Here is a 43476-nt window from a genome sequence, read left to right as displayed (position 1 = left end):
ACGTCAGAAGCCGCAAGCTCCTTTGGCGATGACCGCGTCTTTGTCGAAAAATTCGTCGAGGAACCGCGCCATATCGAAATTCAGGTGCTGGCCGATAAACACGGCAACGCGATCTATCTTGGCGAGCGCGAATGCTCCATCCAGCGCCGCCACCAGAAGGTCGTCGAAGAAGCCCCGTCACCCTTTATCGACCCCGCGACCCGCAAGGCCATGGGTGAACAGGCCGTGGCACTGGCACGTGCGGTGGATTACTGCTCTGCCGGGACGGTGGAATTCATCGTTGATAAGGACAAGAACTTCTACTTCCTTGAAATGAACACCCGGCTTCAGGTCGAACATCCGGTGACCGAACTTGTCACCGGTCAGGATCTTGTCGAATGGATGATCAAGATCGCCGATGGTGAAAAGCTGACGCTCAAACAGGATGATGTCAAACTGACCGGCTGGGCCATGGAAACCCGTGTCTATGCCGAGGATCCCTTCCGCGAATTCCTGCCTTCCACCGGCCGTCTGGTACGCTATCAGCCACCAGAGGAATCCGACACCGTGCGTGTGGATACCGGCGTCTTTGAAGGCGGCGAGATTTCGATGTTCTATGATCCGATGGTCGCGAAACTGATCACCTATGGTGAAAACCGCGATCAGGCGATTGGGGAAATGCGCCGCGCGCTTGATGCCTATTACATTCGTGGCATTTCGCACAACATCCCGTTCCTGGCCGCTGTTATGGCCAACAAACGTTTCCAGGATGGCAATATCACCACCAACTTCATCGCCGAAGAATACCCGGATGGTTTCTCGGCCGATGATCTGCCCAATGATGATCCATCGACCCTGATCGTGGTCGCCGCCTACCTTAATCAGCGTCTTGCCGAACGCAATGCCGGCATCACAGGCCAGGTCAGCGATCATCCGCTTGAAGTTGCCGAAAGCTGGGTGGCGGTTTGCGGCGATGAATACACGCCGTTTGATATCGAGTTTGATGGTGTTAACGGCGATTACATCGTTGCCATCGGGGACCGCAGCTACGGCGTGGTCTCGGACTGGAAGATCGGCGATCCGATGTTTGTCGGTGAAATCGACGGTGCCCCGGTCTGTGTGCAGATCGACCTCGAAGGGGTGGGCTATCGCCTGTCGGCCAACGGCATTCAGCGCAGCTTCAAGGTGATGCTGCCACGCGTCGCGGAACTGCAAAAACTGATGCCGTTCAAGGCCCCGCCGGATATGTCGAACTTCCTGCTCTCACCAATGCCGGGCTTGCTCGTCAAGGTCTCGGTCGAGGAAGGCCAGACCGTCCAGCCGGGCGAGGAGCTCTGCATCCTTGAGGCCATGAAAATGGAAAACGTCCTTAAATGCGAAAGCAAGGGCGTGGTCAAAAAGATCCACGCCGAGCAGGGGGCTAACCTCTCGGTCGATGCGATTATCATCGAATTCGAAAAAGACGAATAAACTGTCTAGAGATTGGTCAAACGGTTACTGCCGAGCCCGTCCCCTTTGGGGGCGGGCTTTCTTTTGGAAGAAAAGGAAATTACTCTCGTCAGAGCGTTGATTTTTATAGGAGCAACAAGCGTGTCGAGGTTTGGTATTAGAGAATTTATTTCTCCGAAGCTTTGGGTCGCGCTGGTCCTCTGTGGTGCATTTTTTGTCATTGCGATTGGCATCTGGGGTGAAAGTTTAGTTGGAGGGGATGTAGGGCCGGTAAGTAATGCTATCCGGGGATTCCATTGGGAAACGTTGGCTGCTGGACTTTTCGGTCTTGCAGGTGGTTTGTTTGTGATTGTTGCGACACGCAACCAAATGGCCCAGTCGGAGCGCATCGCTATCCAGCAACATCGAGACTTTTTGCTCTCTGACATAAATGCCGAAATGGGAGATTTAGGGGACTTCTGTGTCACGTGCCAGGAATTCATTGATAGAGCTCAAAGGCTTTCTGGTTTGGCGGAGCACGGTAGAACTGAGGACTATATAGCAGAGCGGGTCTCAGTATCGCTGGATGCCAAAGACGAGAGTTATCTTTTAATCAAATACATAGATATAGCTGAAGAACTAAGAAGCAATGGTCGTGTTCCTGCAGTAGCAGTTGAAGCTTTTCATGACGTTACAGAAAGCCTCAAAGGCCTTTTGGGGGCGTTGCGAACGGTTAGCGTGGGAGAGAAGGATCTCATTTCGTGGATGTACCGTCTCGATTATAGCACCGGAGTATTGAGAGAAGCGCTGAAGCTTCACAAATTACGCATATTAGAGGTTCGAGAAATTTAAGCGGCTTGTTCGTCAGCGTTTTTCACGAAGCCGTCTGCCATTTCTGAGAGGTTTGTTGGGGGCCTTTCTTTAACTTGTTCAAACACTTGTGTTTTCAAGGGCTTTCGGAACAGTTTCGTGCATATTAAATACAGATAACGGGGCTTTACGGCGCGTTTGCACTGCCATATGGTCGTGAATTGAGGCCGTAATCCCTGTGAACATCAAGGTTGACTGCCAACGCATTGAACGTGCCTGCGGCCATCCAATAACAAGAAACGAGGCGTAAGAATGTACAAGCTGATTGCTTTTGATGGCGACGATACCCTTTGGCACAACGAGCCACTTTTCCGCCAAGCCCACGTGCAGCTTCGCGAAATGCTGGGACACTATGTTGATCCCGAACAGGTTGATGATCGTCTCTATCAGGCCGAGTTGGCCAACCTTTCCATCTATGGCTATGGCGTGACGGGCTTTACCCTGTCGATGATCGAAACGGCGATCGAATTGTCTGATGGTAAAATCAGTGCCGAAGACATCCATAAACTGGCCGAAACAGGCAAATCCATGCTGCGCGCGCCCACCCGGATCATTGAAGGGGCCGAGGCCGTGCTCAGGCAATATGCCAATCACCCGAAATACAAGGTGGTCCTGATCACCAAGGGTGACCTGATCGCCCAGCAGCTCAAGATCGAACGTTCCGGCTTTGAAGACCTGTTTGACGGGATTGAAATCGTCTCGGAGAAAGACTCGCTGACCTATCGCAACATCTTTGGCCGCTACGGGGTTGAGCCCGAAGAGGCGATCATGATCGGCAATTCGATGAAATCCGATATTCTGCCGGTCCTTGCGTGCGGGGCGACGGCGATCCACATTCCCTATGAAATCACCTGGGTGCATGAAATGGTCGATCAGACCGAAATCGACAATGCCAGCATCATTACGGCCGAAAGCATTGCACATGTGCCCCAGGTCATTGAAAAACTGGAACAGGAAAAGACCAGCGGGAGTATGGAGCATGTCTGATTGCGCCGGTTCTGAAATGTCGACAGAAGCCGTTCTGGCCAACGGCCCGGCAGCCGATCTTGATCCGCAAACCAAACTGGAACTCGAAGCCGCTGCCTTTCGCGGGCTGGTGACCCATCTGCAAAACCGCAAGGATGCACAGAATATTGATCTGATGAACCTTGCCGGGTTCTGCCGCAACTGTCTGGCCAAATGGTATCTGGCCGCAGCGCGCGAACGCGGTGTCGCCATGGATTACGATGGCGCGCGTGAAGTCGTCTATGGCATGACCTATGACGACTGGAAGGAAAACCATCAGCTTCCCGCATCCGAGGAACAGAAACAGAAGTTTCAGGATACCGCCCATCTGCACGCAAAAATCCCCGGCGCGAAATAACGCCCGGCAGACAGGCCGATCAAAGCTGACATCCTGACATATCGGAAAGGGAGGACGTCCGATCATGACAGATACAAGTCCCGACCCGTCAACCGGGGCCGGTAACATCGCCGTTCATGCCCGGATCGAAGGCCGGGTTCAGGGCGTGTGGTATCGCGCATGGACCGTGGAACAGGCCCGCAAGCGCGACCTGACCGGCTGGGTGCGCAATCGCAATGATGGCACGGTCGAGGCGGTCTTTTGTGGCCCGGTCAAGGTCGTTCAATCCATGATCGACGCCTGCCACGAAGGCCCGACCCATGCACGCGTGGATCGCATTCACGAAGAACCTGCCCTTGAAGACGGCTATACGTCATTTGAAAAACGCCCAACCGCGTAAATGCCGCCAAACTCAATGAATTGGCGTCTTTATCAAAGCCGCTCTAAAAGCCTTTTTGCGCGATAATGTGGAAAAAGGCTTTTTCTTTATCGCACTGCGGTGGCATGGTTATGAAATCCTGTCTGCATGGTCAGATCGATGCAGTCGGGAAATCAACAGGGAGACTACATATGACTTTTATCGGAAAATCATTTGGCGTGGCTGCCATCATGGCGACCAGTGCGCTTTTCGCGTTCGGCGCACAGGCAGAGTCCGAGCAGAATGACGGCCTGAATGGCACACTGTGGTTGCAGACCTCGGTCGAATACAAGACGACTGCCATGTCGGTCTATGCTGGCGCGACCCGCTTGCTGGACGCCGCCATTGGCGATCACAACTGGACCGCCGCACTTGAGCAGGACGGCAATTATTCGACCAAGCCGCCGGCGGTGATCCTTGATGTTGATGAAACCGTTCTTGATAACTCCGCCTATCAGGCATGGGTTGTTGCCGAGAAAACCCATTACAGCTCCAAAACCTGGGCGGCTTTCGTGCATGACATGATTTCCACCCCGACGCCGGGCGCACTGGAATTTACCAAGGCGGCAGCGGCACGTGGTGTTGAAATCTTCTATGTTTCGAACCGCAAGGCGCCGGAAGAAGATCCGACCATCGAAAACCTCAAGAAATTCGGCTTCCCCTATGCGGATGAAAAACACGTCATGCTGCGGGGCGAGGTCGAAGAATGGGGCTCGAACAAAACGCCGCGCCGTGCGGCTGTGACCGAAGATTACCGTGTCATCATGCAGTTTGGCGACAACTTCGGCGATTTCACCGACGAAATCGACGGCTCGATTATCGAGCGTCTCGAAGTCATGGAAAAATACGGCAATTACTGGGGCGAACGCTGGTTCATGCTCCCGAACCCGAGCTACGGTTCCTGGGAATCCGCGGCCTTCGGTGGCGACTGGGGCAAGTCCGGCGACGAACGCCGTCAGGACAAAATCAACGCCATGACCCCATGGGCTGGTCCGGCTGAATAAGCTTTGCGCATATCGCAATTGCTTTAAGGGCGTCCCATAGCGGGGCGCCCTTTTTTGCGAACTATTTCAAAACCCAGGAAAAGGCGCGTCTGAGCTCCGCCACACAGTTCTTGTCATAGCAACGCCCATGCGCCAGCACCACATAGTCGGGCGCCCAGTCAATCATGGTTTCAATTGCCTTGCGCACCCCATCCTTGTATCCGGCAAAGGTCAGGCGCATGTCGCGTGGCATGCTGCCATGCGGGTCCATGGTGCCAAGTAACCTGACCATAAACCGCCAAATCGGGTTTTTGATTTTGTCGGCTTCGAAATTCTCGATAAGGTCGGTTAGGATCAGTGTTTTGGACGCGTCATGGAAAAATACCGCCTCATTGAGGTAACTGCCCCGCACCAACACCTGGCTGATTTCATTGGCCCATTCCGGTTCCGGCGTATCGGCAAGCTCTGCATCAAAATCAACCGAAATGCCAACCGATTTGGCCCGCTTGATCACACCGGGCGCGCAGAACGCCTTTGCATCCGGATAGGCCTTTTGCCAGTCGGGCACACCGGCATAATGGATGGTATTGGATGCAATCAGATAAGAAACCTCGCCCAGCGCATCGACCTTGGCCCGAAGCGTTTCATTCAGGCGGATCGGCGAATGGACAAACAGTTTGCCGCTTTTAAGGCGGATGATCGTCATCCGGGTCGGGAAGGGCAGTTTAAGCCCGGCATATTGAAACCCGATCACCGGGCCATCAACAATCCAGACGTCCGGTGCAATCTGTTTGGGCGTATCAAGGGGCGCATAGGTCTCGACAGAGAACATGGGGCGGTCTTCCATCTTACGTTTGGTGGCGCATGATAACGCGACGTCGATGACAGCGACGATTACACAACCTTGCCCGGATTAAGCCTGCCATCCGGATCAATTGCCACCTTGATCGCACGCAGCAGTTTCAGCTTTTCCACACTGGCATAATGCGCCAGTTCATCCCGTTTAAGCTGCCCGATGCCATGTTCGGCACTGATCGACCCGCCAAGATCGAGAACAATGTCGTGAATGACACTATTCAGGCTTTCCCACTGCGCAAGATAGGCTTGCTTGTCCATGGTCGCGGGCTGGGTGAAATTGAAATGGATATTGCCATCACCCACATGGCCAAACGGGCAGGGGCGAATGCCGGGTATCAGCGCATCCGCACTCGCCATGCCGCGTTTCAAAAGCTCGGCAACCTTTGAAACCGGCACCGATACATCATGCTTGATCGATCCGCCTTCATATCCTTGTGCTTCCGGGATGCCTTCGCGGATCGCCCACAGGTTCTTGCGCTGTGCCTCTGACTGGGCAAGGGTGGCATCAACGGCAAGCCCGACCTCAACCGCCTGACCCAACAGATCGACCAGAAGTGTTTCAAGATCATCATTCGGGCGCGACGATGTCAGCTCAATCAACACATGCCACGGCGTTTTGGTTGCAAGCGGCCGCGTCAGGTTCGGCAGATACGTGACAGACAGATCATGGGCGAAATTGCTGATCAACTCGAAGGCGGCAATGCCATCGCCGGTATGACGGCGTGCGAGTGCCAGAAGATCAATCGCGCATTCCGGCGACGGCACGGCAATCCAGGCGGTGGCGGTGTGTTTGGGCTGGGCAAAAAGCTTCAGCGTCGCCTTGGTAATGATGCCAAGTGTGCCTTCCGCACCGATAAACAAATCACGCAGGTCATAGCCGGTATTGTCCTTGCGAAGTTTGGACAAGCCATTCCACACCGTGCCATCGGGCAATACGACCTCAAGCCCAAGGCACAAATCACGCGCATTGCCGTATCGAATAACGTTCAATCCCCCGGCATTGGTCGCAAGGTTGCCACCAATCTGGCATGTGCCCTCAGCACCCAGTGACAGCGGGAAAAGCAAATCCTGCTTTTCGGCGGCTTCCTGAATGTTTTGCAGGATTGCACCGGCTTCAACGGTGGCTGTGAAATCACGGTCATCAATCTCGATCACGCGGTTCATGCGCTTGAGATTGATCAGGACCTGTTTGTCACTGGCAACCGCCCCGCCGCACCGCCCGGTATTGCCACCCTGCGGCACAATCGCGATGTCATGTGCGGCACAGATGGCAACTGCCTTGGCGACTTCCTCGGTACTGGCCGGAAACAGGATGATCTCGGCATGGCCTTCAAACTTGCCGCGCGCCTCTGCATTGTGGGCGGCCAGAACATCGCTTTCCATGCTGAAACCTTTGGGGCCCAGCAGGTCTTTTAGTTCGGCAAGTGCGGCTTCTGGCAGGAACGACATGGTGTTGTTCCCTTACTTGCCGTCATGGGGCGCGCGCGGGGCGCTAGCCCGTTTCAGGCGGTCATTGATCGCAATGCCCAGGCCGTGATCCGGGATTGGTGCAATCGCGATGCCGGCGAAGTGGCTTTGATCGGCTTCATGCAGCTTGGCAAAAAGATTGGCGGCGGCCTCGATATCATCACCGGTTTTTGACAGCCACAAGACCGCATCAAATCCCTTGGTATTACAATCGCCAAAACCAAGCAGGACCTCATGACCATGTTTGGCCGGATCAGCGGTGGTGGCCTCAAGCCGCACCGGCAGACCCGGCGCATAATGGCTGGTCAGCATGCCGGGGCTTTTGGGGGCGGTATCATCGCTTTCCGCCATGACAACATCCGTACCCAGCAATTCCGAAACCTGATCGGCGGTCACACCACCGGGGCGCAGCATCACCACCCGATCGGTGGTCAGGTCAATCACCGTGCTTTCAAGCCCGACACCACACGGTCCGCCATCCAGGATCATGCCTATCGCATCGCCAAGCGACCCCGCCACATGGCCCGCCGTGGTCGGGCTGATCTTGCCAGACCGGTTGGCGGACGGGGCGGCAACCGGGCGACCAACCGCACGCAACAGCTCACGCGCCATCGGATGGGCCGGAACGCGTACGGCAATGCTGGGCAGGCCCGCGGTTACCAGATCGCAAACATCGCTATCGGCTTTGCGCGGCAGAACCAGCGTCAGCGCACCGGGCCAAAACGCCTCGGCCAGCTTGTCGGCGCGCGCATCAAACGCGGCGTGCTTGGCCGCAGAATCACGATCGGGAAAATGGCTGATCAGCGGATTGAAGCTTGGGCGTTTTTTGGCGGCATAAATCCCCGCCACCGCATCGGCATTGGTTGCATCCGCGCCCAGCCCATAAACCGTCTCGGTCGGAAAGGCCACCAGCTCGCCCGCGCGCAGCTTCGCTGCCGCCTGACTAAGGGCACCTTCGGAATAGGGACGAATGGTAAGGGCTGGCGACATGCAACAATCTCTGAAAACACAAGCTAGTCAAATACCTAACTATGATGCTGTGCCATGACAAGGACGATCACGCGCAAAGCCCGCAATCAAAGGTGAAAAACCAACAATGATCTGGTGAAAAATATGCCCCAAACAGCGCAGAGCCGCCATGAAAATGGCGGCTCCAATTTACGCTCTAGCCCGGTTTCGCCCCGCGGTGGTGAAACTGGACCGCGTCGCCGTGATTCCGGCGGCTATTTACGTCACCTACACTCTGTGTGGCGATAAGGAATTGATAGCGCAAAACCTGCTGAAAGTCAACAAATCTGCGGGGTGGAGCAGTTTCAAGATTTCCCGAAAAATGCCGATTTGATCACTGTTGCAATGCGGGATCGGCAAGCTGCTGATGCGGCTTTGAAATTTGCTTTTGATCCCGCTTTGCGAAGAATCAGTTCTCGTATTTGACCGGCACAGACGGGGTGCGCGCGATGAAGAACGGGTTGCGGAAATCGGTCTTGCCATAAACGAATCCTGATCCGTCCATATTTTCAACCACACCACCGGCAGCAAGCAGAACGGCATGACCGGCGCCGATATCCCATTCCATGGTCGGGCCAAGGCGGGGATAAAGGTCTGCTTCACCCGCTGCGACCAGGCAAAGCTTGAGCGAGCTTCCCGCCGGGCGCAGTTCCTTGACCGCAAGGTCCCCCAGAAAGGCTTTCATCGCCTCCGGATCGCCGTGTGATCGCGATCCGACCACGACAACACCGTCTTCGGGCATTTCGCGGACCGAAATGGCGGTGGTTGTGGGTTCCATAACATCGCCCTCGATCAGCTTGGCACCATCGGGGCCGCCATAATAAAGCTTGTCGATGGCCGGGGCATAAACCACGCCCAGAACCGGTTGTCCCTTGGCGATCAGGGCCACATTGACCGTGAACTCGCCATTGCGTTTGATGAATTCCTTGGTGCCGTCAAGCGGATCAACCAACCAGAAGAAATCGGTATCGCCATTCACGTCGGGCACATCGCCCTTGGCAGCACTTTCCTCGGACACGATTTTAACATCGGGGGTGAGTGCGCGAAGGCCTGGCAGGATCACGGCCTCTGCCGCGTCATCGGCCTCGGTCACCGGGCTGGCATCATCCTTGGAACGCACGTCGAAATCGGTTTGATAGATTTCCATCATCGCGGCCCCCGCCTTGCGGGCGATTTCAATCAGTCCGTTTTCAAGGGCATCGGCATCGGCGGGCAGGGCAACGGTCATGGCACTCTCGTTTGTCAGGGAGATTGAACTATCCCACGGGAATAGGGAATTTTGCCCACAAGGTCCAGTGTCGCTTTGTCAGATTGTCAGATTGTCAGATTGTCGGGTTTTCAGCTTTGGGTGCCGAAACGTTCCGCCATGACATCCTTGAGGGCTGCCATCAGATCATTGCTTACCTGATCAAGGCTGACGACGATGGCCGGTTGGGCCGGGGTCGGGCAGATGCCCGCCATGATGTCTTCTGCCCGCCATTGCACCATCAGGCTCTCCATCAGCTCAACCAGCGTGATCGCGGTGGGCACATGCGTGCTTTGAATGCTGGCCTCAAAGCTTTCGGCCTCGTCGCGCATGGCAAAGATCGGGCAGTATTTCTGGCCGGTTTCCGTCGTGCGCAGCAACCAGCCATTATGGTAAAGCGCCCAGACACCTTCCCATTCCGCAACCTCGCGGATGAAATCGGCGTAGCGCGTATCATCTTGCCCGGTGTCGGGGGTGCTGCTTGCCATAACCTTTAATCCTGCTGGTCCCAGAAACCGCTGGGGCGGATATCCCTTGATGAAATCCCGCGGGTGATAAACCGCTCTGCGCGCATATTGGGTGACCAGTGATCCATCGCAAGGCCCGCCTTGCGCTTAAGATGTGCCAAAAAGTCTTTCGGATCGGGCAACTGATCCCAAACTTGCGGCAGGAACAAACCCCGCCGGTTGCCGTCCGAAAGAATAATCCCGTCCTCAAACGGGGTCAGTTTGGAAATAAAATCGGCTTCATCGGCAAAGCCAAACGGCTGCGGTGGCGACAGGACCGATATCGAAAGTTCCAGATCATCGCCAATCTCCGCCCGCGATAACCCGGCAAAGCGCGGATCGCGAAAGGCTGCCTTGAATGCATTCTCGCACAGATCGGTGGCAAGTGGTGCATGCGAAATGATCGAACCGATACAACCCCGCAATTGCCCGGCTTTCTTGAGCGTCACAAAACATGCCCCCGGTGCCGCAAGTGCCGGACCAACTTCATTGGCCGCGACCTGCAGCGGTGCCCCGGTCTCCATCCCGTGCAGGATCGATTGCCGACACAGATCCAGCATCGCAGGGCCATGCGTTCTGATCAGGGTCTCGGTCGTCTTGGTGAAGTCGTCTTCGCCGTCACCGCCCATACCCGATGCCTTTCCGTCATAAACCGCCCAGGCGCCATAGCCGACGACGCGCGATTTATCGCCCGTCACATCGCCGGAATTGCGCATGCCAAGGGTCTTGATCTTCATGCCGCGATTGCGTGCGGCGATCAGCATCCCGGCCACCGGCAACGCGCCGCAGGCATCGTTTGTATCAATATTCTCGGCATCGAAATTCTCGATCATGGCGCGGGTGCGATTATCCATCCGCTTGGCGGTATCATAATCATGGAAATGCGACAGATCCGATGAAATCACGATCAGGGTTTCCGGCCCGCCCCAAAGCTTCTCGATCACCTCATGCACCTGACGCGGGCTGCACCGGCTGACCAGAAGCGGCACAATGCCGATATCAGCATCCTCGCCAAACAGGCGCTGGATAAACGGTAATTCGATCTCAAGCCCGTGCTCACGTGTGTGTGCGTCGTCCAGCATCTGAACATGCGGCAACGCCAACGCCTTTTGCAGGGCGGGAAGGTCACAGCGCATAGTACCAAGTGGCGTGGCAAACTGATCGGCGCGGGCCAGCGCAATCCCCTGAAACGCCATGCGATGCGCCGGGCCAATGATCACAATGCGTTTGATGGTGTCCTTCAGCGCCCGAACCGTGGCAAAGCCAAGGGCGGCAATCGCACCCGAAAACATCAATCCCGCGTGCGGCACAATGATCGCCTTGGGAGACGCATCTCCCGACACGGCATCCGAATGCAGGGCCGCATCCATCAACCCGTCGATCTCGCTGCGCAAGATATCGGCATCATTCGGATAAAACGTTCCGGCAACGGCAGGTGGGCGGATAATGGTCATTGGCGCTCCAATCGCATGATAAGGGTCGCAACGGATTTATTTGATCGGAATGGCAGGCTCTGTCTTGGTGAAATACTAGGAAATCTCCGAAGTTCGGGCTGGTATCCCGACTGAGGGGATTGACGCTGGATTTGGCCAAGACAGAGCCTGTCCGTAGGATCAATCAGATTAGCAAGACCTACTTTGTCGTAAGGTTTTGAAAGATATTGATCTTCCTGCAATCTTACTTCGCGTATTCGAGCAAATCTGATTGACCATTCCATCAAATAAGTCCGTTGTGACCCTCTCTTTAAAAAGATAGCGATCAGGACTAGATTTTCAAAGAGGAAGCTTTGCATTTGGAAAACGCCGATGACTGATCGCGCATCCCTGACCGACACCGTCCCCGGACGCTACTGGCACCATCTCGATGATGGTCGTATTCAGTGCGATGTCTGCCCGCGCTTTTGCAAGCTAAAGGACGGGCAGCGGGGCTTGTGTTTTGTGCGCGCACGTCAGGGTGATCAGATGGTGCTGACGACGTGGGGCCGGTCTTCGGGTTTTTGCATTGATCCGATCGAGAAAAAGCCGCTCAATCATTTCCTGCCCGGCACGCCGATCCTGTCGTTCGGTACGGCGGGCTGTAATCTGACCTGCAAGTTCTGCCAGAATTACGAAATCTCCAAAGCGCGCGAGATGGACAAGCTTTCCTCGCTCGCCACCCCGGAAATGATCGCCAAAACCGCCAAGGCGCATGGCTGCTCGGCGGTGGCATTCACCTATAATGATCCGGTGATCTTTCTGGAATATGCCGTCGATGTCGCCATTGCCTGCCGTGAAATGGGGCTGCGCACCGTCGCGGTCACGGCGGGCTATATCGGCGATAAGGCGCGCGAGGAATTCTTTCGCCACATGGATGCCGCCAATGTCGATCTGAAGGGGTTCACGGATCGCTTTTATCACCAACTATGCTCGGCCCATCTGGGTGACGTGCTGGAAACGCTTAAATATCTGCGCCACGAAACCGGGGTCTGGATGGAACTGACCAACCTTGTCATTCCCGGCGAAAATGATGGTGACGCGGAATTCCACGAAATGACGTCATGGGTCCATGATGAACTCGGCCCCGATGTGCCAATGCATTTTTCGGCCTTTCATCCCGATTGGAAAATGATGGACACCCCACGCACCCCGCCTGAAACGCTGGTGCGGGCGCGCAAAATCGCCATGGAAAACGGCATTCGCTATGCCTATGTCGGCAATGTTCATGACAAAACCCACAGCAGCACCTTTTGCCACGGCTGTGGTGAGGTCCTGATTGGCCGTGACTGGTATCAGCTGTCTGACTGGAACCTTGATGCCCATGGGGCATGCAAAAGCTGTGGTACACATTGCGCCGGTGTCTTTCGGGCACACCCCGGCACATGGGGCCCGAAACGCCAACCGGTCCGCTTGATGGCCGGTACGAAGTAATCACAACCAACAAGACTTCAGCCGTAAACTCACGGCCATAATTCCGCAGGGAGAACGACATGGATATCAAACGCGCCGGATCACAGGCCTCAACGGTCGGATCCCCGGAATATTTCACCGGGCAGGTTCGCATCGAACCGATCATCAGTGCGACTGATCCCGCCCGTGTGGCTGCCGCCAATGTGACGTTTGAGCCCGGCGCACGCACCACATGGCATACCCATCCGCTGGGCCAGACCATCATCGTGACCGCCGGATTTGGCCGTGCGCAGCGCGAAGGCGGCCCGATCGAGGAAATCCGTCCCGGCGATATCGTCTGGTTTGAACCGGGCGAAAAACACTGGCACGGGGCCGGTCCCGAAACCGCCATGACCCATATCGCCATTCAGGAAAAGCTCAATGGCTCCCCGGTCGATTGGCTGGAACCCGTGACCGATGCGGATTATCTCGGCCAATAAGTATGCGTGGTGATCGTTTTTACTGGCACTGTGGCGTCATATCGCTAAATTGCCGCACAGTTTGACGCGGTTGGAAAGAAAGCACACGCAGTGGCCGGGATGAAAATTCGCAAAGCCCGTTTGGGCGATGTCGGGGCAATTTTTGCCATCCGAAGCCGCGTGCGTGAAAACCACCTTTCCGCATCTGAGCTGGCCGAACGTGGCATCACCAAGGCCGCCTTTGGTAAATGGCTGGAACAGGGATACGGCATCTGGCTTGCCGATCTTGATGGCTCTGCCGCCGGCTTCGCCATTGCCATCCCGAGCGAAGCAACGCTTTGGGCGCTGTTTGTCGATCCGGAATTTGAAGGCCGCGGGGTGGGGGCGGCATTGCTGCGCACCGCCGAAGACTGGCTGTTTGCCAAGGGATGTAATGACATCTCGCTGACCACCGGGGCCAACGCGGAAAACCGCGCGCATGGTTTTTATGAAAGCCACGGCTGGCATTCCACGGGCGATGTCGAAAACGACGAGGTGGAATACATCAAGTCCAACCCGTCGCTTTCGCTGTTTGATTTCGGCTAGGTCGCCTTCTTTACCGCACCGGTATGCCGCGCGTTTTCTTTTGGCTTGGTCCCAGCAACACCGGTGCATAACCCATCAAGAACGCCAGCCACCCGCCAATCCACATCAAGGTCGCAATCGCCAGAATGGTCACATAGCCCGATCCGGCGAAACCGACCATAACCCGCAATACGGTCGAAACCCAGATAAGCCCAAACGCACTGTTCAAGGCCCATCCTGCGCGCAATTCCCGCCCTGTATGGCCAAGTGCGGCCCGTCCGGCAATGGCCAGAACCATGCAGGCCATCGCCCCGCCGGTAAGCGCATGCAGGGCATCACGGCTGCTCATGACATCAGGCCACAGGATCGCAACGCCCAGCAGGACAAGCCCGGCGGGCACCCAGAAATAACCAAGATGCAGCATGATCACGATGGGTTCGCGCCAGCTGTGCACCCCGCGCCATCGCACCAAACGGATGGCGTGCAAAACCCCGGCAAACAGCAATACAGAACCGGCAATCACGCCTGCGGGATCAAGGATCACGGCAACGATGCCAAGCGCAATGCTGGCCAGACACACCATGTCAAATCGGCCAAACATGCTGGGCATCGGGGCATTGATCTGTTCGCGCTGCATCCAGTTGCGTGTAAAGGCCGGGATGACCCGCCCGCCGATCAAGCCGATCAGCAATATAATCGCGAGAATCGCCGTTTGATACAGCATGGCCGGATCAAGGGCGATGACATCAAGGCAGGCGGCGACAAACAATCCATCAAACAGCGCGATCATGGAAATGACGGCCAGAACCCGCATGTTGCGGTAATTTCGCGCAGCTACCAGTTCGCGCACACCAAGGGCAAGCAGGAAGATGAAATAAGCCAGCGCCCCGACAATCGTCAAAGCCGGGTCCAAATATTCGCCAAATCCAATGGCCAGTCGCCCGATCAGCCAGCTTGTGGTTAACGCCATTAACATGACACCGGAAATCGGTGGGCGACTTGTCCAGTTGGCAATCGCGGTCAGCAAGAACCCCCCGATGGCCGCCCCGCCAAATCCGAAAATCAATTCGTGGGCGTGCCACCACGAACCTGTTCCCAGACTGGGTGTTGCAATGCCATGCACAAAGCCCGCAACCCACCAAACGACAGCCACGATGGCCAGAAGCCCGGCCAGCAGGAAAAGCGGGCGAAAAGCCCCCGTCCAGAACGGATGTGTGGCGCGTTGTGGTTCGGTAATCGAAATCGGTGCGGTTCTGCCAGCCATGACATACCTCCAGAATGTTGGAATGCGTCATAGTAGCGACCTTGGCGGATCTTGCCTTGACGTTGCGCAATTCGTTGGCGTCCGGTTTTGCCGGGTTGGTGTTGCCTTTGCGTGAAATCGCGCAGGAAATTCAACGATAAACCTTTTCAACCGCGTTTAACGCGCTAGATTAGGGACATCAATTTCTTTGCAGTTGCTTGATCAAGGGCTGCGCCCCGAAACATGACAGGAGTCCTGTTCACCATGAAGATCACGTTTTCCGATCTCGCCATCCCGAAAACCGGTGCCGTTATCGCCTTTGCGACCGAAGGTGCCGATCTGATGCCCAGTGCCGTTGCGCTTGATGAGGCAACCGGGGGTGCGATCACCAAGGCGATCAAGGCGTCGACCTTCAAGGGCAAGTCGGGCCAAAGCCTGCAGGTCCTTGCACCGGCCAATGTCGATCTGTCGCGCGTGATCATTTTCGGGATCGGCAAGGAAGCCGAATTTGACGTGATTGCCGCCCAGAAATTGGGGGGCTCTGTCACCACCCGCGCCATCTCGACCGGCGAGAAGGAGCTTTCCGTTCTCTTTGATATGGAAGGTCTGGCGTCTGATTTCGCGACCGGTGCGATGCTGCGCGATTATCGTTTCGACAAATACCGCACCACCGAGACCAAGGAAGACAAGCCGGTCCTCAAGGCGCTGAATATTTCAGCCCGCGATCACAAGGACGCCAAGAAGCAGTTTGATTCTGCCAAAAAGGTCGTCGAAGGCGTGTTCTTCACCCGCGATCTGGTGTCTGAGCCGGCCAACGTTCTTTATCCCGAAAGCTTCACCAAGGAAGTCAAGGCGCTCGAAAAACTCGGGGTCGAGATTGACGTCCTTGACGAAAAGGAAATGAAAAAGCTCGGCATGGGAGCACTTCTGGGTGTTGCCATGGGATCGGCCCAGAAACCGGCCATGGTCGTCATGCGCTGGAACGGCGGCAAGAAAAAGGACGCCCCGGTCGCCTTTGTCGGCAAGGGTGTGACCTTTGACACCGGTGGTATCTCGCTTAAACCGGCTGCCGGCATGGAAGACATGAAGTTCGACATGGGCGGGGCCGGTGTGGTTTCCGGCCTGATGAAGGCGTTGGCTGGTCGTAAGGCGAAATGCAATGTGATCGGCGTGATTGGTCTGGTTGAAAACATGCCGTCATCGACCGCACAGCGTCCGGGCGATGTTGTCACCTCCATGTCCGGTCAGACGATCGAAGTCATCAATACCGACGCAGAAGGCCGTCTGGTTCTGTGTGATGCGCTGACCTATGTGCAGGAAAAACACGATCCGCGTCTGATCGTTGACCTTGCGACCCTGACCGGGGCTGTCATCATTGCGCTTGGCCATGAAAATGCCGGTCTGTTCGCCAACAATGATGAATTGGCGACCCAGATCAGCACAGCGGGTCTTTCGGTTGATGAAACCGTCTGGCGTCTGCCGCTGGGATCTGGCTATGACAAGCAGCTTAAATCCGACATTGCCGATATGAAAAATGTCGGCGGTCGTGCGGCGGGCTCGATCACCGCTGCCCAGTTCCTCAAGCGCTTTATCACCAAGGATCGCCCGTGGGCGCATCTTGATATCGCCGCCATGGCCTGGTCAACGTCAGACAAGGAAGTGACCCCGAAGGGCGCGACCGGCTTTGGCGTGCGTCTGCTTGATCGCTTTGTGGCTGATAACTACGAAAACTAATCACGTTCCCGATTGGCGTCATTCCCGCGCAGAGCCTGTGCCCGCGTAGGCGGGTACGGGAATCCACTTTGGCGCTACACGGGAACCAGATTCCGGGTCTGCGCTTCGCTTCGCCCGGAATGACGGTGGTGAAATAAGTGGGGCAGGGTGTTGATCACCTTGCCCCATTTTCATGTTCGGGATAAAACCGCCTTATGGCTGATATCTGGTTTTACCATCTCACCAGCATGCCGCTGGAACGGGCCTTGCCCACGCTGCTCTCCAAAACGCTGGAGCGCGAAAAGCGTGCCGTGGTGATGACCGGTGTCGAAGAACGCGTTGAAGCCATCAACACCCTGCTTTGGACCTACGACCCGGCAAGCTGGTTGCCCCATGGTTCCAAATCCGACGGCGATGCCGAAATGCAGCCGGTCTGGCTGACGGCCGAGGATGAAAATCCCAACAATGCCCAGTTCCTGTTTCTGACCGACCGCGCCATGAGCGACAAGGTCGGCGATTATGAACGCGTCATCATGCTGTTTGATGATCGCGACCGCGATGCGGTGGCAGAAGCCCGCACCCGCTGGAAAGACTGGAAAGACGCGGGACACAAACTGTCCTACTGGCAGCAAACCCCGCAAGGCGCGTGGGAAAAAAAGGCCGAAAGCTAAGTGGAATCGGCCTTTTGGTTTTTAAAGTTCCTTGATCAACAAGATCCAGTTTTCACCCGGATTATCCCAATCTTCCTTGACCATCCTGCGCGATGCACAGGCGGTATATCCCAACCGTTCATAAAGTCGCACCGCGCCGGGATTGCCATCCGATGCAATGATGCTGACCGAATGCTTGCCAGCCTTGCGCGCGTCACTTTCAGCCGCCCGGACCAGAAATGATCCGACCCCGCGATCGCGAAACGGCGGAAACACTGCCAGCACGTTGATGTACCAGCTACCCGGTGCAAGGCTTTCAAGCTCAAGGATCGGTACGAACATCGCCGGTATTTCCGCAGGATCAACCGGCTCAAACGCATCTGGCTGACCATAGGCCGTGATGGCCCCCATGATCTGGTCGTCGCCAATGGCAAGGCATGTGTTGCGGTATGAAAATCCGCCTTCTTCGCGTTGCGCACGGCGACGGCCAACATCCCAGGCGGTTTCATTGCCCTCGATCATATCCTGCCACAGATAAACCGGTAGTCCTTCCCCGGCGAGATTGATCAGTTTGGCCATGACATCGGCATCGTCTGGCGTGGCAGCCCGCAGTTCGATTGGCGGTCTTGGTTGTGGCGACTGCGCTGCCAGCTTCGGGTTTGAATTCATTGCTCGTGTCCCTTTGGGTTTTCTGTCGTGTCTGTTTTTTTCTGGTGTATCGGTTCAGTGTGGTGCGCGATCTGGCGTCAGCACGTGTTTTGCCATGGCACCGACGTGACGATGATCCGTCCCGCAGCAACCGCCAATCACCGCCAGGTTCGGCAAAAGATCGGCAAGATCGCGATAAAGCTGACCAAGTTCTTCCGGGTCGCCATCATCAAGATGCGTGCTGGCATCCAGTTCCGCGTGGCTTTGGCGCGATGCGTTGGCGCGGACGCCGCAGATCCGGTTTTTCCAGTCGCCATTCTCTTGCAGCCGGTCACGGAAATGATCCGGGTGTGCGCAGTTGATCATGTAATAGGCCGGGTAATCGCCTGTGTGTTCATCGACCATCGCAATGGCTTCACGGATTGTCTCGCCGCTTGGCAGGTTGCCATCTGTTTCAACGGTGAACGAAATAACGCAGGGGACATCGACATCCCGACACGCCAGCGCAATGCCGATGGCCTCGTTGGGGTAGTTGATGGTCACGACCGAAATCATATCCACACCGGCCTTGGCAAAACCCACGATTTGCACCGCGTGATAGGCGCGTGCCTGATTGATCGTCATCCGTTCTGACGGCACATACCCGTCACCGCGCGGCCCGATATTGCCACTGATCAGGCATGGCGTTGCATCCGAATGATAACGGTCACGCAGCTCTGCCATCAGTTCAATGGCCTTGCCGTTCATCGCGGCCAGTTCTGCGGCGTCATAACCGATCCTGTTTCCCCAGTCGCGGTTGGCGCGCCAGGTCGGGCTTTCAAGGATAAAGCCAGACTGCGCTTCCTTGGCCAGTGCAAGGTAACGTTCGTAATAGGCAGTGATGCGCGCGCATCCCTCTGGCGTTTTCAGAAGGTCGAAAGATGCAAAATGCGGAAGGTCGATCCCGTCATGAAAAATCAGGGTGGTCTCAAGACCGCCATCGGTGATGAATTTTGCTCGTCCATGTGGCGGAAGGTGCGGATTGCGTGTGCTCATGTGTCCGAATTTCAGTTTTTGGTTTCAAATTTTCTACCGCTTGGGTATTTAAACGCGGGCCGGAAATCTCGCTCTGATTGGGTTTTGCTTCTAGTAGGCATGCGGTCGGTTTTTTCAGATTTCCGAAAACGCATTCAAAACAAATATTTACAAGGGATCCGGTGCTTTTTGGCGCGGCCATGCAGGCCTTTGGCGACGAAAAACCGTACCGGCGGTAGGGTAAGTGATGAACGAAACGAAAAAACTGACGATCACCGACACGTTTGGCGGCCCCAAACGCAAGGGCGAACGGACACGCGAACGCATTCTTGAAATTGCTTCGAAATCGATTCTGGAAAAGGGCTTTGGCGCAACCTCGATCGAGGAAATCATTTGCGAGGCGGGCCTGACCAAAAGCGGGTTCTTCTATCATTTTCGCGACAAGAACGAGCTCGCGCGTGCGCTTTTGCAACGCTATATCGAACAGGATGATGAAATCCTCGATCAGGTATTTGATCGGGCACGTGAACTGGTGGACGATCCGCTTCAACAGTTGCTTGCGGCCCTGAAAATGCTGGCCGAGGTACTCGAAGACCTGCCCAATGGTCATCCGGGCTGCATTGTCGCGGTTTATTGCTATCAGGAACGCCTGTTTGACAAGGAAGTCCGGGATTTGAACCGTGATGCGGTTCTGGCATGGCGCATTCGTTTCCGCGCAACCCTTGATGATATTGCTGGCCAGTATCAAACGACCGAGCCGGTCGACCTTGAACAGGTTGCAGACATGATTTCGACCGTGCTGGAAGGCGGGATTGTGATGTCAAAGGCACTCAATGAACCGCGTAAACTGGCCGATCAGGTCATGTTGTTGCGCAGCTTCATCAAGTTGCTGTTCACCCCGCGTTCGAACTGAAGTTGAACATATAAACTTCTGTAATTTAATGGGGAATCATACATGCCATGCGTAAAATGCATGTTGTTCCCCATTGAAGAATGACGTCCGGTCAGATACACAGGGTTCATTGATCGCGCCGATTTGCTCCTCAGCTTGCGGGCGCGTTAAAAATGCGGCTAAAGCGAGAGGGCGTATATATGCTCCGTATGTACGACCGCCTCGGTAACGCCGCGGCGGTTTTTTTGTATCTACGGAAAGGTTGAGACCCATGATCCGGCTCTCGAACGTCCAGAAAACATATGCAGCCCGGCGTGGCAGCGACGAACATATCGCGCTTCGTGGCATCAATCTTGATATTGCTGCTGGCGAAATTGTTGGTGTCATTGGCCGCTCCGGTGCAGGCAAATCAACCCTGATTCGCTGCATCAACCTGCTCGAAACCCCGACATCCGGGACCGTCACGGTGGATGGCACCAATGTCACCACGCTGTCGAAGCGCGACTTGCCGCTGTTTCGTCGTCAGCTCGGTATGGTGTTCCAGCATTTCAATCTTCTCTCCTCGCGCACGGTGTTTGATAACATCGCGCTGCCGCTTGAACTGGCTGGCGCCACCAAGGCCGATATCGCCAAGGCGGTTGACCCGCTATTGCCGCTTGTGGGCCTGGAAGAAAAGCGTGATCGCTATCCGGCCGAACTGTCGGGCGGTCAGAAACAGCGTGTCGGCATTGCGCGCGCGCTGTCTTCCAACCCCAAGGTTCTGCTGTGTGACGAGGTGACCTCCGCCCTTGATCCGGAAACCACCCGCCAGATCCTGACCCTGCTGAAAGACATCAACAAACGCCTTGGTCTGACCATGGTCGTCATCACCCATGAAATGGCGGTGGTGAAAGCACTCTGTGACCGTGTGGCTGTCATGGATGGCGGCGTGATCGTCGAAGAGGGGGCGGTGGATGGCATCTTTGCCGATCCCAGGCACGCCACGACACAGTCGCTTCTCGCTGACGAGTTCATGGATTTCCGCGCCGGGTCCGACGCGAACAACCCCGCAAACAATACCGGTGCCGCAACGACGGTTACAGCCGGGCAGGAGGGCTAAGTCATGTTTTCAACCCTTGCACCCATTCTGCTTCAGGCGACCTGGGAAACCATTTACATGGTCGCGGTATCGCTGTCGATTGCGACGCTGTTTGGCCTGCCGCTTGGTGTATTGCTCGCGACCTCTGGCCGGGGCGAGCTGTTTGAAGCGCTTTGGTTCCAGCGCGTTTTTGGCCCGCTGGTCAATGCAACCCGCTCGGTGCCGTTCATTATTCTGGCGGTTGCCATCATTCCCTTTACCCGCTTCGTTGTCGGGACCTCAATTGGCACGTCTGCGGCCATCGTGCCACTGACGGTCGCCGCCATTCCGTTCATTGCACGCATCATCGAAGGTGCGATGCGCGAAGTTGATGGTGGCTTGATCGAAGCCGCCCAGGCCATGGGCGCGCGCCCGGTGCAGGTCGTGACCAAGGTGCTGTTGCCCGAAGCATTACCGGGCATCATTCACGGTCTGACCCTGACCGCGGTGACCCTGATTGGCTATTCCGCGATGGTCGGTGCGGTGGGGGCCGGTGGGCTTGGCGATCTTGGCATTCGCTATGGCTATCAGCGTTTTCGCCCGGATGTCATGGCGGCGGTTGTCATCACCCTGATTGTCGTGGTGCAGGCGGTACAAAGCTTTGGCGACTATCTGGCGCGCAAGGCCGACAAACGCAACATCTGAGCATCTCGCCAAACGAAATTCGAATGTGAGGATTGCTCACATTCATCAAATTCCCGCACAAACCCAAAAGAAAACAAGGAGTTTTACAATGCGGTTTTTCCTTAAGCTGACGGCGGCTGCCGTTCTGGCATCGGCACTCACCGGTCAGGCACTGGCCAATGACGCGATCAAGATCGGTGTCACCCCGGGTGCGCATGAAGAAGTCATGGAAGAAGTCGTCAAGGTCGCAGCCACCAAGGGCTTGGACATCGAACTGGTCAGCTTCTCGGACTATGTTATCCCGAACCAGGCGCTTGATGATGGTGATCTCGATGCCAACAGCTTCCAGCACGTTCCGTATCTTGATAACCAGATCAAGGATCGCGGGTATGAGCTGTCGGTCGTTGGGTATAACATCCTGACCCCGATGGGCATTTATTCCAACAAGATCAAAAGCCTCGATGAACTGCCTGAAGGTGCCGAAGTCGGCATTCCGAACGATCCGACCAATGGCGGTCGTGCGTTGCTCGTGCTGCAGTCCCATGGCCTGATCAAGGTTGATCCGGCGGTTGGCCTCGTGGTCAGCCCGCTTGATATCATTGAAAACCCCAAGAATATCAGCTTTATCGAGCTTGACGCCGCCCAGCTGCCGCGCTCGCTTGATGATCTGGATGCGTCGGCGATCAACACCAACTACGCGCTCGAAGCTGGTCTGAACCCGATCAAGGATTCGATTGCAATCGAAGGCAATGACAGCCCGTATGCCAACGTGATTGTCACCCAGACATCGCGCAAGGACGAGCCGTGGGTCAAGACGCTGGTTGAAGCTTACCACGATGACGCGGTCCGCAAATTCATCGAAACCAAGTATGAAGGATCGGTCCTGCCGGTATTCAAACTTCCTGAATAATCAAGTCGATTATTCAATTCTATTTAATAATCCCGCAGGGTAATCCACCTTGCGGGATTTTTTGTGCCCGGACCAAATCCGGCCGCCAGATTAATCCTCATACGATTTGATTGCATGTGCGCCCGACCGTGACGCCTGCCGCCCGAAACAATGTCACGAAGAACGGTAAAATACCCTTTTGCTTGAAATGTTTGTATCATGCCAATTGGCATAAAAACGGGCTCGTAAAGTCGCGTGACAATGCACATATTAGATTGATTCCAAACATGATGGCGGCGTGGGTTTACGATGCGCGAGGCGTCATCCGAATTAAGACGGGGTCGCGGGGATTCCATCTTACGTTTTCGACGGGCTGTATTGCAGGCCGATAACACCGGGTTAAGAGGTGAGGTGCGAGGCCAGAAAGGCGCATCACCCCTGTGAGAGGTTTGACTAACGATGATCAAGTTCGGGCATATCAAGTCGTTTCTGGTCTGCTTTGCACCGCTTAGCGCGATATTTCTGGCAATTGTCAGCTTCCTGGCCTGGGATGTAAGCACGGAACGCGAAAGAACGATTGCCAGCGACCAGCGTTTCGCACTGGAACAGTCGATTTCCATCCTGCGTGAACGTCTTGAGGTGGTGGTTTCCGATCTTTTGATCCTTTCGGAAAGTCGCCAGCTTGAAGCCGTAATCGAAGGGCGGGTCCCCGAAGAGGAACTGGCCGAGGAATATGCTGTTTTCTCCCAGAGGCGCGGTGTTTATGACCAGGTCCGCTTTCTGGATAATGACGGCATGGAAATCATCCGCGTCAATTATGGCGGCGGTATTCCCTATGCCGTGCCGGGCCGTGATCTTCAGGACAAGTCAAGCCGCCCGTATTTTCAGTTTGCCAACAATGCGCCGCGCGGGACGATTTATGTCTCGCGGATTGAACTGAACGAAGAGTTTGGCGAAATAGAAAGGCCGATCAAACCGGTTGTGCGGTTATCTGCACCTGTTTTTGACAGGTACGGGCAGCGTCAGGGGGTTGTTGTCCTGAACCTGCGGGCCGGTCCGATCCTTGATGAGATGACCGCAGAATTGTCCGGTGATGGTGCGCAGGGCTTTGTGCTTAATCATCACGGCCACTGGATCGAGGGCGGAGAGGCCGGCGAAAACTGGGCGCAGGAGCTGAATGGCGCAGCCGTCGGACTGGGCGACCGGTTCCCCACGGCGTGGGAGAACATGCGCCAGGGACATGAAAGCTTTACCACCGATGACGGGTTCTATTCGGTACGGCGCCTTGATGTTTCGTCGCTGCTGCTGGCACAGAATGCAACGCGGACCTTGTCTGTGATCATTGGCGAACCGGACAGCAAGGTTAACGACCTTAACCTGTTTGTCGGCATGCGCCTGCCCAGTGACATCTACGAAGCGATGCTGCGCCCGGACCGTGGCTTGCTGATTTCGGTATCTGCGGCCTTCTTTGTCTTGATCGCGATCGGCAGCGGTGCCTATGCCTGGACCCGCCAACGCCAGATCGTTGCCAGTTTCGATGCCCGCCTGTCCGAGCAGGTTCTCCGCGCGTCAAAAAACAGTGTTGTTGTCACCGATGAGAATGGCCTTATCCAGAAAGTGAATCCCGGCTTTACGGCCATGACGGGGTATCTGCCCAACGAGGCGATTGGAAAGCCGTTATCGTTCCTGCGTGCCGAACAGGAAGAAGCCGATATTCTTGAAGATATCCTGATGGCGGCGCGCGCCAATGGAACCTGGGAAGGTGAAGTGTGCAATCGCCGCAAAGGCGGTGATTTCTTCTATGCCAATACCGTCATCAGCGCGATCACCGATCCGGGCAACTCGGAGGTCAACTTTGTCGAGATGGGTCTGGATATCTCGCGGCATATGGAAAATGCCCAGGAACTCTGGCGTCAGGCCAATCACGATGCCCTGACCGGGCTTCCCAACCGGTTGCTGTTTGAGGACCGGCTGGAAGTCGCCTGTGGTCACGCGGAAAATGATGGCTATTCAGTTGCGCTGCTTTATATCGACCTTGATGGTTTCAAACCGATCAATGACCGCTATGGGCATGAAATCGGCGATCAGGTCCTGCGCAAGGTTGGCGAGCGGATCAAAGCCACGGTCCGTCAGGGCGATACGGTTGCGCGACTTGGCGGAGACGAATTTGCAATCATTGTCGATGATGTCAATGGCCGGGACGAAGCCGACTGGATATCACAGAAGGTCGCGGGCTCTGTCCAGCGACCGATGGAATTTGGATCGCTGAGTGTCGAGGTCGGGGCCAGCATCGGGATTGCCGTGTTCCCGCATGACAGCCGGGAGGTAACGGCACTTCTCAGTCTGGCCGATGAAAAGATGTATCAGCAAAAACGCATTCGCAAAGCGGCAAATAACAAACTGGTCAATGCCAGACGATAAGCGGCTTCTGGGCATTCACGCTGTCGGTTGCAGGCGCACGCAGGCGGCTTGCATAACGTTATGCCTTGCCTGCGCCGCGTTTTGTGCCAATTTCATGACAAATGAAATGTCATCGGAACAGGTATTAACGTGATGCAGATCGGAGAACTTTCAAAGGCCACAGGTGTCAGCGTCAGGTCGCTGCGCCACTATGACAAACAGGGCCTTTTGGCGTCACGGCGCGCGCAAAACGGCTATCGGGTGTTTCATGCCGATAGCGTGTCGCGGGTCGAATATATCCAGCTTTTCCTGAGCTGCGGGTTCGGAACGCGCGAGATCGCCCGCTTCCTGCCCTGTTATGTCGAACAGGCCGATTTCAGTCAGCACACCTGTACGGCGGGATATGAACAGCATCTTGAAAAGATGTCGGAACTTGATGACCTGATTGCTGTTTTGAATGAACGGCGCGATCGCCTGCGGCATGTCATCGCCAATTTCGGCGAGACAAAATACGCAAACCTGAGTGCCGTTCCACCGGCCAAGCAGGCAGAAAACCGGCCCGAAAAAGCAGCATGACGATACCCGTCTGAAATCACGCTTGACCCTGACACTAGTGTCAGCGCGCAAGACTCCGACAGTTTCAATTTTGCAAAAAAGGAACTGTCATGAACAGATTTGCAGACAAGGTTTTCATTGTGACCGGGGCCGGGGCCGGGATCGGATTGGCCAGCGCGCGCTTGCTGGCCGAGAACGGGGCAAAGGTCCTGATTACCGGTCGCCGGGAAGGGCCATTGCGCGCGGCCGAACAGGATACAAGCGGTATTGCGGCACTTGTGGTCGATGCGACCGACCCCGATGCGGCGGAACGTACCGTCGGCGAGGCAATGTCGCGCTGGGGACGGATCGACGGGCTGGTCAACAATGCCGGTGGCGGCGTGATACAGCCGCTTGAGGCCGCCACCGAAGCCGCGATCTCAGACCTTTTCAAAATCAATGTCGGGGCACCGACGCTGCTGGCTTCGGCGGCCCTGCCACATCTGGCAGACAGCCAGGGCACGATTGTCAATCTGTCGAGCACGTTTGGCAGCAAGGCAGGCGCACATCTTGGCCTTTACGGGGCCAGCAAAGCCGCCATCGAACATTTGACGCGCTGCTGGGCGCTTGAGCTGGCCCCGCGAAACATTCGCGTCAATGCAATCGCACCGGGCCCGGTTGAAACCGCGTTCCTGCGCGAACGCATGTTGCTGTCCCCCGAGCAAGAGGCCGCCGTGAAACAGCAGGAAACCGAGATGATCCCGCTTGGGCGGCGCGGTGTGCCCGACGATATCGCCCGATCCGTGGTCCATCTGCTGGACCCGGCAAATGACTGGATCACCGGACAGGTGATCGGCGTCGATGGCGGGCTTGTGATCCGCTAGAAACCATCGGATAACTGACCGAAACAACACAGGCCCGCAATGCATGATTGCGGGCCTGTTCGATACGAAGCCAGCGGCCTGTGAACTTTTGCATCGCTATCTGCATGTGATCAGGGGAGCGGATGCCAGATATTCGCCCGAGTTAGTGACAGCAGGACTTCGAATTTGTGCTGTCCTCGTACAAGTCGTGCAGTTTTACCCAACTCATCGTGCCGTTTTCGTTGCGGCCAAAGGGCGTGAGGTCAAGGAAGGCATGCGCCCCGATCAGCGGATCGCCCCCACGGCTATAAGATGAATAGGTGTGGAAAATCTCGTTGGTGTCGGGATCGCGGTAAAATACGCTGATGCCGTGCAAGTCTTCCATCTTGCCGCTATAGGGCGCGAAATTGTAGGTCGTCTTGCCCGCCGCGACATCATCGGGGCGGAAGGAGGCATCAAAATCATAATTGAAATCGCTGCCATGCGAGGACACCCACGGGAAATGCCAGTTCATCCGTTTCTTGAATGGCAGGAATTCCGCCAATGGCGCACGTGATACAACCATCAGGGTCACGTCATGGTGGCGCAGATGCAGATTGGCTCCGTCAAAATGATCGGCAAGGAAGGAACAGCCGTCACAGCCTTCTTTCCAGCCGGGACCGAACATGAAGTGATAGACGATCATTTGACTGCGACTGTCAAACAGATCGCCGAGCGACTTTTTGCCGGTGGGCGTGTCGAATTCATACTCCTTGTCGACCTTGACCCAGGGCAAGGCACGGCGTTCTTCACACAGACGGTCCCACGCACGCATGTGGTCTTTTTCACGTTTCAGGTGCGCCTTGCGGGCTTCGAGCCATTCTGCGCGGGAGACGATTTGGGGACGGGTCATATCGGTTCTCCTTTTCCGTCGGGTTCGTCGGGGGGAATGTTTCCCGTGTGCCGGGCACCGCCGAGATTGACGCAGTGCCCGTGCCTCGTGTTTTTAGTCGACGCGACCGGCCGCACAGGCCGCCGGTTGCAGGGCCGGGTCGATTTCCGTATCGCCGCCATCCGGGTCGTCATCGGAGCTGCTATCAGCTTCGACATTGGCATTGCGCAAGACGATGACGGTGCCAATCGCAGACAAAACCATCAGAAGCGCACAGATGATTGAAATCACCTGCAAGCCGTCGGAGAAGGCTGTGCGGGCCTGTAGCAAGACGTCACCGGCCAAGCCGAAACGGGCATCACCCAGCGCATGCACGGCACCACCCAGCGTACTGCGGAGCGCATCAATCGCCCCGGCTGAGAGATTGGCGGGGAGGTCGGTATCAAGCATGGCGTCGCGATAGATCGCCGTGCCGACACTGCCCAGAACGGCAATGCCCAATGCCCCGCCCAGTTCGGCACTGGTTTCGGACATGGCCGCAGCCGATCCGGTGCGGTCGGTCGGGGCGGCCGTTACGACCATATCGGTACAGATCATTGCAACCGGTGTGATCCCCAGTGAAAAGATTGCAGCCCCGGTGGCAAGAATATAAAGACTGCCGACCGCGCCGGGCAGGGACAGCAGGCCAAACCCGAACGCGGTCAGGACAAGTGCGCCCGTCATGACCGAGCCGGGTCGAAACCGGCCCAGCAAAACCGGGGCCCCGAGCGATCCGACAATGCCCGAAACGGTGGCGGGCAGCATGGCCATGCCGGCCTGAACCGGCGTCAGGCCGATCACCAGTTGCAGCGACTGGGACAGGAACATGAAATAGGCCATCCCGACAAAGATCGCGGCCGTCTGAATGACAATCGGAACCGAAATCGTCCGTTGGTACAAAAGGCCAAGATCAAGCAGCGGGTCGTCGAGTTTGCGCTGGCGGCGGATAAAGACCCAGGTGCCAAGAAGGCCCAGCACGATGGCGGCGAGTGCTTCGGGGCCAACGCCATAGGCGGCCATAACCTTTACGCCGTAAATGATTGCAAGGATCGAGGTGAGTGAAAGTGCAGCACTTGGCAGGTCGATCCGCCCGAATTTTTCCGCCCTGTGTTCGGGCAGTAGGACGGGTGCAGCAAGCAATAGCAGCACCATCACCGGCACATTAAGCAGGAAGACCGCCCCCCACCAGAAATAGCTTAGCACCAGCCCGCCGAGCAACGGACCGGCCGCCGTGCCAGCCATGAAGGTCGTCATCCAGGCGGCAATGGCAAAGGAGCGTTCCTTTTCATTAAGAAACATGTTGCGGATCAGCGACAGCGTAGAGGGCATCAACGTTGCCCCGGCAACACCCAGAACCCCGCGCGCGAAAATCAGCATTTCCGATGTATTGGCAAAGGCGGCCAAAACCGATGCCGCCCCGAAACAGGCAGCCCCGATCATCAGAAGCTTACGCCGTCCGATGCGGTCGCCAAGCGTGCCCATGGTGATCAGCGATCCGGCAATGAAAAAGCCATAGATATCAACAATCCACAGCAACTGGTCACTGGTCGGGTTGAGGCTTGCGGTCAAATGGGGCACGGCAAGATGCAGGACGGTCATGTCCATGGCGATCAAAAGGCAGGGCAAGGCCAAAACCAGAAGGCCGATCCATTCGCGACGGGTCGCCTTGGTGTCGGTGCCTTGCGCGGCGGTTTCGAGGTGGCTTGGGGCGCTCATGTCTTGTTCCTGTGTTTCCTTGGTGGTGGCGTATGGGTAGCGCCTTGTATTTTGTTTTGCAGTGCTGTCTGGGTGCCCGCCCCCCGCCTTCGCGAGGGCAGGCTTTGCGGGCATGACGGAACCGGGGTGTTCTTTGTGCTCGTCACGCCCGCGCAGGCGGGAGTCCATGGTGCAGCGGTGGTGCTGCGGTTTCCATTCGCGGCAATGCTCGGACCTCAACCGTGATTGAGGTCAAGGGCTTTATGAGGCCGCCGCGAAGAGGGTTTCGAGTTTGTCCAGTGCGCTGTTCCAGCCGCCATTGTGACCGTCGCGGGCGGCCTCGTCGGCGAATTGTTCGTGATGCAGGACAAGGATGGTGGCCTTGCCGTTGTCGTCCGGCGCAAGGGTCAGTGTGACGTGCGATTTGCGTTCTGGCATGGTGATCCATTGCCAGCTAAAGGACAGCTTTTGGTCAAATTCAACCGCGTCATAGGTGCCGCTGACATCGTGAATTTCACCATCGGGTCCGGGTTCCTTGAAGCGGATGCGAAAAGTGCCGCCGACGCGGGCATCAATGGTGGCGTCCAGCGTCTGGCACTCATGCGGTCCCCACCATTGCGCAAGTTTTTGCGGATCGATCCAGGCGGCAAAGACCATTGCGGGCGGGGCGGCAATACGTCGCCGGATGGTCAGGCTTGGTTTTTCATCTTGCCGGAATGTTTGCTTTTGCGGGGGCTGTTGCGGTTGCGGTTGCGGTTGCATTACCGGTCCTCCTGATCCTGCGGGGCGGCGGGATGTGTCGGTGTCTCGTTCTTTGCCGCGTTCTCGACAAAGGCGGCCAGCCGATCAAGCCGATCGGTCCAGAACCGTTCATAACGGCGGAGCCATTCCATGGCGTGCGCCATCTTTTCAGGCTGAAGCCGAATGCGCACCGTGCGCCCGGTTTTTTGCCGGGCAATCAACCCGGCCCCAGACAGCACATTGAGATGCTTCATCACTGCTGGCAATGACACATCAAACGGCTCTGCCAGTTCGCTGACCGAAAGCGCGTCTTCGTCTTGCTCCAGCCGGGCAAGGAGGGCCCGGCGCGTCGGATCGGCGAGGGCGGCAAAAATGTCGTTCAGTTCGGCTTCTTGATACTTAACCATGAGGTTAAGTATTGAAGAAAAAATCGGCTGAGTCAATCATGGGTTGTTTGCGGCGGGATAAAAACATATCGCTCCTGACAAGCTGGTGTCAGGAGAAGTGTGGGACCCAGGTTTTTCAGGCAGGCGGGGAGGGAACGTTACGCCACAACCGGATAGGTTATCAGGCGGGCGCGTATGGCTTAGATGGATCCCCGCTTTCGCGGGGATGACGGGCTTTCAAGGTGCGGGGAATAGGCGGGGGTGGCGGATCACGCCACCATCGCGTCATATTCTTCCTGCTTGTCGAGCCATTTTTGTTCGACCATGGCAAGGTCGTTTTCGATCTGGCCGAGTTCCTTTTGGATGTCGGCCAGTTTTTGGGCGTTGGCGTCTTCGTAAAGGGTCGGGTCGCCCATTTTTTCTTCGATGCCGGCTTTGCGTTCGGAAAGCTTTTCCATCTGCTTTTCGAGCTTTTCGACTTCGCGCTTGATCGGGGCGGCGGCTTTGCGTTTTTCAGCCGCCTGCTGGCGTTCGGCCTTGCGGTCGCGTTTGGCGGGTTTGCCATTGCCATTGCCATCTTCGCCGCCGTTCTTGTTGGCACGGCGTTCCATACGCGCACGATCGAGAAGATACTGGCGGTATTCGGCAACGTCGCCGTCAAACGATGTGACCGTGCCATCCGCCACCAGAACCAGACGATCCGCACAGGCTTCAATCAGATAGGGATCGTGGCTGATGATAATCACCGCACCCTCATAGGCATTGAGCGCGTGGTTCAGCGCATCGCGGCTGTCGATATCAAGGTGGTTGGTCGGCTCATCAAGGATGAGCATATGCGGGGCATCAAGCGTCATCAGCGCAAACAGCAAACGTGCCTTTTCCCCACCAGACAGGTCCTTGACCTTGGTGTCGCCCTTGGCACCCTCGAAGGCAAAGCGGCCGAGTTGGGCGCGGACCTTGTGTTCGATCACATCAGGCATCAGGGATGCCATATGCTGATAAGGCGTTTCATCACCGCGCAGCTCGTCGGTCTGGTGCTGGGCGAAATAGCCGATGCGCAATTTGTTCGAGGAATGCTTTTCGCCTGACATCAGCTGCAGGCGATCGGCCAGAAGCTTTGCCAGGGTCGATTTACCGTTACCATTGGCACCCAGAAGGGCAATGCGGTCATCCATATCAATGCGCAGGCTGATATTGCGCAGGATCGGTTTGCCTTCTTCGTAGCCGACATCACCATCATGGATGTTGATCAGGGGTGGTGGCAGTTCCTTGGGGCTTGGGAAGTCAAAGGAAATGCCGCGATCCTCGACCACCGGGATGGCCGGGCCCATTTTTTCAAGCATCTTGACGCGGCTTTGCGCCTGCTTGGCCTTGCTGGCCTTGGCACGGAAGCGGTCGATGAAGGATTGCAGATGCTTTTGCTGGGCGATCTGCTTTTCATAATGCTTGGAGGCCAGTTCCATCTGTTCGCGGCGTGTCTTGGCGAATTTGTCGTAGTTGCCGCCATACAGGGTGACGGTGCCGTCATGCAGATGGGCAATCGATTTGACCACCCGGTTGAGAAGATCGCGATCGTGACTGATCAGGATGATCGTGCCGGGATAGTTGATCAGATAGTTTTCAAGCCAGATGGTGGCTTCAAGATCAAGGTGGTTGGTCGGCTCGTCAAGCAGCAGCAGATCGGGGCGCAGGAAAAGGGTGGCCGCCAAGGCCACACGCATGCGCCAGCCACCCGAGAAATCATCACAGGGGCGTTGCTGGGCTTCGCCGTCAAAACCAAGGCCGGACAGAATGGCGGCTGCTCTGGCCTCGGCGGTATGGGCGTCGATGTCGGCCAGGCGTGTATGGACCTCGGCAATGCGGTGCGGGTCGGTGGTGGTTTCGGCCTCTGCCAGCAAATCGGCGCGTTCGGTATCGGCGGCCAACACGGTTTCAAGCAGGGATCGCGAACCTGCCGGGGCTTCTTGCGATACCACACCCATGCGGGCCCGCTTGGACAGGACAATATCGCCGCCATCGCCGGGCAGGTCGCCCGAGATCAGTTTGAGAAGGGTCGATTTCCCCGCGCCATTGCGCCCGATCAGGCCGACCTTGTGACCATCGGGAATGGTCGCCGATACCCGGTCAAGAATCACACGTCCGCCAATGCGATAGGTGAGGTCGGTAATTTGCAGCATTTTTGGTTGGTCTCTTGAACTGGTTTGCAGGCGCCTTGGGCGCAGTTTAGGGGGAATCGCAAGGATTTCTGTGCTTTCAATAGGGCAGGAGGGGCTTTGACGCAAGGATTCTTCAAATTGTCATCGCCGCTGTGGTTTCGATGACAGGACGGGGTGAAAACCGTCCGAAATCGCAGTTTCATGCCTTTTGGGGGTGTTTTGCGGGCGAAACAGGTGAATGCAACGGCTGCAGGTCTGCTTTGCAGCGGTAGAACTATGTGTTGCGTTGCGATCCAACCCCGTTTATATAGCGCCAACCTTCGGGTCTGTGGATGATAAGGGCGGTCTTTGGTGCCGCCTTTGTCTTCCGCAGGCCCTTTGTTCTCGGGGGGCTCATGGGGGTCCTCTTTGGGGGTAACGAATTTTTACAAAGCTTAGGTGAAACCAATGGCTGTCGAACGCACTCTTTCGATCATCAAGCCGGACGCAACGCGCCGCAACCTGACCGGCAAAATCAACGCCGTCATCGAAGAAGCTGGCCTGCGCATCGTCGCACAGAAGCGTGTCGCTCTGACCCGCGCTCAGGCTGAAGGTTTCTATGCAGTTCACAAAGAACGTTCGTTCTTTGGCGAGCTGGTAGACTTCATGGTCTCTGGCCCGGTTGTTGTTCAGGTTCTCGAAGGCGAAGATGCCGTCGTGAAATACCGCGAAGTCATGGGCGCAACCAACCCGGCAAATGCCGAGGAAGGCACCATCCGCAAACAGTTTGCAGAATCCATCGAAGCGAACTCGGTCCACGGTTCGGACTCGCTCGAAAACGCTGCAATCGAAATTGCTTACTTCTTCGCTCAGACCGAAATCGTCGGCTAAGCGTCGAAAGACAAATACCGGTCCAACCGGATACAAAAACGCCCCGCAGATTGCGGGGCGTTTTTTGTTTGGCTCTGTTTATTGCGCGCAAAGGTCAATCGATCAGGAATGCGGCCATCAGCAGCAAGAGAACCCCGATCGAGATCACGCTCCAGAGCATGAATTTTGTCCAGTGGTGCCAGCCTTCCTCGTGGTGGTGCACCAGGCCTTCGTCATAATCACTTCCTTGCATGGGTTTCCTCCCTGATTGCGGATCATGATCTTCCGGGCCGGTTATCTGTTTGGTTTTTCGCCCGGATATCGCGCAAGGCGATCTGAAAATCATACCGCTAAATAACCCAAGGGTGAATAATATTTATGAACTTATCTGATTGTGCGCCGCGTCATACTAGACAAACGGGGGGATGCGTGCGATTGTCGGCGCATGGAAAACGTTGTGACCCAGCATCTGGTGCGAATTTTTACCGCCTCTCATAGAGTGGCGGGGTAGCGACGTTTTGACCAAATGAGACCCACCCGCCGGCGAGGCGGGTTTTTTTGTGGCTGTCTCCCGGCCAGATCCAAGTTCAAGAAACGGGAGACAGAAATGACCAAGCCTTTATCCGAGTTACCACATACCAAAAACCCATCGACCCCGGCACATGGAACCAGGGCCGGAACCCTGCATATGCTGTGCGGCAAGATCGCGGCGGGTAAATCGACGCTTGCGGCGGAACTGGCGCGCAAGCCGGGCACGGTTCTGATTGCCGAGGATGAATGGCTTTCAACGCTTTTTGGCGATCAGATGCGATCCGTTGCCGACTATGTCCGGGTCTCGGAAAAGCTTCGCGGTGTGATGGGCCCGCATGTGGCAATGTTGCTGCGGTGCGGATTATCGGTGGTGCTGGATTTCCCGGCCAATACAGTGGGCTTGCGCAACTGGATGCGCGGGATCGTCGAGGAGGCCGGGGCCGATCATGTTTTGCATTATCTCGATCTTGACGATGATGTGTGCATTGCGCGGCTTCGGGTGCGCAACCGGGCCGGAACCCATCAGTTTGCCGCAAGCGACGCCCAGTTCCATCAGATCAATGCGGCCTTTGTCCCGCCAGGCGTGGACGAGGGGTTTAACGTTGTTACCCATCAGACAGAGACGCTTTGAAAAACAAAAAAGCTGCCGGAAAACGGCAGCTTTTCAATTGTTCGGATCAATGCCAACCGGCAGATCACAGAAGGAAGATCGCCATCAGGATCAGAAGGGCAATGATGGAGATGGTGCCCCATTTCACGAAATTGGTGTAGCCGTGATAGATGCTGACATGGGTTTCGGTGAGTTCGTAATCGTTACCCTGCAAACTTGCCTCCTTGGGATTTGGGGATTGGGGTTTTTCAAATGTATAGCCGTTGGGTTGAGCGCAGGCAAGTGCGAGATTAACCCTGAATGTCATACCTTTGACCGACTTCACATTTGGTTTGGTTCACCTTTGATGCCAAGGGTTTATTGGATGCCCGATTTGCAGCCATAGGGCAGGAAGGTGCCGGTGAGCCCGTGGCTCATCATTGCAAGTGACATCTCATTGGCATAGTCGAGCTCTGTCTTGGATTTCGGGCAGGCATAGGCGCGGCCCGCACAGCCATTCTCGATATAGTCTTCTTCGGCTTTGGCGAATTCCGGGCTGAGTGCGCCGCGCGGAATGGTGTCGAGCAATTCGGCGCGCACGTCCTGATAGACCGCGCATTTTTGCGCCCGCCAGTGTTTGTCGCCGGTTTGCATGTCTGCGCCGTCGGCCTCTGCCATTGCGTGGGGCGGCAGGGCCGCCAAAACGGCGAGGGCAGTAATAAGTCGGGGGAGCTTGCGTTTCATGATGCGGTTTTCTCTGGTGGCGGTGATTTCGGTGGTGGCGGTGGCGTTTAACCAGCACACCACACCATCAGAATGCGCAGAGATTATGGTCGTGCTTTGCCGATTTGGCAGCACAGCACAAAAAAAGCGGGCCATATGACTATGCCCCGCCTTTTGATGCGTTCAGAACCCTGCGCAGCCAGCGCCAAAGATTCTTTCATCCGGGTTCAAGCGCCGGGTTGATTTCAGCAAAGTCGGCTTGCGGGGCATCGGCCACAGTCACGATGCCCCTGGCATCGACCGACACGCGGCCTTCGGCGATCCAGCGGATGACCTGCGGATAGATGCGGTGTTCCTGCTTCAGGATGCGCTGGGCGAGTTTGCCAGCATCATCGCCGGGCAGGACCGGAACCACGGCCTGGGCGATGATCGGGCCGCTATCGACTTCGGGCACGACATAATGCACGGTGCAGCCTGCGAACTTCACCCCGGCATCAAGGGCGGCCTGATGAACATGCAGGCCCTTGAAACTTGGCAGAAGGGACGGGTGGATGTTGATCAGCTTGTCTTTCCAGCGCGCGGTAAAGCTTTCACTGACCAGACGCAGGTAGCCTGCCAGAACGACAAGGTCGGCACCGCTTTCCGCGATCAGGGTGCTGACGGCATCGTCATAAGCTTCGCGCCCGCCGGGATAGCCCTTGTGCGGGATGGCTTCTGCCCGGATGCCGGCACGACGCGCGCGTTCAAGCCCGCCCGCCTGGGTCTGGTTGGAAAACACCAGCACGATTTCGGCCGGGTAGTCAGATGCGTTGCAGGCATCAATGATGGCTTGCAGGTTCGACCCGCCGCCTGAAATCAGAACGGCGAGCTTCAATTTCTTTACTTGTCCCATGTACGGGCCATGTTTTTGATCACGACCTGCGGGCCATCACCTGCACGCGGGCCGATGACACCGATCTGGCTGACGGTTTCGCCGTTTTCGCGCAGGATGGCTTCGGCTTCATCGGCTTTGTCCGCCGGAACAACCACGCACATGCCAATGCCGCAGTTAAAGGTGCGCGCCATTTCCATGGCCGGAATGCCGCCCTGTTTGGACAGCCATTTAAAGACCGGCAGGTATTCCCAGCAGCTGGCATCAAAGACAGCGGTCAGGTTTTCGGGCAGAACGCGCGGCACGTTTTCGGTCAGGCCGCCACCCGTGATGTGGGCAAGTGCCTTGACCAGACCGGCCTTGTGGGCCGCGAGACAGCTTTTGACATAAACCTTCGTCGGTTCAAGCAGGGCTTCGCCAACGGTTTTGCCCGGTGCGAACGGGGCATCGTCGCCATAGGCAAGACCCGCCGTCTCGACAACCTTGCGGACCAGTGAATAGCCGTTGGAATGCACGCCGCTGGAGGCGAGGCCAAGAATGACATCGCCCTCGGCAACACTGGAGCCATCAAGCAGTTCGCCGCGTTCGGCCGCACCAACCGCAAAACCGGCCAGATCATATTCGCCGTCGGCATACATGCCGGGCATTTCGGCGGTTTCACCACCGATCAGCGCACAGCCTGCCTGTTTGCAGCCTTCTGCAATGCCGGCAACAACACTTGCGGCGTTATCGACCGACAGCTTGCCGGTTGCGAAGTAATCAAGGAAGAGAAGCGGTTCTGCCCCCTGAACGACAAGGTCATTCACACTCATGGCGACAAGGTCGATGCCAACGGTGTCATGTTTGTCGGCCAGGAAGGCGACTTTGAGCTTGGTGCCGACACCATCGGTGCAGGACACCAGAACCGGGTCCTTATATCCGGCGGCCTTCAGATCAAAAAGGGCACCGAACCCGCCAAGACCGCCGGCAACACCGGAACGGGTAGTTGCTTTTGCAAGCGGTTTGATTCGTTCGACAAGGTCATTCCCGGCATCGATATCGACACCGGAGTCCTTATAGGTAAGGCCGTTAGAGGCGGTCATGTTGGTGATCCCTGGCTTCGCGCGTGCATGAATAAAAGCGGGCGGACCCGCGTTTTTGATCAGTACATACCGACTTCCATGCGTCAAACACGGGGCACTTGCGGTCCGGGTCGCAGGGCATCCTGCTGTTTGACCAATCCGCCTTACTGACGCCTTTAATCAGATGTAGAGGGTGATCTACGCTCTACTGATAAAAAACGCGGGCTTGATAATTTCCGCTGGGCCGAAAATACTCAAACGCGGACAATATGCAATGATCACCTGCGCATGACAGAGTTTTCTTTGCAGAATGCGTTCAACATGCCACAAAGAGCGTTATAGAATAATGCAACAAGACACGATTAGGGCAAAGAGGCATACGTGCTTACTTCATTGAAAAACATCAAGATGTTGGCGGTCACGGCGACCGTTGCCGCGATCATGGCATTTCCGGCGGGCGCACAGGACATTTTCACCGTGACCGGTGTTCATGTTGACGAGCGCGCCGAAACAGCCGCCGCCGCGCGCGAAAGCGCACTTGAGATCGGCCAGCGCAAGGCCTTTGAAGAAGTGGTAGCCCGGTTGACCCTGCCCGAAGACCGGGCCGGACTTGCCATGCCCGATACATCGACGATCACGAACATGGTGCGCGATTTCGGGGTGTCGAATGAAAAGACATCCTCGGTGCGCTATATCGCGGACATGACGGTGCGCTTCAAGGATGACGAGCTGCGCCGGTACCTTCGGTTCCGCGATATTTCCTTTGCCGAGCTGCAATCCAAGCCGGTGATGATCGTGCCGGTCTATCGCACGAACAATTATGTCAGCCTGTGGGATGATCCCAATCCGTGGCGCGAGGTCTGGTCGCGCAATATCGCGACATCGGGACTTGTGCCGATCAAGGCGCCGATTGGCGATCTGACCGATATCAGCACGATTTCAGCCGAACAGGCAGAAAACGGAGCAATGGAACGTCTGGGCCAACTGGCACGGCGCTATGGTGCGGATGTCGCCGTGGTGGCGAGTGCCGAGGTCACCGGCCTGCAAGGTGGTGAAACGGTGAATGTTTCCGTCACGCGGTATGACCCCACCGGCGCGCCGCAGATTTTTGGCGTGCAGGAAAAGACGCAAGCCGGCGAGACATTGAACGAGACGCTGGTGCGCGCGGCCAAATCGGTGCAGGACCAATTGGCCGATGGCTGGAAACGGGCGAACCTGATCAATTACGGCACGGGTGGCAACCTGATGGTGTTTATCCCGATTACCGGTCTTGGCGACTGGGCAGGGATCGAGAAAAAGCTGGTCGGGCTTCCGGTGGTGCGCAATTCGCGGGTTGTCGCGATGTCCAAGCGTGAAGTGCAGCTGTCACTTGATTATGTCGGCTCGACCAATCAGTTGCAGACTGCCCTTAATCAGCAGAATCTTAGCCTGAGCCGGATGGGTGAACTTTGGTTCATCCAGCCAAGCGGTTCGGATCGCCTTGATGGATTATCACTTGGCAGTTAAGCCCGTTTGACTACGGGGAAGGGTAACAGGGGGACCCGAAGATGACATTACGGCAGCAAGCGCGTTTCTGGCTGATCTTTGTCGTCGGATTCTTTTTCCTGATCTGGCTGTTTTCGAGCATCCTGTTGCCATTCGTGGCCGGGATGGCGATTGCCTATTTCCTTGACCCGCTGGCAGACAAGCTTGAGGCGCGCGGGACGAGCCGGGTGATTGCGACCAGCATCATTACGGTGCTGTTCTTCCTTGTTTTCATTCTGGTGATGTTGCTGGTGGTGCCGATGATCGGTAGCCAGTTGGCAGGATTCCTTGAACGGTTCCCCGGCTATGTCGATACCTTGCGCACCAATGTTGCGCCGTATTTGCAAAGTGTCCTCGACCGTGTCGCGCCCGAAACCCTGCAAAGCGTATCAGACGCGATCAAGGGGCAGAGTGCCAACGCCCTTAAATGGGTGGGCAATGTCTTAAGTGAAGTCCTGTCGGGGGGGCTGGCGCTTTTGAACTTCCTGAGTTTGCTGTTCATTACGCCGGTTGTGTCATTTTACCTGCTGCGCGACTGGGACAAGATTGTTGCCAAGGTGGATAGTTACCTGCCACGGCGATCAGCCAAGGATATCCGTCAGTGTGTCAGCGAGATTGATGAAACCCTTGCGGGCTTTGTGCGCGGACAGGCGACCGTGTGCATTTTGCTGGGCCTGTTTTACGGGCTTGGCCTGACGCTGGCGGGGCTTGAGTTCGGCTTTGTCATCGGGTTGATGACCGGGCTTGTGTCGTTTGTTCCCTATTTCGGGATGATTGCCGGATTTGCGGTGGGCATGGGCGTTGCGCTGGCCCAGTTTGGCTTTGGCCTTGATCTTGGGCTTGTTGCGATTGTGTTTTTGATCGGGCAGGTGCTTGAGGGTAATTTCCTGACGCCGAAACTGGTTGGCGACAAGGTCGGCCTGCATGCGGTCTGGGTGATGTTTGCCTTGCTGGCCGGTGGTGCTGTGTTTGGCCTTCTGGGTGTGATGCTGGCCGTGCCGGTGGCGGCAGTTATTGGCGTGCTTGTCCGTTATGGTTTAAGGCAGTATCTGGATAGTCGGCTGTATGATCATGGATCCGGTGCCAGCAACGGTGCCGGTGCGGATTCCGAAAGCCAGTAGAATATAGAGACCTGCAAATTGAGCTTAGTGTGACCCGGGTGACTTCCAAACCGGATAAAGATAACGATCCACAGCAATTGCCATTGGCCCTTGAAATGCGCCCGGCACTTGGCCGTGATGATTTCATGGTGGCCGATTGCAACAGCCAAGCCGTGGCGTGGATCGACCAATGGCCGAAATGGCCCGCACCGGCATTGTGTCTTTATGGGCCAAAGGGGTGTGGCAAAAGTCACCTGGCGGAAGTCTGGCGGGCGCGGTCCGGTGCCTTGCAGGTCGCGGCCGCTGATCTTGGTGTGCAAAATGCCGACGAGATCCTGGGGGATGCGACCGGTCTTGTGATCGAGGATGCGGATGGCGGCCTTGATGAGACGGTCTGTTTCCACATTTACAATATGCTTAAAGAACGCGGCGGCCATTTGCTTTTGACCGCAAGCCAGCCGCCATCGCGCTGGCAGATCACGCTGCCCGATCTGAAATCACGGCTGGGCGCGGCACTGGTGTGCGAGATTTCACCACCGGATGATGATTTGATTGTCGGACTTCTGATCAAGCTGTTTGCCGACCGGCAAATCCCGGCCAGCCCGCAAATCATCAGTTATGTTTTGCCAAGGATCGAGCGATCCTTTGCGGCGTTAAGTGAACTGGTGGCGGCGATTGACCGGCGCGCACTGGCAGAAAAGCGTGCCGTGACCTTGCCCCTTGTGCGCAACGTGATGGAAGATATTGCGCTGTAATCACGATGCTGTTTTAGTCGATTTCGCAAGCCGATCAGGTTGTTACAGGGTATCATCGACCACATCTAACAAAGTGCCGTTCAACAATTGGAAGCTGCATGTGAGCCCGCAACGCGTAAATGCAAAACCGTCGCTTAAAACCCAGACCGCATCATTGATCGCGGACGGGCATGTTCTGGGCTGGCGGGAATGGATCGGACTTCCCGACCTTGACGTGCCGGTGATCAAGGCTAAGGTTGATACAGGGGCGCGGACATCATCGCTGCATGCGATCAATCCGATACAGATTGAGCGTGACGGGCGCGATTTCGTTGCCTTTACCCTGCCGCACTATCGCGGCGACGGGCATGGCCCGATTGAATGTTTGGCCCCGTTGCTGGAGCGTCGCGAGATTCGCTCTTCGAACGGAAGTGCCGAAGAACGCTTTGTGATTTCGACCCATATCCTGGTCGGGCATCACAAATTGAAAGTTGAAGTGTCGCTGGCAAATCGGTCAATCATGGGCTTTCCGATGCTTTTGGGCCGTACAGCGATGAAGGCAGGAAGATTTTTGGTGTTGCCATCAAAATCTTATCTTGCAGGGAAGCCGAAACAGAGATAGACGCGCAGAAGAACGCACCATCGCCGGAACAAGTTCCCGGCAAGGCCGTTTTACTTTCTGACAATTTCTCATTCGCCCGCAGCCGGTATGATACCGGGCGCGCGCCGTTTTATGCCGACCAAGGGGGACATCTCATGAAAATCGCGATGCTTGCACGCAATCCCAATCTTTACTCCCACAAACGGTTGGTCGAGGCGGCCGAGGATCGCGGGCATGAGTTGGACATCATCAGTACCTTGCGGGTGTCGATGAATATCACGTCGCTCAAACCTGAAATCTATTACGGCGGAGCGAAGCTGACGGGATATGATGCGGTGATCCCGCGTATTGGTGTGTCGGTGACACAGTTCGGTCTGGCGGTACTGCGTCAGTTCGAAATGATGGGTGTTTATCCGCTGAATGAATCGGTGGCGATTGGCCGGTCGCGCGACAAGCTGCGTTCGCTTCAGATTTTGGCGCGCCGTGGCATTGGCCTGCCGGTTACCGCCTTTGCCCATGATCCCAAAAAGACCGACGAGGTACTGTCAATTGTTGGCGGCGCGCCCGTGGTGATCAAACTCCTTGAAGGGACGCAGGGCATCGGTGTGGTTCTGGGCGAAACAGAGAAATCTGCAAAATCCGTGATCGAGGCCTTTCGCGGGGCCAATGTTGCGATCATGGTGCAGGAATTCATCAAGGAAGCCGGGAACAGTGATATCCGTTGCTTTGTGATTGGCGGCAAGGTGGTTGCCAGCATGGAGCGCAAAGGGGCGGAGGGTGATTTCCGTTCCAACATCCATCGCGGCGGGTCATCGCGGTCAATCCGCATTACGCCGCAGGAACGCGCAACCGCCGTGGAAGCAGCCAAGGCCATGGGCTTGAATGTATGCGGTGTTGACATTCTGCGCTCCAACCACGGGCCGGTGGTGATGGAGGTGAACTCATCCCCGGGGCTTGAGGGGATCGAGGTGGCGACAGGCAAGGACATTGCCGGGATGATCATTGATTTCATGGAAAAGGATTTCAAACCCGGCAAGGTACGGACCAAGGGCAAGGGATAAGGGCATGAGCGAGGCCGGATCTTCGACGGGGAAAGGCAAGGCGTCAAAAGCCAGAACCCCAAAGGCCCCTGATTTCGAAATCGGCGGGCAAAAGGTTGCACCGGGCACACGCCAGCTTGTCGATATTCCGATTTCGCTGCTGTCAAACCACACGCCGGTCAATCTGACGGTGAGTGTTGTGCATGGCAAACGGCCCGGCCCGGTGATTTTTGTCAGCGGGGCGGTGCATGGCGACGAGATTGTCGGGGTGGAAGTGATCCGGCGTGTCTTGAAGTCGTCGGCCTTGCGCGGCATGCGCGGAACGTTGCTGGCAGTTCCCGTGGTCAATGCGTTCGGGTTTTTGAACCATACGCGTTATCTGCCCGACCGGCGTGATTTGAACCGGTCGTTTCCGGGCCATTCGCGTGGATCGCTTGCCGGGCAGCTTGCCCACCTTTTCTTGAGCGAGATCGTCGAACGGTCCGATTTCGGGATCGATTTGCACACAGCCGCCGTGAACCGGGTGAACCTGCCACAAATCCGGGTCAATGAAGATGACCCGGAAATCATGAGTTTTGCCGAGGCCTTTGGCGCGCCGATCATTTTGACCAGTCCGTTGCGCGACGGGTCGCTGCGCGAGGCTGCGCGCGAACTTGGCGTGCCGATCCTGCTGTATGAAGCAGGCGAGGGGCTTCGTTTTGATGAAATGTCGATCCGGGCAGGGGTTTCGGGTGTTTTACGAGTGATGCGCAAATTGGGCATGACATCGCAACGCACCGTGCGCGAACCGCGTGTGCCATCATTTAAGTCATCAAACAGCCATTGGCTGCGCGCGCCAGCCGGGGGGATCTTGCGAACCTTCAAGCTGGCGGGCGATTTTGTGCATGCCGGGGACGTGGTTGCGGCGGTGTCCGATCCGTTCGGCCAGCGCGACGAGGATATCTTTGCGCGTGAAGACGGCTTGATCATCGGGCGGACCAACCTGCCGATCGTCAACCAGGGCGATGCGCTGTTTCATGTTGCCTCGATCAAGCGGCCATCCGAGGTGCAGGAACGCATGGATGCCATCGAAACCCACCTGCAATCCGATCCGCTTCTTGATGAGGACGAGATTATCTAGTCGCTCCGGGATGTTGTGGCCGTTTTCGCCTGACGAAGCCGAAGATCAGCTCTGCATCGAAGCCACTGGCGGATTGTGCTGCGCAATGCTATAGCAATCGACATGGAACCGATTACAACTACAGAAGAACTTCGTGATCTGTGTGAAAGATTGCGCAAGTTCGAATATGTCACTGTCGATACCGAATTCATGCGGGACTCGACCTATTGGCCGCAACTGTGTCTGGTGCAGCTGGCAAGTCCGGAG

The 43476-nt window shown here is 56.4% G+C and carries 46 protein-coding genes, 2 pseudogenes and 1 riboswitch; of the genes and pseudogenes, 29 read left to right on the top strand and 19 right to left on the bottom strand.

Translation table 11 applies throughout. From position 1 onward, the window contains the following. The 6 genes from B2R48_RS18795 to B2R48_RS18770 form a co-directional block, all read left to right on the top strand. Positions 1 to 1449: biotin/lipoyl-containing protein (locus B2R48_RS18795; RefSeq protein ID WP_297003431.1), on the top strand; the 1449-nt coding region annotated here is incomplete at its 5' end. 63 nt (positions 1450 to 1512) lie between these two features. Continuing rightward, positions 1513 to 2259 carry a hypothetical protein gene (locus tag B2R48_RS18790; protein WP_297003429.1) on the top strand — a complete coding sequence of 249 codons (747 nt, stop codon included), beginning with the start codon at positions 1513 to 1515 and terminating at the stop codon, positions 2257 to 2259. 270 nt (positions 2260 to 2529) lie between these two features. Beyond that, a complete protein-coding gene (locus B2R48_RS18785; protein WP_062953759.1) occupies positions 2530 to 3264 on the top strand; it encodes an HAD family hydrolase in 735 nt (244 codons plus the stop codon). 16 nt (positions 3265 to 3280) lie between these two features. Next, positions 3281 to 3640, top strand: a complete 360-nt coding sequence (locus tag B2R48_RS18780) for a DUF1244 domain-containing protein (RefSeq protein WP_062953760.1) — start codon at positions 3281 to 3283, stop codon at positions 3638 to 3640. 64 nt (positions 3641 to 3704) lie between these two features. Next, positions 3705 to 4019: an acylphosphatase gene (locus B2R48_RS18775; protein WP_062953761.1), complete on the top strand. Its 315-nt coding sequence runs from the start codon at positions 3705 to 3707 to the stop codon at positions 4017 to 4019. Positions 4020 to 4189: 170 nt separating this feature from the next. Beyond that, complete coding sequence (locus B2R48_RS18770; RefSeq protein ID WP_297003425.1) at positions 4190 to 5041, top strand: 5'-nucleotidase, lipoprotein e(P4) family; 852 nt, start codon at positions 4190 to 4192, stop codon at positions 5039 to 5041. A 61-nt stretch (positions 5042 to 5102) separates the two neighbouring features. Here B2R48_RS18770 and B2R48_RS18765 read toward each other — a convergent pair whose 3' ends face one another. From B2R48_RS18765 to B2R48_RS18755, 3 genes are all read right to left on the bottom strand, one after another. Further along, positions 5103 to 5852 carry a DUF4336 domain-containing protein gene (locus tag B2R48_RS18765; RefSeq protein WP_297003423.1) on the bottom strand — a complete coding sequence of 250 codons (750 nt, stop codon included), beginning with the start codon at positions 5850 to 5852 and terminating at the stop codon, positions 5103 to 5105. Between the two features lie 62 nt (positions 5853 to 5914). After that, positions 5915 to 7327: an FAD-binding oxidoreductase gene (locus B2R48_RS18760; RefSeq protein ID WP_297003421.1), complete on the bottom strand. Its 1413-nt coding sequence runs from the start codon at positions 7325 to 7327 to the stop codon at positions 5915 to 5917. A gap of 12 nt (positions 7328 to 7339) precedes the next feature. After that, the gene (locus B2R48_RS18755) at positions 7340 to 8335 is read right to left on the bottom strand and encodes an L-threonylcarbamoyladenylate synthase (RefSeq protein WP_297003420.1); all 996 of its coding nucleotides are present in this window, start codon (positions 8333 to 8335) and stop codon (positions 7340 to 7342) included. Between the two features lie 148 nt (positions 8336 to 8483). On the opposite strand from B2R48_RS18755, the gene B2R48_RS18750 reads away from it, so the two are divergent. After that, on the top strand, positions 8484 to 8687 hold the full coding sequence (locus B2R48_RS18750; RefSeq protein WP_297003418.1) for a hypothetical protein: 204 nt from the start codon (positions 8484 to 8486) through the stop codon (positions 8685 to 8687). 75 nt (positions 8688 to 8762) lie between these two features. On the opposite strand, the gene cysQ is transcribed toward B2R48_RS18750, so the two are convergent. From cysQ to amrB, 3 genes are all read right to left on the bottom strand, one after another. Beyond that, positions 8763 to 9581 carry a 3'(2'),5'-bisphosphate nucleotidase CysQ gene (cysQ, locus tag B2R48_RS18745; protein WP_297003416.1) on the bottom strand — a complete coding sequence of 273 codons (819 nt, stop codon included), beginning with the start codon at positions 9579 to 9581 and terminating at the stop codon, positions 8763 to 8765. A gap of 110 nt (positions 9582 to 9691) precedes the next feature. After that, positions 9692 to 10087: a DUF2750 domain-containing protein gene (locus tag B2R48_RS18740; RefSeq protein WP_297003414.1), complete on the bottom strand. Its 396-nt coding sequence runs from the start codon at positions 10085 to 10087 to the stop codon at positions 9692 to 9694. A 5-nt stretch (positions 10088 to 10092) separates the two neighbouring features. Further along, on the bottom strand, positions 10093 to 11559 hold the full coding sequence (amrB, locus tag B2R48_RS18735) for an AmmeMemoRadiSam system protein B (RefSeq protein ID WP_297003412.1): 1467 nt from the start codon (positions 11557 to 11559) through the stop codon (positions 10093 to 10095). A 351-nt stretch (positions 11560 to 11910) separates the two neighbouring features. Here amrB and amrS point away from each other — a divergent pair, with 351 nt between their 5' ends. From amrS to B2R48_RS18720, 3 genes are all read left to right on the top strand, one after another. Beyond that, positions 11911 to 13011: an AmmeMemoRadiSam system radical SAM enzyme gene (gene amrS, locus B2R48_RS18730; protein WP_297003409.1), complete on the top strand. Its 1101-nt coding sequence runs from the start codon at positions 11911 to 11913 to the stop codon at positions 13009 to 13011. Between the two features lie 59 nt (positions 13012 to 13070). Next, positions 13071 to 13469 carry a (R)-mandelonitrile lyase gene (locus B2R48_RS18725; RefSeq protein WP_062953771.1) on the top strand — a complete coding sequence of 133 codons (399 nt, stop codon included), beginning with the start codon at positions 13071 to 13073 and terminating at the stop codon, positions 13467 to 13469. A 99-nt stretch (positions 13470 to 13568) separates the two neighbouring features. After that, on the top strand, positions 13569 to 14033 hold the full coding sequence (locus tag B2R48_RS18720; RefSeq protein ID WP_062953772.1) for a GNAT family N-acetyltransferase: 465 nt from the start codon (positions 13569 to 13571) through the stop codon (positions 14031 to 14033). A 10-nt stretch (positions 14034 to 14043) separates the two neighbouring features. Here the strand turns inward: B2R48_RS18720 and B2R48_RS18715 are convergent, their stop codons facing one another. Next, positions 14044 to 15276, bottom strand: a complete 1233-nt coding sequence (locus B2R48_RS18715; RefSeq protein ID WP_297003406.1) for an NnrS family protein — start codon at positions 15274 to 15276, stop codon at positions 14044 to 14046. A 243-nt stretch (positions 15277 to 15519) separates the two neighbouring features. Here B2R48_RS18715 and B2R48_RS18710 point away from each other — a divergent pair, with 243 nt between their 5' ends. Together B2R48_RS18710 and B2R48_RS18705 are read left to right on the top strand one after the other, a co-directional pair. Further along, on the top strand, positions 15520 to 16989 hold the full coding sequence (locus tag B2R48_RS18710) for a leucyl aminopeptidase (RefSeq protein WP_062953790.1): 1470 nt from the start codon (positions 15520 to 15522) through the stop codon (positions 16987 to 16989). A 194-nt stretch (positions 16990 to 17183) separates the two neighbouring features. After that, a complete protein-coding gene (locus B2R48_RS18705; protein ID WP_062953774.1) occupies positions 17184 to 17639 on the top strand; it encodes a DNA polymerase III subunit chi in 456 nt (151 codons plus the stop codon). Between the two features lie 21 nt (positions 17640 to 17660). Here B2R48_RS18705 and B2R48_RS18700 read toward each other — a convergent pair whose 3' ends face one another. After that, complete coding sequence (locus B2R48_RS18700) at positions 17661 to 18287, bottom strand: GNAT family N-acetyltransferase (RefSeq protein WP_297003401.1); 627 nt, start codon at positions 18285 to 18287, stop codon at positions 17661 to 17663. 54 nt (positions 18288 to 18341) lie between these two features. Continuing rightward, positions 18342 to 19301: a homocysteine S-methyltransferase family protein gene (locus tag B2R48_RS18695; RefSeq protein ID WP_297003399.1), complete on the bottom strand. Its 960-nt coding sequence runs from the start codon at positions 19299 to 19301 to the stop codon at positions 18342 to 18344. A gap of 226 nt (positions 19302 to 19527) precedes the next feature. On the opposite strand from B2R48_RS18695, the gene B2R48_RS18690 reads away from it, so the two are divergent. From B2R48_RS18690 to B2R48_RS18660, 7 genes and pseudogenes are all read left to right on the top strand, one after another. After that, positions 19528 to 20193 (top strand): TetR/AcrR family transcriptional regulator, encoded by a 666-nt coding sequence (locus B2R48_RS18690; RefSeq protein WP_213472429.1) that lies wholly within the window; start codon positions 19528 to 19530, stop codon positions 20191 to 20193. A gap of 105 nt (positions 20194 to 20298) precedes the next feature. Further along, positions 20299 to 20376: riboswitch (SAM riboswitch) on the top strand. 67 nt (positions 20377 to 20443) lie between these two features. After that, positions 20444 to 21172: pseudogene (locus tag B2R48_RS18685) on the top strand (methionine ABC transporter ATP-binding protein); the annotation flags it as partial. 102 nt (positions 21173 to 21274) lie between these two features. Beyond that, positions 21275 to 21934, top strand: a complete 660-nt coding sequence (locus B2R48_RS18680) for a methionine ABC transporter permease (RefSeq protein ID WP_062953779.1) — start codon at positions 21275 to 21277, stop codon at positions 21932 to 21934. Between the two features lie 88 nt (positions 21935 to 22022). Next, positions 22023 to 22823 (top strand): MetQ/NlpA family ABC transporter substrate-binding protein, encoded by an 801-nt coding sequence (locus B2R48_RS18675; RefSeq protein ID WP_297003396.1) that lies wholly within the window; start codon positions 22023 to 22025, stop codon positions 22821 to 22823. 438 nt (positions 22824 to 23261) lie between these two features. Further along, positions 23262 to 25223: a diguanylate cyclase domain-containing protein gene (locus B2R48_RS18670; RefSeq protein WP_297003394.1), complete on the top strand. Its 1962-nt coding sequence runs from the start codon at positions 23262 to 23264 to the stop codon at positions 25221 to 25223. 132 nt (positions 25224 to 25355) lie between these two features. Next, on the top strand, positions 25356 to 25778 hold the full coding sequence (locus tag B2R48_RS18665; protein WP_297003392.1) for a MerR family transcriptional regulator: 423 nt from the start codon (positions 25356 to 25358) through the stop codon (positions 25776 to 25778). Positions 25779 to 25867: 89 nt separating this feature from the next. Next, positions 25868 to 26620, top strand: a complete 753-nt coding sequence (locus B2R48_RS18660) for an SDR family NAD(P)-dependent oxidoreductase (protein ID WP_062953784.1) — start codon at positions 25868 to 25870, stop codon at positions 26618 to 26620. 142 nt (positions 26621 to 26762) lie between these two features. Here the strand turns inward: B2R48_RS18660 and B2R48_RS18655 are convergent, their stop codons facing one another. The 5 genes from B2R48_RS18655 to B2R48_RS18635 all read right to left on the bottom strand — a co-directional run bounded on the left by B2R48_RS18655 (position 26763) and on the right by B2R48_RS18635 (position 32508). Beyond that, positions 26763 to 27491, bottom strand: coding sequence for a DUF899 domain-containing protein (locus tag B2R48_RS18655; RefSeq protein ID WP_297003389.1), 729 nt, complete (start codon positions 27489 to 27491; stop codon positions 26763 to 26765). Positions 27492 to 27584: 93 nt separating this feature from the next. Continuing rightward, positions 27585 to 29225: an MFS transporter gene (locus B2R48_RS18650; protein WP_297003387.1), complete on the bottom strand. Its 1641-nt coding sequence runs from the start codon at positions 29223 to 29225 to the stop codon at positions 27585 to 27587. A gap of 240 nt (positions 29226 to 29465) precedes the next feature. Further along, positions 29466 to 29966: an SRPBCC family protein gene (locus B2R48_RS18645; protein ID WP_297003385.1), complete on the bottom strand. Its 501-nt coding sequence runs from the start codon at positions 29964 to 29966 to the stop codon at positions 29466 to 29468. After that, positions 29966 to 30352, bottom strand: coding sequence for an ArsR/SmtB family transcription factor (locus tag B2R48_RS18640; protein ID WP_213472442.1), 387 nt, complete (start codon positions 30350 to 30352; stop codon positions 29966 to 29968). The genes B2R48_RS18645 and B2R48_RS18640 overlap by 1 nt, the downstream gene beginning before the upstream one ends. A 248-nt stretch (positions 30353 to 30600) precedes the next feature. Then, positions 30601 to 32508 (bottom strand): ABC-F family ATP-binding cassette domain-containing protein, encoded by a 1908-nt coding sequence (locus B2R48_RS18635; protein ID WP_297003382.1) that lies wholly within the window; start codon positions 32506 to 32508, stop codon positions 30601 to 30603. Positions 32509 to 32934: 426 nt separating this feature from the next. Here B2R48_RS18635 and ndk point away from each other — a divergent pair, with 426 nt between their 5' ends. Further along, a complete protein-coding gene (gene ndk, locus B2R48_RS18630) occupies positions 32935 to 33357 on the top strand; it encodes a nucleoside-diphosphate kinase (protein ID WP_008891250.1) in 423 nt (140 codons plus the stop codon). A gap of 94 nt (positions 33358 to 33451) precedes the next feature. Here the strand turns inward: ndk and B2R48_RS18625 are convergent, their stop codons facing one another. Further along, positions 33452 to 33589 (bottom strand): aa3-type cytochrome c oxidase subunit IV, encoded by a 138-nt coding sequence (locus B2R48_RS18625; protein ID WP_114129841.1) that lies wholly within the window; start codon positions 33587 to 33589, stop codon positions 33452 to 33454. A 354-nt stretch (positions 33590 to 33943) separates the two neighbouring features. On the opposite strand from B2R48_RS18625, the gene B2R48_RS18620 reads away from it, so the two are divergent. Beyond that, the gene (locus tag B2R48_RS18620) at positions 33944 to 34498 is read left to right on the top strand and encodes an AAA family ATPase (RefSeq protein ID WP_297003380.1); all 555 of its coding nucleotides are present in this window, start codon (positions 33944 to 33946) and stop codon (positions 34496 to 34498) included. Positions 34499 to 34562: 64 nt separating this feature from the next. On the opposite strand, the gene B2R48_RS18615 is transcribed toward B2R48_RS18620, so the two are convergent. Together B2R48_RS18615 and B2R48_RS18610 are read right to left on the bottom strand one after the other, a co-directional pair. Continuing rightward, positions 34563 to 34691, bottom strand: a complete 129-nt coding sequence (locus B2R48_RS18615; RefSeq protein WP_198157185.1) for an aa3-type cytochrome c oxidase subunit IV — start codon at positions 34689 to 34691, stop codon at positions 34563 to 34565. Positions 34692 to 34834: 143 nt separating this feature from the next. Further along, on the bottom strand, positions 34835 to 35200 hold the full coding sequence (locus B2R48_RS18610) for a hypothetical protein (protein ID WP_297003374.1): 366 nt from the start codon (positions 35198 to 35200) through the stop codon (positions 34835 to 34837). Here B2R48_RS18610 and B2R48_RS18605 point away from each other — a divergent pair. Continuing rightward, a complete protein-coding gene (locus tag B2R48_RS18605; RefSeq protein ID WP_297003372.1) occupies positions 35199 to 35339 on the top strand; it encodes a hypothetical protein in 141 nt (46 codons plus the stop codon). The genes B2R48_RS18610 and B2R48_RS18605 overlap by 2 nt on opposite strands. 57 nt (positions 35340 to 35396) lie before the next feature. Here B2R48_RS18605 and purN read toward each other — a convergent pair whose 3' ends face one another. Together purN and purM are read right to left on the bottom strand one after the other, a co-directional pair. Then, on the bottom strand, positions 35397 to 36071 hold the full coding sequence (gene purN, locus B2R48_RS18600) for a phosphoribosylglycinamide formyltransferase (protein ID WP_213472446.1): 675 nt from the start codon (positions 36069 to 36071) through the stop codon (positions 35397 to 35399). Further along, positions 36059 to 37132, bottom strand: a complete 1074-nt coding sequence (gene purM, locus B2R48_RS18595) for a phosphoribosylformylglycinamidine cyclo-ligase (protein WP_297003369.1) — start codon at positions 37130 to 37132, stop codon at positions 36059 to 36061. Before purM ends, purN begins: the two co-directional genes overlap by 13 nt. Positions 37133 to 37492: 360 nt before the next feature. On the opposite strand from purM, the gene B2R48_RS18590 reads away from it, so the two are divergent. From B2R48_RS18590 to B2R48_RS18560, 7 genes and pseudogenes are all read left to right on the top strand, one after another. After that, positions 37493 to 38617 (top strand): DUF2066 domain-containing protein, encoded by a 1125-nt coding sequence (locus B2R48_RS18590; RefSeq protein WP_297003367.1) that lies wholly within the window; start codon positions 37493 to 37495, stop codon positions 38615 to 38617. A gap of 41 nt (positions 38618 to 38658) precedes the next feature. Next, complete coding sequence (locus B2R48_RS18585) at positions 38659 to 39756, top strand: AI-2E family transporter (RefSeq protein WP_062957609.1); 1098 nt, start codon at positions 38659 to 38661, stop codon at positions 39754 to 39756. Positions 39757 to 39785: 29 nt separating this feature from the next. Continuing rightward, positions 39786 to 40490: an HdaA/DnaA family protein gene (locus B2R48_RS18580; RefSeq protein ID WP_297003365.1), complete on the top strand. Its 705-nt coding sequence runs from the start codon at positions 39786 to 39788 to the stop codon at positions 40488 to 40490. A 100-nt stretch (positions 40491 to 40590) separates the two neighbouring features. After that, the gene (locus tag B2R48_RS18575) at positions 40591 to 41091 is read left to right on the top strand and encodes an ATP-dependent zinc protease (protein WP_297003363.1); all 501 of its coding nucleotides are present in this window, start codon (positions 40591 to 40593) and stop codon (positions 41089 to 41091) included. Between the two features lie 134 nt (positions 41092 to 41225). Next, positions 41226 to 42131, top strand: a complete 906-nt coding sequence (rimK, locus tag B2R48_RS18570) for a 30S ribosomal protein S6--L-glutamate ligase (RefSeq protein ID WP_062957611.1) — start codon at positions 41226 to 41228, stop codon at positions 42129 to 42131. A 4-nt stretch (positions 42132 to 42135) separates the two neighbouring features. After that, complete coding sequence (locus B2R48_RS18565) at positions 42136 to 43230, top strand: succinylglutamate desuccinylase/aspartoacylase family protein (protein WP_084272152.1); 1095 nt, start codon at positions 42136 to 42138, stop codon at positions 43228 to 43230. Between the two features lie 102 nt (positions 43231 to 43332). Next, positions 43333 to 43476, top strand: a pseudogene (locus tag B2R48_RS18560) (ribonuclease D); the annotation flags it as partial.

The sequence above is a fragment of the Thalassospira sp. UBA848 genome (assembly GCF_002295455.1).
Taxonomy (GTDB): Bacteria; Pseudomonadota; Alphaproteobacteria; order Rhodospirillales; family Thalassospiraceae; genus Thalassospira.
The sequence above is the reverse complement of the archived record's forward strand: the minus strand, read 5'-3'. Positions and strand labels throughout refer to the sequence as shown.

Excerpts from the sequence above, each read along its gene's own strand:
- B2R48_RS18785 (WP_062953759.1), top strand. The coding sequence starts at position 2,530 with ATGTACAAGCTGATTGCTTTTGATGGCGACGATACCCTTTGGCACAAC.
- B2R48_RS18780 (WP_062953760.1), top strand. The coding sequence starts at position 3,281 with ATGTCGACAGAAGCCGTTCTGGCCAACGGCCCGGCAGCCGATCTTGAT.
- B2R48_RS18775 (WP_062953761.1), top strand. The coding sequence starts at position 3,705 with ATGACAGATACAAGTCCCGACCCGTCAACCGGGGCCGGTAACATCGCC.
- B2R48_RS18770 (WP_297003425.1), top strand. The coding sequence starts at position 4,190 with ATGACTTTTATCGGAAAATCATTTGGCGTGGCTGCCATCATGGCGACC.
- B2R48_RS18765 (WP_297003423.1), bottom strand. The coding sequence starts at position 5,852 with ATGTTCTCTGTCGAGACCTATGCGCCCCTTGATACGCCCAAACAGATT.
- B2R48_RS18760 (WP_297003421.1), bottom strand. The coding sequence starts at position 7,327 with ATGTCGTTCCTGCCAGAAGCCGCACTTGCCGAACTAAAAGACCTGCTG.
- B2R48_RS18755 (WP_297003420.1), bottom strand. The coding sequence starts at position 8,335 with ATGTCGCCAGCCCTTACCATTCGTCCCTATTCCGAAGGTGCCCTTAGT.
- B2R48_RS18750 (WP_297003418.1), top strand. The coding sequence starts at position 8,484 with ATGAAAATGGCGGCTCCAATTTACGCTCTAGCCCGGTTTCGCCCCGCG.
- cysQ (WP_297003416.1), bottom strand. The coding sequence starts at position 9,581 with ATGACCGTTGCCCTGCCCGCCGATGCCGATGCCCTTGAAAACGGACTG.
- B2R48_RS18740 (WP_297003414.1), bottom strand. The coding sequence starts at position 10,087 with ATGGCAAGCAGCACCCCCGACACCGGGCAAGATGATACGCGCTACGCC.
- amrB (WP_297003412.1), bottom strand. The coding sequence starts at position 11,559 with ATGACCATTATCCGCCCACCTGCCGTTGCCGGAACGTTTTATCCGAAT.
- amrS (WP_297003409.1), top strand. The coding sequence starts at position 11,911 with ATGACTGATCGCGCATCCCTGACCGACACCGTCCCCGGACGCTACTGG.
- B2R48_RS18725 (WP_062953771.1), top strand. The coding sequence starts at position 13,071 with ATGGATATCAAACGCGCCGGATCACAGGCCTCAACGGTCGGATCCCCG.
- B2R48_RS18720 (WP_062953772.1), top strand. The coding sequence starts at position 13,569 with ATGAAAATTCGCAAAGCCCGTTTGGGCGATGTCGGGGCAATTTTTGCC.
- B2R48_RS18715 (WP_297003406.1), bottom strand. The coding sequence starts at position 15,276 with ATGGCTGGCAGAACCGCACCGATTTCGATTACCGAACCACAACGCGCC.
- B2R48_RS18710 (WP_062953790.1), top strand. The coding sequence starts at position 15,520 with ATGAAGATCACGTTTTCCGATCTCGCCATCCCGAAAACCGGTGCCGTT.
- B2R48_RS18705 (WP_062953774.1), top strand. The coding sequence starts at position 17,184 with ATGGCTGATATCTGGTTTTACCATCTCACCAGCATGCCGCTGGAACGG.
- B2R48_RS18700 (WP_297003401.1), bottom strand. The coding sequence starts at position 18,287 with ATGAATTCAAACCCGAAGCTGGCAGCGCAGTCGCCACAACCAAGACCG.
- B2R48_RS18695 (WP_297003399.1), bottom strand. The coding sequence starts at position 19,301 with ATGAGCACACGCAATCCGCACCTTCCGCCACATGGACGAGCAAAATTC.
- B2R48_RS18690 (WP_213472429.1), top strand. The coding sequence starts at position 19,528 with ATGAACGAAACGAAAAAACTGACGATCACCGACACGTTTGGCGGCCCC.
- B2R48_RS18680 (WP_062953779.1), top strand. The coding sequence starts at position 21,275 with ATGTTTTCAACCCTTGCACCCATTCTGCTTCAGGCGACCTGGGAAACC.
- B2R48_RS18675 (WP_297003396.1), top strand. The coding sequence starts at position 22,023 with ATGCGGTTTTTCCTTAAGCTGACGGCGGCTGCCGTTCTGGCATCGGCA.
- B2R48_RS18670 (WP_297003394.1), top strand. The coding sequence starts at position 23,262 with ATGATCAAGTTCGGGCATATCAAGTCGTTTCTGGTCTGCTTTGCACCG.
- B2R48_RS18665 (WP_297003392.1), top strand. The coding sequence starts at position 25,356 with ATGCAGATCGGAGAACTTTCAAAGGCCACAGGTGTCAGCGTCAGGTCG.
- B2R48_RS18660 (WP_062953784.1), top strand. The coding sequence starts at position 25,868 with ATGAACAGATTTGCAGACAAGGTTTTCATTGTGACCGGGGCCGGGGCC.
- B2R48_RS18655 (WP_297003389.1), bottom strand. The coding sequence starts at position 27,491 with ATGACCCGTCCCCAAATCGTCTCCCGCGCAGAATGGCTCGAAGCCCGC.
- B2R48_RS18650 (WP_297003387.1), bottom strand. The coding sequence starts at position 29,225 with ATGAGCGCCCCAAGCCACCTCGAAACCGCCGCGCAAGGCACCGACACC.
- B2R48_RS18645 (WP_297003385.1), bottom strand. The coding sequence starts at position 29,966 with ATGCAACCGCAACCGCAACCGCAACAGCCCCCGCAAAAGCAAACATTC.
- B2R48_RS18640 (WP_213472442.1), bottom strand. The coding sequence starts at position 30,352 with ATGGTTAAGTATCAAGAAGCCGAACTGAACGACATTTTTGCCGCCCTC.
- B2R48_RS18635 (WP_297003382.1), bottom strand. The coding sequence starts at position 32,508 with ATGCTGCAAATTACCGACCTCACCTATCGCATTGGCGGACGTGTGATT.
- ndk (WP_008891250.1), top strand. The coding sequence starts at position 32,935 with ATGGCTGTCGAACGCACTCTTTCGATCATCAAGCCGGACGCAACGCGC.
- B2R48_RS18625 (WP_114129841.1), bottom strand. The coding sequence starts at position 33,589 with ATGCAAGGAAGTGATTATGACGAAGGCCTGGTGCACCACCACGAGGAA.
- B2R48_RS18620 (WP_297003380.1), top strand. The coding sequence starts at position 33,944 with ATGACCAAGCCTTTATCCGAGTTACCACATACCAAAAACCCATCGACC.
- B2R48_RS18605 (WP_297003372.1), top strand. The coding sequence starts at position 35,199 with ATGATGCGGTTTTCTCTGGTGGCGGTGATTTCGGTGGTGGCGGTGGCG.
- B2R48_RS18610 (WP_297003374.1), bottom strand. The coding sequence starts at position 35,200 with ATGAAACGCAAGCTCCCCCGACTTATTACTGCCCTCGCCGTTTTGGCG.
- purN (WP_213472446.1), bottom strand. The coding sequence starts at position 36,071 with ATGGGACAAGTAAAGAAATTGAAGCTCGCCGTTCTGATTTCAGGCGGC.
- purM (WP_297003369.1), bottom strand. The coding sequence starts at position 37,132 with ATGACCGCCTCTAACGGCCTTACCTATAAGGACTCCGGTGTCGATATC.
- B2R48_RS18585 (WP_062957609.1), top strand. The coding sequence starts at position 38,659 with ATGACATTACGGCAGCAAGCGCGTTTCTGGCTGATCTTTGTCGTCGGA.
- rimK (WP_062957611.1), top strand. The coding sequence starts at position 41,226 with ATGAAAATCGCGATGCTTGCACGCAATCCCAATCTTTACTCCCACAAA.
- B2R48_RS18565 (WP_084272152.1), top strand. The coding sequence starts at position 42,136 with ATGAGCGAGGCCGGATCTTCGACGGGGAAAGGCAAGGCGTCAAAAGCC.